The organism is Oryzomonas japonica (assembly GCF_008802365.1).
GTDB classification, from domain to species: Bacteria; Desulfobacterota; Desulfuromonadia; order Geobacterales; family Pseudopelobacteraceae; genus Oryzomonas; species Oryzomonas japonica.
Genome location: NZ_VZQZ01000002.1, coordinates 1 through 57,671 on the forward strand (window position 1 = coordinate 1; position 57,671 = coordinate 57,671).

Annotated in this window: 46 protein-coding genes and 3 riboswitches (1 of these 49 running past the window's edge); of the genes, 3 read left to right on the plus strand and 43 right to left on the minus strand. The window is 53.9% G+C overall.

Annotation, left to right across the window (positions count from 1 at the left end):
- Positions 1-215 precede the first annotated feature (215 nt).
- The 11 genes from F6V25_RS03260 to F6V25_RS03310 all read right to left on the minus strand — a co-directional run bounded on the left by F6V25_RS03260 (position 216) and on the right by F6V25_RS03310 (position 15,733).
- Complete coding sequence (locus F6V25_RS03260; RefSeq protein ID WP_151127221.1) at positions 216-1,511, minus strand: phenylacetate--CoA ligase; 1,296 nt, start codon at positions 1,509-1,511, stop codon at positions 216-218.
- Between the two features lie 42 nt (positions 1,512-1,553).
- A complete protein-coding gene (locus F6V25_RS03265) occupies positions 1,554-2,075 on the minus strand; it encodes an indolepyruvate oxidoreductase subunit beta (protein ID WP_151127222.1) in 522 nt (173 codons plus the stop codon).
- Positions 2,072-3,883, minus strand: coding sequence for a thiamine pyrophosphate-dependent enzyme (locus F6V25_RS03270; RefSeq protein ID WP_338045582.1), 1,812 nt, complete (start codon positions 3,881-3,883; stop codon positions 2,072-2,074). Before F6V25_RS03270 ends, F6V25_RS03265 begins: the two co-directional genes overlap by 4 nt.
- Positions 3,884-4,035: 152 nt before the next feature.
- Complete coding sequence (gene pyk / locus F6V25_RS03275) at positions 4,036-5,484, minus strand: pyruvate kinase (protein ID WP_151127223.1); 1,449 nt, start codon at positions 5,482-5,484, stop codon at positions 4,036-4,038.
- A gap of 49 nt (positions 5,485-5,533) precedes the next feature.
- Complete coding sequence (locus tag F6V25_RS03280) at positions 5,534-7,471, minus strand: aconitate hydratase (RefSeq protein ID WP_151127224.1); 1,938 nt, start codon at positions 7,469-7,471, stop codon at positions 5,534-5,536.
- Between the two features lie 206 nt (positions 7,472-7,677).
- Entirely contained in the window at positions 7,678-9,138 is a 1,461-nt protein-coding gene (lpdA, locus tag F6V25_RS03285; protein WP_151127225.1) for a dihydrolipoyl dehydrogenase, read from the minus strand.
- Between the two features lie 147 nt (positions 9,139-9,285).
- Positions 9,286-10,584, minus strand: coding sequence for a 2-oxoglutarate dehydrogenase complex dihydrolipoyllysine-residue succinyltransferase (odhB, locus tag F6V25_RS03290; RefSeq protein ID WP_151127226.1), 1,299 nt, complete (start codon positions 10,582-10,584; stop codon positions 9,286-9,288).
- A gap of 323 nt (positions 10,585-10,907) precedes the next feature.
- The gene (locus F6V25_RS03295) at positions 10,908-11,867 is read right to left on the minus strand and encodes a metal ABC transporter solute-binding protein, Zn/Mn family (protein WP_151127227.1); all 960 of its coding nucleotides are present in this window, start codon (positions 11,865-11,867) and stop codon (positions 10,908-10,910) included.
- A gap of 265 nt (positions 11,868-12,132) precedes the next feature.
- Positions 12,133-13,305 carry a cysteine desulfurase NifS gene (gene nifS, locus F6V25_RS03300; protein WP_151127228.1) on the minus strand — a complete coding sequence of 391 codons (1,173 nt, stop codon included), beginning with the start codon at positions 13,303-13,305 and terminating at the stop codon, positions 12,133-12,135.
- Positions 13,302-14,177: a Fe-S cluster assembly protein NifU gene (gene nifU, locus F6V25_RS03305; RefSeq protein WP_151127229.1), complete on the minus strand. Its 876-nt coding sequence runs from the start codon at positions 14,175-14,177 to the stop codon at positions 13,302-13,304. The genes nifS and nifU overlap by 4 nt, the downstream gene beginning before the upstream one ends.
- Before the next feature lie 137 nt (positions 14,178-14,314).
- Positions 14,315-15,733, minus strand: coding sequence for a phosphoglucomutase/phosphomannomutase family protein (locus tag F6V25_RS03310; protein ID WP_151127230.1), 1,419 nt, complete (start codon positions 15,731-15,733; stop codon positions 14,315-14,317).
- A gap of 167 nt (positions 15,734-15,900) precedes the next feature.
- On the opposite strand from F6V25_RS03310, the gene F6V25_RS03315 reads away from it, so the two are divergent.
- On the plus strand, positions 15,901-16,191 hold the full coding sequence (locus tag F6V25_RS03315) for a PxxKW family cysteine-rich protein (RefSeq protein WP_149308082.1): 291 nt from the start codon (positions 15,901-15,903) through the stop codon (positions 16,189-16,191).
- Positions 16,192-16,287: 96 nt separating this feature from the next.
- A complete protein-coding gene (locus F6V25_RS03320; RefSeq protein ID WP_151127231.1) occupies positions 16,288-16,737 on the plus strand; it encodes an NUDIX domain-containing protein in 450 nt (149 codons plus the stop codon).
- A gap of 46 nt (positions 16,738-16,783) precedes the next feature.
- Here F6V25_RS03320 and F6V25_RS03325 read toward each other — a convergent pair whose 3' ends face one another.
- The 15 genes from F6V25_RS03325 to F6V25_RS03395 all read right to left on the minus strand — a co-directional run bounded on the left by F6V25_RS03325 (position 16,784) and on the right by F6V25_RS03395 (position 32,429).
- Positions 16,784-17,605, minus strand: coding sequence for a menaquinone biosynthetic enzyme MqnA/MqnD family protein (locus F6V25_RS03325; RefSeq protein ID WP_151127232.1), 822 nt, complete (start codon positions 17,603-17,605; stop codon positions 16,784-16,786).
- A complete protein-coding gene (locus tag F6V25_RS03330) occupies positions 17,605-19,092 on the minus strand; it encodes a TolC family protein (RefSeq protein ID WP_246166942.1) in 1,488 nt (495 codons plus the stop codon). The genes F6V25_RS03325 and F6V25_RS03330 overlap by 1 nt, the downstream gene beginning before the upstream one ends.
- 77 nt (positions 19,093-19,169) lie before the next feature.
- Positions 19,170-19,556 carry a glycine cleavage system protein GcvH gene (gene gcvH, locus F6V25_RS03335; protein WP_149308076.1) on the minus strand — a complete coding sequence of 129 codons (387 nt, stop codon included), beginning with the start codon at positions 19,554-19,556 and terminating at the stop codon, positions 19,170-19,172.
- 4 nt (positions 19,557-19,560) lie between these two features.
- Positions 19,561-20,901 (minus strand): acetyl-CoA carboxylase biotin carboxylase subunit, encoded by a 1,341-nt coding sequence (gene accC / locus F6V25_RS03340; RefSeq protein ID WP_149308074.1) that lies wholly within the window; start codon positions 20,899-20,901, stop codon positions 19,561-19,563.
- 30 nt (positions 20,902-20,931) lie between these two features.
- Positions 20,932-21,402 (minus strand): acetyl-CoA carboxylase biotin carboxyl carrier protein, encoded by a 471-nt coding sequence (gene accB / locus F6V25_RS03345; RefSeq protein WP_149308072.1) that lies wholly within the window; start codon positions 21,400-21,402, stop codon positions 20,932-20,934.
- Between the two features lie 62 nt (positions 21,403-21,464).
- Complete coding sequence (locus F6V25_RS03350) at positions 21,465-22,532, minus strand: M24 family metallopeptidase (RefSeq protein ID WP_151127233.1); 1,068 nt, start codon at positions 22,530-22,532, stop codon at positions 21,465-21,467.
- Between the two features lie 83 nt (positions 22,533-22,615).
- Positions 22,616-23,053: a type II 3-dehydroquinate dehydratase gene (gene aroQ, locus F6V25_RS03355; RefSeq protein ID WP_149308068.1), complete on the minus strand. Its 438-nt coding sequence runs from the start codon at positions 23,051-23,053 to the stop codon at positions 22,616-22,618.
- A 2-nt stretch (positions 23,054-23,055) separates the two neighbouring features.
- Positions 23,056-23,418, minus strand: coding sequence for a roadblock/LC7 domain-containing protein (locus F6V25_RS03360; RefSeq protein WP_151127234.1), 363 nt, complete (start codon positions 23,416-23,418; stop codon positions 23,056-23,058).
- Entirely contained in the window at positions 23,409-24,386 is a 978-nt protein-coding gene (locus F6V25_RS03365; protein ID WP_151127235.1) for a tetratricopeptide repeat protein, read from the minus strand. Before F6V25_RS03365 ends, F6V25_RS03360 begins: the two co-directional genes overlap by 10 nt.
- A gap of 2 nt (positions 24,387-24,388) precedes the next feature.
- Positions 24,389-25,468, minus strand: a complete 1,080-nt coding sequence (aroB, locus tag F6V25_RS03370; RefSeq protein WP_151127236.1) for a 3-dehydroquinate synthase — start codon at positions 25,466-25,468, stop codon at positions 24,389-24,391.
- Positions 25,465-25,983, minus strand: a complete 519-nt coding sequence (locus F6V25_RS03375) for a shikimate kinase (RefSeq protein WP_246166943.1) — start codon at positions 25,981-25,983, stop codon at positions 25,465-25,467. Before F6V25_RS03375 ends, aroB begins: the two co-directional genes overlap by 4 nt.
- Positions 25,976-27,157, minus strand: coding sequence for a chorismate synthase (gene aroC, locus F6V25_RS03380; RefSeq protein WP_151127642.1), 1,182 nt, complete (start codon positions 27,155-27,157; stop codon positions 25,976-25,978). The genes F6V25_RS03375 and aroC overlap by 8 nt, the downstream gene beginning before the upstream one ends.
- Positions 27,158-27,562: 405 nt before the next feature.
- On the minus strand, positions 27,563-28,963 hold the full coding sequence (prsR, locus tag F6V25_RS03385; protein WP_151127238.1) for a PEP-CTERM-box response regulator transcription factor: 1,401 nt from the start codon (positions 28,961-28,963) through the stop codon (positions 27,563-27,565).
- Between the two features lie 13 nt (positions 28,964-28,976).
- On the minus strand, positions 28,977-31,058 hold the full coding sequence (gene prsK, locus F6V25_RS03390) for an XrtA/PEP-CTERM system histidine kinase PrsK (protein WP_191966055.1): 2,082 nt from the start codon (positions 31,056-31,058) through the stop codon (positions 28,977-28,979).
- Between the two features lie 84 nt (positions 31,059-31,142).
- The gene (locus tag F6V25_RS03395) at positions 31,143-32,429 is read right to left on the minus strand and encodes a nucleotide sugar dehydrogenase (protein ID WP_151127240.1); all 1,287 of its coding nucleotides are present in this window, start codon (positions 32,427-32,429) and stop codon (positions 31,143-31,145) included.
- A gap of 603 nt (positions 32,430-33,032) precedes the next feature.
- Between F6V25_RS03395 and F6V25_RS03400 the strand changes: the two genes are divergently transcribed.
- On the plus strand, positions 33,033-33,746 hold the full coding sequence (locus F6V25_RS03400) for a Crp/Fnr family transcriptional regulator (protein ID WP_151127241.1): 714 nt from the start codon (positions 33,033-33,035) through the stop codon (positions 33,744-33,746).
- A gap of 23 nt (positions 33,747-33,769) precedes the next feature.
- Here the strand turns inward: F6V25_RS03400 and F6V25_RS03405 are convergent, their stop codons facing one another.
- From F6V25_RS03405 to F6V25_RS03485, 17 genes are all read right to left on the minus strand, one after another.
- Complete coding sequence (locus F6V25_RS03405) at positions 33,770-34,537, minus strand: hypothetical protein (RefSeq protein WP_151127242.1); 768 nt, start codon at positions 34,535-34,537, stop codon at positions 33,770-33,772.
- 94 nt (positions 34,538-34,631) lie between these two features.
- Complete coding sequence (locus F6V25_RS03410) at positions 34,632-36,344, minus strand: Ig-like domain-containing protein (protein WP_246166944.1); 1,713 nt, start codon at positions 36,342-36,344, stop codon at positions 34,632-34,634.
- Between the two features lie 57 nt (positions 36,345-36,401).
- Positions 36,402-36,478: riboswitch (cyclic di-GMP riboswitch) on the minus strand.
- Positions 36,479-36,600: 122 nt separating this feature from the next.
- Complete coding sequence (locus F6V25_RS03415; protein WP_246166945.1) at positions 36,601-39,864, minus strand: Ig-like domain-containing protein; 3,264 nt, start codon at positions 39,862-39,864, stop codon at positions 36,601-36,603.
- Positions 39,865-39,921: 57 nt separating this feature from the next.
- Positions 39,922-39,998, minus strand: a riboswitch (cyclic di-GMP riboswitch).
- A gap of 710 nt (positions 39,999-40,708) precedes the next feature.
- The gene (locus F6V25_RS03420; protein ID WP_151127243.1) at positions 40,709-41,830 is read right to left on the minus strand and encodes a hypothetical protein; all 1,122 of its coding nucleotides are present in this window, start codon (positions 41,828-41,830) and stop codon (positions 40,709-40,711) included.
- Positions 41,831-42,031: 201 nt separating this feature from the next.
- Positions 42,032-42,108, minus strand: a riboswitch (cyclic di-GMP riboswitch).
- Between the two features lie 239 nt (positions 42,109-42,347).
- Complete coding sequence (locus F6V25_RS03425) at positions 42,348-43,337, minus strand: glycosyltransferase (RefSeq protein ID WP_191966056.1); 990 nt, start codon at positions 43,335-43,337, stop codon at positions 42,348-42,350.
- A 49-nt stretch (positions 43,338-43,386) separates the two neighbouring features.
- Positions 43,387-44,727, minus strand: coding sequence for an O-antigen ligase family protein (locus tag F6V25_RS03430; protein ID WP_151127245.1), 1,341 nt, complete (start codon positions 44,725-44,727; stop codon positions 43,387-43,389).
- 38 nt (positions 44,728-44,765) lie between these two features.
- Positions 44,766-46,124 carry a phenylacetate--CoA ligase family protein gene (locus tag F6V25_RS03435; RefSeq protein WP_151127246.1) on the minus strand — a complete coding sequence of 453 codons (1,359 nt, stop codon included), beginning with the start codon at positions 46,122-46,124 and terminating at the stop codon, positions 44,766-44,768.
- Positions 46,114-47,274 (minus strand): glycosyltransferase, encoded by a 1,161-nt coding sequence (locus F6V25_RS03440; RefSeq protein ID WP_151127247.1) that lies wholly within the window; start codon positions 47,272-47,274, stop codon positions 46,114-46,116. The genes F6V25_RS03435 and F6V25_RS03440 overlap by 11 nt, the downstream gene beginning before the upstream one ends.
- 20 nt (positions 47,275-47,294) lie before the next feature.
- A complete protein-coding gene (locus F6V25_RS03445) occupies positions 47,295-48,278 on the minus strand; it encodes a polysaccharide deacetylase family protein (RefSeq protein ID WP_151127248.1) in 984 nt (327 codons plus the stop codon).
- 2 nt (positions 48,279-48,280) lie between these two features.
- Positions 48,281-49,336 (minus strand): GNAT family N-acetyltransferase, encoded by a 1,056-nt coding sequence (locus F6V25_RS03450; RefSeq protein ID WP_191966057.1) that lies wholly within the window; start codon positions 49,334-49,336, stop codon positions 48,281-48,283.
- 39 nt (positions 49,337-49,375) lie between these two features.
- Complete coding sequence (locus tag F6V25_RS03455) at positions 49,376-50,293, minus strand: glycosyltransferase family 2 protein (protein WP_151127249.1); 918 nt, start codon at positions 50,291-50,293, stop codon at positions 49,376-49,378.
- Complete coding sequence (locus F6V25_RS03460; RefSeq protein ID WP_151127250.1) at positions 50,286-51,521, minus strand: prenyltransferase/squalene oxidase repeat-containing protein; 1,236 nt, start codon at positions 51,519-51,521, stop codon at positions 50,286-50,288. The genes F6V25_RS03455 and F6V25_RS03460 overlap by 8 nt, the downstream gene beginning before the upstream one ends.
- A complete protein-coding gene (locus F6V25_RS03465) occupies positions 51,518-52,504 on the minus strand; it encodes a glycosyltransferase family 2 protein (RefSeq protein ID WP_151127251.1) in 987 nt (328 codons plus the stop codon). The genes F6V25_RS03460 and F6V25_RS03465 overlap by 4 nt, the downstream gene beginning before the upstream one ends.
- Before the next feature lie 120 nt (positions 52,505-52,624).
- Positions 52,625-53,569 (minus strand): glycosyltransferase family 2 protein, encoded by a 945-nt coding sequence (locus F6V25_RS03470; protein ID WP_191966058.1) that lies wholly within the window; start codon positions 53,567-53,569, stop codon positions 52,625-52,627.
- A 104-nt stretch (positions 53,570-53,673) separates the two neighbouring features.
- Positions 53,674-54,783 carry a polysialyltransferase family glycosyltransferase gene (locus tag F6V25_RS03475; RefSeq protein ID WP_151127253.1) on the minus strand — a complete coding sequence of 370 codons (1,110 nt, stop codon included), beginning with the start codon at positions 54,781-54,783 and terminating at the stop codon, positions 53,674-53,676.
- A gap of 52 nt (positions 54,784-54,835) precedes the next feature.
- Positions 54,836-56,647, minus strand: a complete 1,812-nt coding sequence (locus F6V25_RS03480; RefSeq protein WP_151127254.1) for an ABC transporter ATP-binding protein — start codon at positions 56,645-56,647, stop codon at positions 54,836-54,838.
- Between the two features lie 163 nt (positions 56,648-56,810).
- Positions 56,811-57,671: the 3' portion of a DUF4910 domain-containing protein gene (locus tag F6V25_RS03485; RefSeq protein WP_246166972.1), read on the minus strand. It continues 417 nt past the right edge of the window; only the last 861 of its 1,278 coding nucleotides appear in the window; its start codon lies off the right edge, out of view; it ends in the stop codon at positions 56,811-56,813.

Sequence of the window (57,671 nt, forward strand, 5' to 3'; positions counted from 1 at the left end):
AATACTAAATCAAGCTGACATTGTCAAGAAGTTTTTTCCAGCCAAACTTCTTTTTTCCGCCCCCAGCGACTCGGAAAAACTCTCCGCGTCAAATGGGACGCTGGTTATAACAACTATCTCCACCACCGTCAATACCTTTTTTTGTTCTTTTCTCTGCTTTTTTCGATAATCCCAAAAAATACGTTGTTAATCCGACAGTTGAATCAACCATAAAATCACTCGTATGTACGGTTGTCGAATATGCGACGCGTCTTCCGCTCCGAGCGCGGCAATGTACCCGCCGCCAACACCTCAACAGTGCACGATACCAGCATGGTGTGCTTGATACCGGCCGCAACCGCCTTCACAACCCGCTCATCGGGCAGCGCGGCGCCGTTGTGTGCCCGCTCCACGCGCACCAGCATGCTGTCCCGGCCGTCGGGACCGCGGTCGAACAGCACCTGGTATTCGCTGCCGATCCCCGGGACACGGTTCAGGGCCTCATCGATCTGGCCGGGGTAGATATTGACCCCGCGGAAAATGGTGACGTCGTCGGAACGGCCGAGAATCCGGTCGTGGCGCGGCATGAAACACCCGCAAGGGCATTCCCCCGGCAAAAGTCGGGTCAGGTCGCGGGAACGGTAACGCATCAGCGGCGCTCCCTCTTTGCACAGGGTGGTAAAGACCATCTCCCCGATCTCGCCGGGGGCGGCAGGTTCCAGGGTCAACGGGTCGAGCACTTCGAGGATATAGTAGTCGGCCCAGTAATGGATGCCGCTGTTCTCCCGGCATGACAGGCCGGTGCCGGGGCCATAGACTTCTGTAAGCCCGGTGACGTCGTAGATATCTTCAACGCCGAGGCAGTCGCGCATGGTGTCGAGCATGGCGCTGCTGGAACGCTCGGCGCCCAGAATGATCTTCCTAAGGTTGAGCTTATCTTTCAACCCTTTTCGCTGAACTTCCTCCGCCAGCAGCAGCCCCATGGAGGCCGTGCAGCAAAACACCGTGGATTGCAGATCGATCAGAAAGGCGGTTTGCAGTTCAAGGTTGCCGGGGCCCACCGGCACCGCCAGGGCGCCGAAACGTTCGCAGGCCTGCTGAAAACCGATGCCGGCGGTCCAGAGACCGTATCCCACCGCGATCTGCACCCGGTCCTGGCGCGTCAGGCCGGCCAGTTCGTAGCAACGGGCGAACATGGTCTGCCAGTCTTCCACATCCTTGCGGGTATAGCAGAGGACCTTTCGCTTGCCGGTGGTGCCGGACGAGGCGTGGATGCGCACCAGGTCGGCGAAGTCGGCCGCGCGCAGGGCAAAGGGATAGCCCGCAGCCAAGTCGTCCGCCGTGGTAAAGGGGAGGCGACGCAGGTCGTCCAGGCTTGTGATGTCGTCCGGCCCGATCCCGGCGGCCGAGAGGCGCTCATGGTAGAAGGCAGAATGTTCGAAGGCATGCCGCACCGTCCACTGCAGGCCGCGTAGCTGGTGGGCAGGGAGTTCTTCGATGGTGGTGATCTTCGGGGGAAAATGATTCAACATAGCAGGTATCAGCTCCGTGAATAATCAGTGACACACATGGTATCAGGCTGCGCCGGCACCGGCGGCAAGGGCTGCCAGGGCCCCTTCCAGCACGGCGGGTTTGTCGTGCAATTTCCGCCGAAGGACATTAGCCAATTCATCCTTCGTACAAAAAAAACGGCCCATGGACAGGGCTCGACCGAGGACGATCAGGTTGACCGCCTGGGGGTTACCCAGTTGCAGGGCCAGCGTGTCGGCATCGATGGTAACAACCCCGGCCCGGGGGAATGGCTCCACGGCATTGGCCGTTATCCAGCCGTCCGGTTTCAGAAAGGAATTGTGAAGTTTCACATTCCCCGGTTTGAGGGCGATCAGGCCGTCGGCCTGGCCCGGACGCACCAAGGGGCTGGAGAATGCCCCGACCTTGAGGTGGGAGATGACGATGCCGCCCCGCTGGGCCATGCCGTGGGTCTCGGAGGTCAACACCGGTAACTCCTTGGCAATGGCGGTCTCCGCCAGGAGCCGGGTGATGAAGAGGATTCCCTGCCCCCCGACCCCGGAGATGATCAACTGTTGGGATATCATGGCTTCCCCCCTTCCTGACGGATCGCCTTCACCGGGCAGACATCGAGACAGACCCCGCAGCCGCTGCAGATCATGACATCCACCACCACCTTGCCGCTGGCCTCATCGTAGACCAGTGCCGGGCACTCGAACTGGCTGGTGCAGTACCGGCATCCGGTGCATGCGGCATCCACAACCGCCTGGGGACGCTTGGCGTGCCGGACGCTCTTGTCCACCAGACAGGGGCTTTTGGCAATCACGACCGCCACCCCCTGGTCACGGGAAAAGGCCAGCGCCTCCTTGATCTGGGCGGTGAAGGCCGGTAGATCCAGCGGGTCGGCGCTACGGCAGAATTTCACACCGCAACCGGCCACAATCGAGGCGATGTCCACCGCTTGACCTGCGGGGGTACCCTGGGAGGGGGTCGGCTGGTTGCCGGTCATGGCGGTGGTGCTGTTGTCCAGGATCACCAGGACAAAGCGGGCCCCCTGCACCACGGCGTCGATCAAGGGGGGGATACCGGCGTGAAAAAAGGTGGAGTCGCCGATGGTGGCCACAATGTCGCGTGGTTGGCCGGTCACCCGGTAGGCCTGGTAGAATCCGGCAGCCTGGCCGATGGCGGCCCCCATGCACAGGACCGTGTCCACGCCGCCCAGATTCACGCCCAGGGTATAACAGCCGATGTCGCTGGGGTAGATTCCCTTGGGCGCGGCCTTCTTGATGGCATAGAAGCTGGCCCGGTGCGGACAGCCGGGGCAGAGGGTCGGGCGCTTGCCCGCCTCCGGAGCCGCTTCGGGCAGTTCCGGCAGCGGCCGACCGGCGAACCGGGCCAGAAGCCGCTCAATCGTCTCGGGGAGCAGTTCTCCCGCCTCGGGAACAAAACCGGAAAGCTTGCCCTGCACCCGCCGGTAGTCGCGAAGTTGCATCTCGATCACCCCGGCGGTTTCCTCCAGCACCAGCACCTCGTCATAGGCGGTGCGGATCTCCTCCACAAAGGCGCTGTGCAGCGGATAGGGCTGAACGACCTGGTAAAACGCAAAGGAATCCCAGAGGCCGGAAGCGCTCGCCACCTCTTGCGCGTGGGCGGCCGACACGCCCGAGGCGACCACGGCACGGCGGGTCCCAGGGGCGTGATTCAGGCAGCGGGGCGCGGTCGGCCCATAGGCGGCGATCCGTGACAAGGTCTGGTTGAGTTTGACGTGTAATTCATAACGGAATTTTGGGGTGGCGGCCCAGCGTTTGGGGTCTTTGCGGAAATCGGCTGTGCGTTGCAGATCCTGGACGGGACGGAGAAGGATGTCCTGACAGGCGTGACAGACCCTGGTGGTGGGGCGCAGCATCACCGGCACCCCGAACTCCTCGGACAGTTGGAAGGCCAGGCCGGCCATCTCCCGCGCCTCGGCCGGGGAAGAGGGGTCAAGAACCGGAATCTTGGCCTGCATGGCCACCAGGCGGGAGTCCTGCTCGGTCTGGGAGGAATGGGGGCCGGGATCGTCGGCGCTGATCACCACGAAACCGCCCACCGTACCGAGATAGGCGGCGCTCATCAACGGGTCGGAGGCGACGTTCAAACCCACCTGCTTCATGGCGGTGGCGGCGCGCAGCCCGCTCTGGCTGGCGGCATAGGCGATCTCGAAGGCCACCTTCTCGTTGACCGCCCATTCCACGTGCATGTTCGCCCCCTCGGCCTTGCGCCAGGCGTCGATGGCGGAAAGGATCTCGGAGGCGGGCGTCCCCGGGTAGGAAGCGGCCACCACGCAGCCGTTCTCCACCAGACCGCGGGCCATGGCCTCGTTTCCCTGCATCAATATCGGTTGTTGTTCCGGCACATGCCTCTCCTCTATCCATAACGTGCAAAGCGCTTATTCTCGTAACGTGAGACGGCTTTGTCAATACAAAACCGGCGAGGGCAAAAGCAAACGGCGACCTTTGGGGGCCGCCGTTTCGATTTACACTCTGTATGCTTATGTACACGTTAATGTCAGTAAATCTCGAAGAATTCACCGGTTCCCAGCTTATGCACCTTCATCAGATTGGTGGAACCGCGCGCCTCCACCGGCAGCCCCATGATGATGACGATAATGTCCCCCTTGCGGTAACCGGCCGCCAGCATGTTGCGTTCAACCGCCATGATCTGCTGGTGCATGTCCGCCATACTGCCGATGCCGGTGGCGCTCACCCCCCAGTAGATGGAGAGCCGCCGTTGAATCTCCGGCGATGCGGTATAGGCGATGATCGGGATATGGGGGCGAAAATGGGAGATGAGCGCCGCCGTGCTGCCCGATTGGGTGAAGACGGCGATGGTCTTGGCCCCCAGGCTGGTGGCCGCCCGGCATGCCGATTCGGCGACCGCCTGGGCAATGCTGGGCGTTGACAGGCTTTTATCCACGGTACTCCAAAAATCGGCGTTCTCCACATCCTGAGCGATGCGGACCATGGTCTCCACCGCCTCGATTGGGTAATCGCCGGAGGCGGTTTCGGCGGAAAGCATGATCGCATCGGTGCCGTCCACAATGGCGTTCGCCACATCGGACGTTTCAGCCCTCGTCGGCCGCGGATTGCGGATCATGGAGTCCAGCATCTGGGTGGCGGTGATAACCGGTTTGCCTGCCTCATTGCAGGCCTGAATGATCTTTTTCTGGAAGACCGGCACCTTCTCGGCCTCGATCTCCACCCCCAGGTCGCCGCGGGCCACCATGACGGCATCCGTCGCCTGGAGGATCTTCTTGAAATTCTGCAGCGCCTCGGGCTTTTCGATCTTGGCCACGACCGGCGTGTTTTTCCCCTTCAGGTAGATGATCCGCTTGATCTGCTCCACATCCTCGGCGGTCCGCACGAACGAGAGCGCCACGAAATCCACCTCGGCATCCAGGGCAAAGTCCAGGTCGGCCAGGTCTTTCTCGGTCAGGGAGGGGGCCGATACATTCACGCCCGGCAGGTTGATCCCCTTGTTGTTCTTCAGCACGCCGCCGGTTACCACCGTACAGCGGACCCGCTCCCCGTCGATGGCAACGACCTTCAACTCCATCAGGCCATCGTCCAGAAGAATACGCGATCCCGGATGCACATCCGTGGGGAGGGAACGGTAGATCGTGGGAATAAGGCCGTCGCGGCCAAGGATGTCCTCGGTGGTGATGACCACCTCCTGCCCCTTGGTCAGGGTCATGGCATCGTTCGCCATCTTGCCGGTCCTGATCTTGGGCCCTTGCAGGTCGGCAAGGATGCCGATCTGGCGCCCCGCCTTTTCGGAGGCCTGCCTGATGGTATGGATCAGTTCCAGTTTCTGGGCGTTGTCGCCGTGGGAAAAATTGAGACGAAAAATATCCACTCCGGCCGATATGAGCCGGGCCACCATGTCGGGCGACGAACTGGCCGGGCCGAGGGTGGCTACGATCTTGGTTTTGTGTACTGCGACTGCGGTTCTTGGCATTCATGCTCCTTCTGTGGAACGCCCTGTTCCGGGCGCTGTAATATATCAGTTACTTATGGTTGCTCTGTCGCACGTAATTCAATGTCCCCCCGGCCAGCAACTCCCTGCGCTGGCGCTCGGAGATATTCAACTGCATCATGACCTGTTTGTCCCCCACTTGTACCGGCACCTCCTCGGCGCCGCTCTCCACCAGACGCCGCAGGTCCGAGAAGGAGACCCGGTCCCCCTGGTTGAACAGATCGTAATCGGCCGGGTTCTTGAAGGTCAGCGGCAGGATGCCGAAGTTGACCAGGTTGGCCTTGTGGATGCGGGCAAAGCTCTTGGCCAGCTTGGCGCGGATTCCCAGGTAACGGGGTGCAAGGGCCGCGTGCTCACGGGATGACCCCTGGCCGTAGTTCTCGCCCCCCACGACCACTCCGTTGCCGGCCGCCTTGGCCCGGGCCGGAAATTCCGGGTCAACCTGTTCGAAGACATGCTCGGCGATGGCCGGGATGTTGCTGCGCAGCGGCAACACCTTGTTGCCGGCCGGCATGATGTGGTCGGTACTGACATTATCCTCTAATTTAATGACCACCTCTGCCTGCAACGTATCCGGCAGCGCCTCGAATTCCGGGAACGGCACGATGTTGGGGCCGGTCTTGATCTCGACGGAGGCGGTATCCTCCAGGGGAAAGATAATGCCGGAATCGTCCAGCAGATATGTGGAGGGGTTCTGCACCGCCGGATAGGCCTTGATGGTCCCCAGCTGGCGCGGATCGGTGATCACGCCGTAAATGCCGGCGGCAGCGGCGGTCTCCGGGGAGCAGAGATAGACCTTGTCCCCTTTGGTGCCGCTCCTGCCCGGGAAGTTACGGGGGAAGGTGCGCAGTGAAACCTGGTCGGTGCCCGGCGCCTGCCCCATGCCGATGCAGCCCAGACAGCCGGACTGGTGAATGCTCGCCCCGGCCATCAACAACGTCACCACCCCGCCCTGGTCGGCCACGTTTTCCAAAACCTGGCGGCTGCCCGGGTTGATGTGGAACGACACCTGAGGCGCAATGCGCTGTCCTTCCAGGATGCGGCAGACGGTCATCAGGTCGCGGAACGAGGAGTTGACCGAACTCCCCACCAGCACTTGGTCGACCTTGACTCCTTCCACCTCCCGTACCGTCACGACGTTGTCCGGCGACGACGGGCAGGCGATGAGCGGTTCCAGTGTCGACAGGTCGATCTCGTCGTACTCGTCGTAGGTCGCTCCCTCGTCTGCGGCCAGGGGTTGCCAGCAATCGCCCCTTCCCTGGGAGACCAGAAACTCCCGGGTCCGCTCGTCCGAGGGGAAGATCGAGGAGGTGGCGCCCAATTCAGCCCCCATGTTGCCGATGGTGGCGCGATCGGTGGCCGAAAGCGTGGCCACGCCCGGACCGTAGTATTCGATGACCTTGCCCACCCCGCCCTTGACCGTGTGGCGGCGCAGCATCTCCAGGATGACATCCTTGCCCGAAACCCAGTCGGGCAGGCGCCCCACCAGCTTGACCCCCATCACTTTGGGACAGGGGAGGTAAAAGGGGTGGCCGGCCATGGCCAGGGCTACGTCCAGTCCGCCGGCCCCTATGGCCAGCACCGATATGCCGGCAGCCGTGGGGGAGTGGGAATCGGCCCCCAGGAGCGTGATGCCCGGCACACCGAAGCGCTCAAGATGCACCTGATGAGAAACACCGTTGCCCGGCTTGGACAGGTGCACGCCGTACTTCATGGCGGCGCTGGTCAGAAAGGCGTGGTCGTCGGCGTTTTTATAGTCGGTTTGCAGCAGGTTGTGATCGATATACTGGGCCGCCAGCCCGACTTTAACCCGAGGCAGCCCCATGGCGATGAACTCCAGCATGGCCATGGTGCCGGTGGCATCCTGCAACAGCGTGTGGTCGATACGGATGGCAATCTCCCGGCCGGGGACCAGTTCCCCCTCCACCAGATGATGTTCGAGTATTTTGGTTGCAAGGTTCTGTGCCATTGTCATCATCCCCTTCCTTGGTAATCCATACTGTAATTAGTATATCAAATAACTCCATATTCTTAGCGGGCTATTGAAAAAATCAGGTTGTTCAAAAATAGTCAGATCGTCGCACCCGCAGAATGCCCTGAGGAGGCGTAGCAGCGCTACGTCGCACGAAAGGGTGTTCGAGGACGACGGCGAGATGGCTGTTTTTCAACAACCTCTCAGGCGTGAATCGCCTCCTTGTGCACATCCAGGGCCGCCTCCCGCACCGCTTCGGGCAGGGTCGGGTGGGCATGGCAGATCAGGGCGATATCACGGGCCGTGCCGCCGAAACTCATGATGGCGACCGCCTCGGCAATCAGGTCCGAAGCCCGCGGTCCGACGATGTGCACCCCCAGAACCCGGTCCGTATCCTGATGGGCCAGGATCTTGACGAACCCCTCCGTTTCATCCATGCAGCGCGCCCGGCCTAGGGCCGCAAAATTGAAGCGGCCGGTCCGGTAAGGGGTGCCGGCTTCCTTGAGTTGCTCCTCGGTCTGCCCCACCGTAGCGCCTTCCGGCCAGGTATAGACCACGCCGGGGATATATTCGTACTCCACCACCGCAACCTTGCCCGCCATGCGTTCCACGCAGGCCACTCCCTCTTCCGAGGCCTTGTGGGCCAGCATCGGGCCGGGGACCAGGTCCCCTATGGCGTAGATGCCCGGCACGGAGGTCTGGTAATCCGCATCCACCGCCACCCTCCCCTTCTCGTCCAGCCGCACCCCCACCTCTTCCAGGTTGAGTCCGGCCGTCAGCGGGCGGCGCCCCACGGCCACCAGCAGGCGGTCGCAATCGATCTCCTCGCTGCCGGTACCGGCGTTGTACTGGACAATGGCCTTGCTGCCGATGCGGCGCACCCCGGTGATGCGCGTCCCCAACTTGAACTGGATGCCCTGTTTGCGCAGGGAGCGGAAGAGGGTGTCTCCCGCCTGGCGGTCCATGACCGGCACGATCTGGGGCATCATCTCTATCACTGTCACCTGGGCCCCCAGGCGGCGCCAGACCGACCCGAGCTCCAGGCCGATAAAGCTGCCCCCGGCAACCACCAGGTGTTGGGGAAGCTCGTCGAAGCAGAGCGCCTCGCGGGCGCTGACCACCACCTGCCCGTCAAAAGGGATGCCGGGGAGCGTGGCAGCCTCGCTGCCGGTCGCCAGCAGTACCCGCGGAGCCTGGAGCTTCATGCTCGTTGCGGCGTCCGGCAGCAGACTCTGCTGACCGGCGGGCGTCGTTGCCTCCGCGAGCGCCACTTCGACCTCGTGATGACCAAGGGCGTTGCGCCCCACAAGCCTTCCTGCGCCGCGAACCCACTCGATCTCGTTCTTCTTGAAGAGGTAGGCGATACCGTCGGTATTCTTTTTGACCACGTCGTCCTTACGGCGCATCATGGCTTCCAGGTTGAGTTGGGGCGGGGCGATGTCGATGCCGTGCACAGGAAAGCGATCCCGCGCCACGGCAAAAAATTCGCTGGAATCCAGCAGAGCCTTGCTGGGGATGCACCCCTCGTTCAGGCAGACGCCACCTAGGGCATCGCGTTTTTCAACAACGGCGACCTTCATCCCCAGTTGCGTGGCGCGGATGGCGGCCACATAACCGCCCGGTCCGGCGCCGATGACGATAAGATCGAATATGTGCTCGGACATGACTGAATCCTCCATATCTATAAATAGGTTGTTCAAAAATAGTCAGATCGTCGCACCCGCAGAATGCCCTGAGGAGGCGTAGCAGCGCTACGCCGCACGAAAGGGCGTTCGAGGATGGCGGCGAGATGGCTGTTTTTCAACAACCTGCTACCCTTCCAGCAACAACTCCTCCGGGTCCTCAATATACTCCTTGACGCTTTTCAGGAACCCGACCGCCTCGCGACCGTCGATGATACGATGATCGTAGGAGAGGGCAAGAAACATCATGGGGCGGATGACAATCTGGCCGTCCCGCACCACCGGGCGCTCCTGAATGGCGTGCATACCGAGAACGCCGCTCTGAGGCGGATTGAGTATGGGGGTGGAGAGCATGGAACCGTACACGCCCCCGTTGGAGATGGTAAAGGTGCCCCCCTCCAGGTCGGAGATAGCCAGGCGATTGGTCTTGATCTTCTCGCTGAAACCGCTGATGGCTTGCTCCACCTCATGGAAATGGAGACGCTCGGCGTTGCGCAGGATCGGAACCACCAACCCCTTCTCGCCGCCCACGGCAATGCCGATGTCGTAGTAATGGTGGTACACGATGTCGTCGCCGTCGATGCTGGCATTCACGGACGGGAATTCCCGTAGTGCCTCAACGCAGGCCTTGACGAAAAACGGCATGAAGCCGAGCTTGACGCCGTGGCGTTTTTGAAAATGGTCCCGGTATTTGTCACGCAACGCCATGATGTGGCTCAGGTCGGCCTCATTAAAGGTGGTGAGCATGGCGGTATCCCGCCGTACCGCCACGAGGCGTTCGGCGATACGCTTGCGGATGGGGGACATGGCCCGACGTTCTTCCCTCTCGGCCGCGTAAAGGGGGGCCTCCTCCGAGTGGACCGTGCCAATGCCCTCGGCCGGCGCAGGCGGGACAGAAGCGACAGCCATGCCTTGGGGGGGGGCAGGAACAGCGGGAACATCCGGGGAGGGAATTGGTACGGCCACGCCCTGTTGAGATTTTTCCGCGATGCCGCTGAACAGGTCGTCCAGGGTGATGCGTCCCCCCTTGCCGGTCCCCACGACCGAGGCGGGATCAATCCCCTGTTCGCGCATTTCCCGGCGGGCGGCCGGCGACGATGGCGCAACGGCGGGGTCAGCCGCCAGCGCCTGCACCGGAGCTGCCGGTGCTGGTGCCGCCACTGTCGCAGACGGCACAACGGCAACGGCGGCCACGGCCTGTTGCTCGTCGATGGAGCCTATGACCGTGCCGACCGGTATGGTTGCACCCTCGGCCACCGCGACGGAGAGCACACCGGCCGCGTCGGCGTTGATGTCCAGCGTGATCTTGTCGGTTTCTATCTCGCACAGCGCTTCGTCCTTTTTCACGCTCTCGCCATTCTTCTTGAACCACTTGGCCAGCAACGCTTCCCGGACCGATTCGCCTACCTCAGGCACCCGTATTTCCATGGGCAAAACTCCTTAGAAAAGGTTCCATCATCGTTTCATGAGAACGGACGGTGTTTTATTTTAGCGCATTTTCCCCGATACGCCAGCAAAAACAAAGGGCGGCCCTGCTGCGGTCGCCCCTCTGAAATCAGTTATCCCCAAAAAACATTTGCCACAGAGCACAATAGACACGGAGGTAACAAAATCTAAAAAGTGCATCATCGGGGAGCTACGCGATGATTCTGCGTCTCGGCGAAGGTCCCGGGTGAAAAACTCCGTGATTTTTTCTGTGGCTTCAGGGCTCTGTGGCCCAACTGCCGTTTTTCATGGTTGTGTGTTTGAGACTATTTGCATTCCAGACCGGTCTTGAGGCTTGCCAGGTTGCTCCTCATCAGCGCGAGAAAAGTCACGCCATGTTCGAAATCGCTTTTACTGATATTGTGGGCGCCGTGCAGCAGCAGGACCGAGGCGCCGCTTTCCTTGGCGATCATCTCGGACACGCGCGGCGAGAGCAATTCCTCGCTGAAGACGTACTTTAGCCCCTTGGCCCTGACCTGTCTGACCAGCGCCATCAGCTTGGCCGGGGTCGGCTCGGCATCGGCGTTGACGGCGGACGCGGATTCGTACTGGAGGCCGTAACGGTTGGCGAGATAGCCAAAGGCATAGTGGCCGCCATGGAGAAAGGACTTCTTACCACAGGAGGACAACCCGGCCTTGTATTCGCCATCGAGCTTTTTCAGTTCCCCCCGGTAGGCATCGGCATTGGCCCGGTAATACTCCCTGTTGGCCGGATCTTTTGCCTCCAGGCCGGCTGCGATGTTGGCCACCATGATCTGGGCGTTGCCGAAGTCGAGCCAGATATGGGGGTCCATGCCGCCACCATGATGGTGGTCCCCTTCGTGGCCGTGCTCCTCCTTCTCCTCCTCAACGCCGGCCTTCTGGAACGCGACCCCCGCACTGGAATCCACCAGGGTGATGGTGCCGGTATTGAGCCCCTTCACGAAGCTCACCGCCCACGGTTCCATGTACGAGTTGGTGAAGATGAACAGATCCGCCTTTGCCGTGCGCAACGCATCTTCGGGCTTCGGCTCGAAGCTGTGGGCTTCCACGCCGGGCGGCAGGAGCAGTCTGACGTCGACCTTGTCCCCCCCGATGGCCCGGACAAAATCGTAGAGGGGGAACAGGGTGGTCACAACCACGAGTTTTTTGGGGCCGGCAGCAGGCGGTGGAGTGGTTTGTTTCTGACAGGCACCGGTAAATAGCAGGCACGTCAGCAGTGAAGCTGCGATGAGTATGTGTTTCATGTTGATCTCCTCGGGACAAACCAGGTATGTACGTCGGTGGAGCAAGCCGAACAGGGAGATATAAATAGAAATTATTTTCACTTGCTTGTCAAGCAGAGTCTTGACCGTGGAAATAAGAGGAGCCGGTTGGGGGCTGCTAACGGGATGCTTGAGATAGAAAATCAAAACGGTTCGGGGCAAAAAAGTGCCGGCATTCAGTTGCGAATGGCCGGCACTCTCATCAGTGTACTCAATTGTCTTTAACAGGGAAAACCGATACCGGTCATCACTGTTTTTTGAGGAACTCCCTGCCAAAAGGCGACATCTGGCGCAGGTGGGCGATGATGGGCGGCAGTTCGCGGATGACCGTGTCGATCTCCCCGGCAGTGGTGTAGCGGGAAAGGGAGAAGCGGATCGAACCGTGGGCACAGGTAAAGGGTACGCCCATGGCCCGCAGCACATGGGACGGCTCCAGGGAGCCGGAGGTGCAGGCGCTGCCGGACGAGGCGCAGATGCCCAGTTCGTTGAGCAAGAGCAGGATTGCCTCACCCTCCACGAACTCGAAAGCGATGTTCACGGTATTGGGCAGGCGCTCGGCCGCCCCGCCGTTGATGCGGGCGTGGGGGATACGGGCCATCAACTCGGTTTGCAGACGGTCACGCAGGGCCTTGACCTGGCTGTTCTCTATTGCCATGTTCTGCCCGGCAAGTTCGCAGGCCTTGCCCAGGGCGATGATGGCGGCGGCGTTCTCCGTGCCGGCGCGGCGGCTTTTTTCCTGGTGCCCCCCCACCATGAAAGGACGGAACGGGGTGCCGCGGCGCAGGTAGAGCACGCCGATCCCCTTGGGCGCATGCAGTTTGTGGCCGGAAAGGGACAGCAGGTCGATCTTTGAAGCCGCCAGGTTGATCGGGACCTTGCCCACGGCCTGGACGGCGTCCGTGTGGAACAATGCCCCCTTGGCCTTGACGATGGCGGCAGCCTCCTCGATGGGGAAGATCACGCCGGTCTCGTTGTTGGCATACATCAGCGACACGATGGCGGTATCGGCGTCCACTGCAGCCTTCAACTCCGCCATGTCCAACCGCCCCTCGCTGTCCACGCCGATCTCGGTCACCCGATACCCCTTCTGGGTCAGGTTGCGGCACTGGGTCAGCACGGCCGGATGCTCCACGCGGGAGGTGATGACGTGGCGTTTTTCCGGGAAAACCTCCAGAGCCGAACGGATGGCGGCGTTATCGCTCTCGGTACCGCAGGCCGTGAAGATGATCTCGTCCGGTGAGGCCCCCAGGAGGGCTGCCACACGCTTGCGGGCCTCGTCCACCTTCTGCTGCACCTGGCCGCCGAAGAAATGCATGGAACTGGGGTTGCCGTACAGTTCGCAAAAATAGGGGCGCATCTCCTCAAAGACCGCTTCGTCCACCTTGGTGGTGGCATTGTTGTCCAGGTAGATCTCCTTCATGCCGCGACCTCCTCAACAACGATATCCTCCGCCACCAGGTCGCGCAGCTTCTGCTCGACCACGCGGGAGGTGAAACCGGAAGAAGAGCAGCCTGCGCACGCCTTACGGAAGGCCACCTGCACTTTGGGGCCGTCGATGTCGATCAGTTCCAGGTCGCCGCCGTCGGCCCACAACAGCGGCCGGATATCCCGTTCCAACACTTCCTGAATCATCTGCATCTTTTTCATGTTGGAGAGCTTCTCCGGGCGTTTGCGCGGTTCTTCGGACTCCTGCTTGCCCATCACCTCGGCGATCAGCTCCTTGATCCTGGGAATGCAGCCGCCGCAGCCGCCGCCGGCCTTGGTAAAGTGGGTCACCTGTTCGGCCGTGGTGAGCTTGTTGGTCTCGATCACCTTTTTCAGGAATACGTCGGTGATGCCGAAACATTTGCAGACAATGGTCCCCTCCTGGTCCGGATAGGCTGGGCCGTGATCGTGATCGTGGTCGTGGGGTTTGACTTCATGGCCGCGATATTTGGCAATGGCTACCTCCAGCGCTTCCTGCCCCATCACCGAGCAGTGCATCTTCTCCTCCGGCAGTCCGCCCAGAAATTCGGCGATGTCCTGGTTGCTGATGGCCAGGGCCTCGTCCAGGGTCTTGCCCTTGACCATCTCGGTCAGGGCCGATGATGAGGCGATAGCGCTGGCGCAGCCAAAGGTCTGGAACTTGGCGTCAACGATCTTATCCTTGTCGTCGTCCAGCTTGAGATACAGTTTCAGGGCGTCGCCGCAGGCCAGGCTGCCCACTTCGCCGACAGCGTCCGCATCGGGTATATCCCCCACGTTACGGGGATTCAGAAAATGTTCTTTCACGGTTGGTGTATAGTCCCACATGGTGATGATCTCCTCGCCTTTTTGGGTAAATTTGCTTTACAACCTTTCAAACATACAAACAGGGGTGGGCAGAATGACACGGCATCTTCTCATCAAGGCCGATCCCGTTACCCCCTGCCAGTTTTCGTCCTGACTGTTTAGCCCATAATAAATTTCCGTCCTGCGGCCATGACTTCAGCCAACCTTGCCTCAGTAGCCGCCTCGCCGTAGAGGCGCACCACCGGCTCGGTGCCCGACTTGCGGAACAGCACCCAGCTGCCATCCTCCAGCAACAGCTTGGTCCCGTCGATCCTGATCACCTCCTTGACCTTAACCCCGGCGACTTCGGCGGGAAGATTCGTTATCTTGTGTGCATACTCCGTTTCAAGTTGCGGCGAAAGCTTCAGGTTGTCACGGCGGGTGATGAAACGCCCCACCTCTGCATACAGCCGTTCCAACAGTTCCCGGATGCTCTTTCCCTCACGGGCGACCATCTCGGCCACCAGGAAGCACGCCAGGATACCGTCTTTTTCGGGCACATGCCCCTTGATGGTGAGCCCAGCGCTTTCTTCGCCGCCGATAATGATCTTGTCCTGGCTGATCAGTTCGCCGATATACTTGAAGCCGACCGGCGTTTCAAAGACCGGGATACCGTGTTTCCGGGCAACGGCATCGACCAGATGGGAGGTGGCGACACTGCGGGCCACTCCTCCTTCCAGTTTGCGCACTCGGATCAGATAATTCAAGAGCAGGGCAATAATATAATTGGGCTCGATAAAAGAACCATCGCTATCAAGAATACCGAAACGGTCGGCGTCGCCATCGGTCGCCAACCCCAGGCGAATAGCCGGATCGTTTTTGACCAGGGCGATAAAATCGGGGATATGGCTTTCGGACGGTTCGGGCGGCTGACCGCCGAAGTAGGGATCGAGACGGTCGTTAATCATGACATAGGGAATGCCGCGCTGTTTCAGCGGTTCGTCCAGATATCCCCGGCCGGTGCCGTACAGAGGATTGAGCGCCACCTTCCCGAGGTGGGCAATGGCGTCGAAATCCACCTTTTCTTCCAGGGCCTTCAGGTACGCCTGCCGCGGGTCGATGCGCTCCAGGAGCCCCCGGCTTGAGGCTTCCTCCAGGGAGAACGTCGCACAATTGGGCGCGCCCAGCATCCGGTTTGCCCGCTGCTCGATATCTTTTGTGGTTTCGGGGAGGGCCGGCCCGCCCCATGACGGCGAAAACTTGACGCCGTTATATTCAGGGGGGTTGTGACTGGCCGTGAAGTTGACGGCGCCGGCGGCATGGCGTCGCAGTATCTCGAACGATATGACCGGCGTGGGGGTGTCCCGTTCGCACAGGTAGACTTTGACGCCCGCTCCCGCCAGGACACGTGCGGCCTCACAGGCGAAGCGCTGCCCCATGAAGCGGGTATCGCAGCCGACGATCACGCCCTTGTGCTGTTCCCCGGAAGCGATCAGATGGTCGGCAATGGCCCGGATAACCACCCTGACATTGTCCATAATGAAGTCTTCACAGAGGATGCCGCGCCACCCGGACGTTCCGAAAACGATTCCCATGATGTGATTCCCTCCAATAACAAGACATCTTTTGTCGTTTTAAAGGTAATACACCGGAGCCCGTCCGTCAAGTCAAAGAGGGCATAATTTCAAGGATTTTTCCTGTTGACTTTTTTCAGCCATACTTGCTACAGTTGTATTTCAATTTAGAACATTTAGGAGGAAGAAGCATGCAGTGTCAGACTGTACTTCCCGGTACCGAGTGTACCTTTTGGGGCAAACAGGGTTGCATTTTCCCGGATGGCTCCTGCCAGGTTATCGTTGAAAATTGCGAAGGATGCGAGCGCATCGTGACCGGCTCCATCGGTCAGGTTTGCAGCGCCTATCCGGCTCCGGCCAAAAAATGGGCCAATGGCCTCTGCAACTTTGCCAGCCACGTCAAGGTGGACATCAAGGTTGAAGAGACCAGGGTCAACCCGCTCAAGGCTTCCAAAAAGGCAGCCGGCAGCAAGAAAAAATAAGCGCCGTATCTTTTCGCACCAGTATGGTAAGGGGGGAACCAAGTTCCCCCTTTTTTTGTGTGCCGAGGTGCATCCTCGGCTCTTGGGAGGTTTACCATGCCCTTCGATACCCTTACCTGCCCGTCATGCGGTTCCCCGGTCAAGCAGTACCGCAACCCCTTCCCCACAGTGGATATCATCATTGAGATCAATGACCGCATCGTACTGATCGAACGCAAAAACCCGCCCCATGGCTGGGCGTTGCCGGGGGGATTCGTGGATTACGGGGAATCGCTCGAAGATGCGGCCCGAAGAGAGGCGCGGGAGGAAACGACCGTGGAGATCGGAAACCTGCGGTTACTGGGATGCTATTCTGACCCGGCGCGGGATACCCGCATGCACACCATTTCAACGGTTTTCATGGCACAGGGGAGCGGGATTCCCCACGCTGCCGACGATGCGGCCAACCTGGCGCTGTTCGCCCTTGAAGAGTTGCCGGCCCGGCTCTGTTTCGACCATGCCAAAATTCTGGCCGACTATGCCGCCGCCGTTCGCGCCGGGCGTTGAGCGGCAACCGGACGTATTCCGTAACCCGCCGCAACGAGAGGGTTTGTTAGTGAAAAAAGTGCAGTTCGGGAGCCGCAGGGATCAAGCCCAGCTCCGCTGCATACCGATAGAACAGCCGTAACCCCTTCTTTTGGGCCTCCCCCATCTCATAGGAAATATTCTCCCTCCAGTAGGTTATGAGCCCTTCACGCCCCATCCAGGCGGCTTCAGGCGATACATCGGCGATATGCTCCCGTTCCCGGTCGGCATAGGCCTTGGCCTGAACGAGCCGTTCAGCCAGCAGGCGCACCTCTTGATAGTGCGTCTTTGCCGCGGAGCGGGTGCAGAACCACAGGGCGAAGACGAACGGCAGCCCGGTCCATTCATACCAGAGCAACCCCAAGTCATAGATACGCAGCCCGGTCCCGGCCATGGACGAACGCAAGGCGGCATCCCCGATCAGCAGCATGGCGGGCGCCGTGCGAAGCGCTTCGTCCAGCGGGCTGGAGGATACGGTGTACCGGCAGGAGTGGCCCAAACGTTTGCCCATGAGAATCCTGAGCAGGTTGACCGATGTGGCCGACTCCGCACTCAGCAGGATATCCTGCCCGTCCAGCTCTTCGATGGGAACGCGGGAGAAGAGCAGTACGCTGGCAACCGGGCCGGCACTGCTGATGGAGAGGTCGGGGAGAATGAGGTAGCGCTCGGGATGAACAGCATACGCTATGGAGGACGACGGGCAGACGTCGATTTCTTCCGCGGCAAGCTGGGCATTCAGATTGGCCGGGACGCCGCCGATGAACCGGTAGCCATCGCACGGGAAATGCTCTTGCAGGGAATGGAACAGGGGGGTGACGTTTGCGTAGTCGATACGGCCGATAGTAAGCATTAGCGAGTACCTCTGTAGAGTTTGTCCGCGTCGTCCTCCACAACGCGGATGCCTTGCCGCTCAAGCAGTTCCCCGGTCACCTGCCACAGATGGGTAATGGCGTTGTCGTAGGTCACCACCGCCGTGATCTGGTTGTTCTTCGCCGCCACGAGGTCGTTTTCCACATCCAGCACGTCCTTGTTGGTGGCCAGGCCGACCTCTTTCTTGCGCAGGTAGGCCCGCAGACGCTCTTCGGCGTAAGCCCTGCCCCGCTCGGCCACGGCGATCTGCTTGTAGCTGCTGCTGATGCCGCGGATGGCGCTCTTGACATCGTTGGCGGCGTTTTCCTCAAGGCTGCGGATCTGCACCGCGGTCTGTTCGGTCTTGAGGCGGCTCTTGCGGTAATCGTTTTCGGCGGCGTTGTTGCCCAAGGGATAGGTAAAGATCAGGCCGAGGCTCCAGGCCGGGTTGTCGGCGGCGGTGAGCGTTTCCAGATTGCGGGGATAGGTGTGGTTGAGGCCGACCAGGGAACCGGAGGCGGAAAGGGAGAGATCGGGCTTAACCTTGTTGTTGTAGACGCGGGTCTGGAGTTCGGCGATCTCCAGGTTGCGCCGCTGTTCCTTGATGTCGGGACGGCTCAGGGCCAGCTTGAGCGCCGCATCTTCGTTCACCTCATAGAGGTCATGCCGGGGGAGGTCCACCGTGAGAATATCGCGGGCATCCTTTATCTGCAGCAGTAGCCTCAGGACGTCTACCTCATCGCTGACCGATTTTTCAACATCGATCAACTCCTTTTCCCGCGAGTAGACGCCGAATTCGGCGTTGGTGATCTCCATGGCAGGGAGGACGCCGGCCGCGACCTGGGCCTTGGTGTCGCTCAGGATCTTGCGTGCCAGTTCGAGCGAGGTCTTGGCGACCTGCAACTGCTCCCGCAGGCTGTAGAGCTTGAAATACTCGTTCCGGACCTGGGTGACGGTGGCCAACAGGCGCGTGTTGAAGTGTTCGATAGAGGCGAACTTGGAAAGCCGCGAGACATTGATGGCCACATCCGTAGTCTCCCGCCCGAAATTTTTCAACAGCGGCTGGGTGATGGTAACCCCTAGGGTCGATTCCCAATAGTTGCTCAGTGAACGGCTGGCGTTGGTACTGTTGAAGGCGTTATTGAAGCCGGCCGTAGCGGTCGCGCCGGTCCAGAAGAGCTGGCTCAGGGAGGCGTCGGCCTGGAACGTGCGGCCATAACTGGACCCGGAGCCGTCGACCGTGGTCGAGGGCACGGTCGAATCGCTGTAGTTCGTCTGAAGGGTCAAAAGCGGGTCATAGATCGCCCGGTTACGGTTGATATCCGCCTCGTACTGGGCGGGATTGTACAGTTCGGCCCGCACATCCAGGTTTTTCTCCACCGCCATACGGATCGCCTCGCTGAGAGTAAGCGAGACCGTGGTGTCGGCGGCCACGGCAAGAGACGGCAGACAGATCAGCGCACATGCCAGCAAATAGGATAAACGCACAGTCCGGTTCCTTTCAAAAAACAAGAGGGCGAGATAGCCATCTATCCCGCCCTTTGTAGCACATATTCGCCGAAAAATTAATCCTTGTTTTCCGCGTAATCGGCGTAATCGTCGGCTGACATGAACCCCTTCAACTCGTCGTGGTCGTTGATCGTGACCTCCAACAACCAGCCGCCGTCATAGGGGTCGTCGTTCAACAGGGCCGGGTTATCGATGACCTCGTGATTGACGTTGCGCACCGTTCCGCTGAAGGGGGCATAGATATCGGCAACGGTCTTGCGCGCCTCGACGGACCCGATGGAGTCGTCCTGTTCCAGTTCATCGCCCTCTTCCGGCAACTCGACGCCCGAGATCGGCCCCAACTCTTCCTGGGCGAAATCGGTTATGCCGATTACGGCCGAATTGCCCTCGACCCTGACCCAGATATGTTCCTTTGAATATTTCAGCTCCTCAGGGCAGTCCATAGCGTCACTCCAAGACAATCCTTTCAAGGAAGGAGGTATCGATGTCTCCCTCGATGAAATCCTTGTTCGCCATAATCCGTTTGTGGAAGGATACGGTGGTCTTGATCCCTTCGATGATGTACTCGTCGAGAGCCCTCGACATGCGCCGGATGGCGTCTTCGCGCGTTTCGGCGTGGACGATCAGTTTGGCGATCATGGAGTCGTAGTAGGGTACGACGGTGTATTGGTCATAGACGAAGGAATCCACCCGCACCCCCAAACCTCCCGGCGGATGGTAGGCGGTGATCTTTCCGGGACAGGGGGTGAATTTGATCGGGTCTTCGGCGTTGATGCGACACTCGATGGCGTGGCCGTTGATCTTGATATCCTCCTGCTTATACCGGAGGGGCACGCCTGCGGCGGAGAGGATCTGCTCCCGGACGATATCGACGCCGGTCACCATCTCGGTCACCGGATGCTCGACCTGCACACGGGTGTTCATCTCCATGAAATAGAAATTGTTTTGCTTATCGACCAGGAACTCCACCGTCCCGACGCTGTTATACCCGACGGCAGCGGCGGCCTTGACCGCGGCGTTCCCCATGATCTCGCGCAGTTCGGGGGTAATTACCGTTGAAGGCGCTTCCTCGATCAGTTTTTGATGACGACGCTGAATGGAGCAATCACGTTCTCCCAAGTGAATGACGTGGCCGTGCTTGTCGGCCAGTATCTGAATCTCCACGTGGCGGGGCCGCTCACAGTACTTCTCGATGTACACCTCGGGGTTGCCGAAACCGGCCTGGGCCTCGGCGCGCGCCGTGGCAAAGGCATTGGGCAGGGCTGCCTGGGAATGGACGATCTTCATCCCCCTTCCCCCGCCGCCGGCAGTTGCCTTGATGATCACCGGAAAACCGATCTTTTTGGCGGTCTTGATTGCGTCATCGACCGTTTTAACCCCTTCCTTGGTACCGGGCAGGATCGGCACGCCATGCTTGATAACCGCCTGGCGGGCACTGATCTTATCACCCATGATACGCATGCTTTCGGGGCTGGGGCCGATGAACGTGATACCGCACTTTTCGCATACCTCGGCAAAATTGGCGTTCTCGGAGAGAAATCCGTAACCGGGATGGATCGCTTCGGCATCGGTCAGCTCTGCGGCGCTGATGATGGCGTTGATATTGAGGTAACTCTGCGCGCTGGACGCCGGGCCGATACAGACGCTTTCGTCGGCCAGCTTCACGTGGAGCGAGTTGCTGTCGGCCTGGGAATAGACCGCAACGGTCTTGATACCCAACTCTTTGCAGGCCCGAATCACGCGGATGGCGATCTCGCCACGATTGGCGATGAGAACTTTATGGAACATGGAGGTTAACCCCTTGGACTGAAGTAAGATTTAGAGCTTTTCAACAATAAACAGCGCATCGCCGAACTCTACCGGCTGGGCGTTTTCTTTACAGATCTTGACGATCTTGCAGCGATATTCGGCCTCAATCTCATTCATCAGCTTCATGGCTTCGACGATGCACAAGACCTGCCCCTTTTCAACGACCTGCCCGACCTCTGCGTAGGGAGCGGCATCCGGTGCAGGCGCCCGGTAGAAGGTCCCCACGATGGGTGAGTTGACGGTTTCGCCGGTTTCAGCGGGCGCCTCGGCGGCAGGGGCAGCGGCAGGAGCGGCAACGGCGGAGGGAGCTTGCTGCTGTGGGGCTGCATACGCCTGGGGAGCGGGAGCCGCGACGGCGACATATTCAGTTTTGGGACCGCGACGGATGACGACCTTTTCATCGGAGTTGTCCATTTCAAACTCGGTAATATCCGTCTCGGTAACCATCTTTATCAGTACTTTCAAGTCTTTAATGTCCATCACGTTTCTCCTTTAAATACAGTTTCATGGTGGCGGGAACGTTACGTCCCCGGTAAATAGTACTACAAAATGAACAGATCCTTGGGCACCCCGGTCAGCACCCGGCAACCGTCGGCGGTGACCGCAACCGTGTCCTCGATCCTGACGCCCCCGAAACCGGGGATATAGATGCCGGGTTCAATAGTGAAGACCATCCCCTCGGCTGCAACTGCGTCGCCGCGGGGGGAGAGCACCGGTTTTTCGTGAATTTCCAGGCCGACGCCATGCCCCAACCCATGCCCGAAGTAGTCGCCGTAGCCGCATTCCCGTATGTACTCCCGGGCCACGGCATCCAATTCCTTGCAGGAGATTCCGGGTTTGACCGCGGCGATGGCCATGTCGTGGGCGGTTCTGACGATTTCGTGGATAGTCCGTTGTCGCTCGCCCGGGTCGCCTATCGCCACGGTGACCGTCTCGTCGGAGTAGTAGCCGTCCTTGACGGCGCCAAAGTCGATCGTGACCAGTTCACCGGCCTGAAGCGCCTTCTCGGAGGCGACACCATGGGGCATGGAGCCGCGCACGCCCGAGGCAACGATAAAATCGAACGCCCTGCCGTCCGCTCCGCGCCGGCGCATCTCCATTTCCAATTCCAGGGCAATCTCCACCTCTTTGACACCCGGCTTCAGGAGCGGCCTGATCGCCAAAAGGGCGGCAGATGAGAGGGCAGCCACATCGGAAAGCCGTTGCAGTTCATCGGCATCCTTGCAGAAACGAATATCATCAAGGTCAGCTCCGAGAGCCACCAGTTCGTGGCCGTCCAGAGCGGCGGAAAGCGTTTTGAAGAACGCTACGCTGGTGTAGGACGCCTCGAAGCCTATTCGAGAAAGACCTTGGTCCTTCACCAGGGTGGCGAGAGTTCCCAGCCTGGAGGCAACTTCCAGGACCTCCGCACCCCCGACCTCACCGGATGCCTGGGTGGTGTACCGCGAATCGCAGAGAAACCAGCCCGCATCCCGTGTCAGCAGCAAAGCGCCTTCCGTCCCTGTGAAACCGCACAGATAGCGGATGTTGTGCAGATTTGTGAACAGAATGCAGTCCAGCGAATAATCTTCGAAGAACCGGGCCAGATGCGAGCGCCTGTTTTTTAGCATAAATGAAACCACCATCACAAACAGTTTTTGAATATCCGGCAACAGTTTTGTCGACAGGGGAACGATGCGAAGAGCCAAGCGGACTAGGATTTTTTACCATAACTAAACAGAGCGCGCAAGCCAAGCAGATAACTGTCGCGGCCAAAGCCGCAAATCTGGCCCACCGCCAGCGCGGCGGTCAGACTCCGCTGGCGGAACTCTTCACGGCGGTGGATGTTGGAAAGATGGACTTCGACAAAAGGAATTCCTACCGCCGCCAGCGCGTCGCGGATGGCAACGCTGGTGTGGGTATAGGCCGCCGGGTTGATGACAATACCGTCATACCGTCCCGCGCAATCCTGAATGGCGTCGATCAGGGCTCCCTCCGAGTTTGACTGCATAAAGGCCACGGAGCACCCCAGTTCGGCGGCCAGTTGTTCAAGGGAGGTGTTTATCTCGTCCAGGGTCACTGAACCATAGACCTCCGGTTCTCGACGGCCGAGCAGATTGAGGTTGGGACCATGCAGGACAAGGAATTTCATGACTAAGCCAGTTCCCGTGCCAGGTCGTAGCCTTTGAGACGCAGCAGGTAGCGTCCCTTGCCAAAATTGCCGTCCCTGGTCATGATCAGGACCGTAAAGAGGTCCTCGTTCAGGACACGAAGTGCCACCCGTGTCTGGTTGGTGGTTATGGAAACCTCTTCCATGGCGCCGGCCTTGACGAGTTCGGCGGCACGTTTTATTTCCTTGAGAACCGTCGCATACTCCACCGACAGGGATTGAAGATCGAAGCCGGACTGGGGAACCGTAATCTCGTCAACGGGGATACCGTCGTAGGCCATGATCATCGCAGCCAAAGCGCCTTCGACATTATCAACGATATCTTTCAGGGTGTCCCTTATCGACATGCTTTGATCCTCCTGATATTTTCCAGCCACCCCTCAAGAGTTTCAAGGGCATTGTCAGCCTCTCCCCGTGGCTGAAGGCCCGTATCGGCAACCGCTGACGCCGCGGGAGGCGGTTCGAACCGCACCTCGTCGGAATCGCCGTATTCTGCCTGATCGCCATCGTCAGGGGGTGCCGGGGCGGTATCGTCCCATGGCTCGGCCTGACTCGCCCCGGCGGCCGAAAGTTCGGCAACGCGGGCCAGTGCGACACGATTCGCAGGGTCGTCGGCAAGGATAGTCTGATAGATGGCGAGCGCCTTGGATACAAATCCCTGCTGCACGTAAAGCTCGGCAAGGGTTGTCGTGGAAAGGGGATCGTGGTGGGCGGCAGCCGCCTGTTCCGACTCCTCTGCGTCGTCTGCGGGCATCTCTTCAACCAGGTCGCTTTCGTCCAACTCCAGGACTTCCAGATCCTCGATGATTTCCTCTTCATCGTCAAAGGAGGTGAATTCAGCATCCTGATGCTCCGGTTGGGCAACCGGCGTCACAACGGCAGGCGAAAATCCGCGGGCAGCGTGGCCGATGGCCTCCAACTCGATACGGCATTCCTCATCATCAGGATTCAGGTCCAGTACGGTATTCAGCACCCTGATGGCGGCCTGTTCGTTTCCCGATCCGGCGTAGAGCCGGCCCAACAGTTTCAAGGAATCCCTGTCTTCGGGCATCGCGGCAACAACCTGTTCCAACGCCGACCGGCACTCGTCCGTCAACCCCTTGGCATGGCAGGCCAAGGCCAGAGCCCGCTGGCCGGCTACATGGCCCGGATGTTGTGCCACGCCTTTTCGGGCGACATGGAGCGCATCGTCCGTCAAGCCGACCTTGAGATAGATCTCTGCCAGTCGGGCGAAGCAGAAAGAATCCGGGTTTGCCGCAAGACGTTCCTCGTATGCCTTGATCTCCGTCCAGAATGACCCGCTGCCCTGCTGCATGATCACACCCCCAGCCCGCTTAACGCAAGTAATTCTTCCGGTGAAAGTTGGGCAACAGTATAGTTGCCGATCCCCTGATTGCAGATAAAATTGATGGTTCCCGCCCGGCTTTTCTTATCCTTGAGCAGGGCATCCAGCAGCCGCGTACGCTCGACCGCCGGCGGCGCAACGGATAGCCCGAGGCTGCCGAGCAGCGCCGTTATCCTGGCCACGTCATCATCCCCGCATTCCCCCCGCCGGACGCATATACGCGCCGCCAGCACCATACCAATCGCCACCGCTTCGCCATGTACCAGGCTACGGTAACCGGCCAGGGTCTCCAGGGCGTGCCCCAGCGTATGACCATAATTGAGCGCTTCGCGCGGGCCGGCCTCTTTTTCATCCAGCTCAACCACCCGGGCCTTCAATTCGCAGCAGCGCCGGATAATCATCATCAGACACTCGCGCTCCATTGCCTGCAGCGCATCCACGTTCTGCTCCAAATACTCGAAAAAGGGCCCGTCAATGGCGACACCATACTTGACAACCTCGGCAAGGCCGGCGCGATATTCCCGCTGCGGCAGCGTTGCCAGGGTGTCCACGTCGATCAGCACCAGTCGCGGCTGGTAAAAGGCGCCGATCAGGTTCTTTCCCTGGGGGTGGTCGATGGCCGTTTTGCCACCGACACTGCTGTCCACCTGGGCCAAGAGCGTTGTCGGCACCTGGACGAATGGTATGCCGCGCATGAACGTCGCCGCGGCGAAACCGGCCAGATCGCCCACCACGCCGCCGCCAAGGGCGACGATGAACGATCTCCGGTCCATTCCGGCCGCTATCAGGGCATCATAGACACTGCCCAGCGTAGCCGCATTCTTGAACTCCTCGCCATCGGGCATTTCAATCAGCGTGACCGGATAGCCGGCATCGGCCAATGAACGGCGGACCGTATCGCCATACAGGGCATTCACCGTCGGGTTGGTGACAACCGCCGCCCGGCCGGTCAGCCCCAGAGAGGCGCAACTCCGTCCGAGCTCCGGCAATGAGCCGCTTCCGATCTGGATGTCGTAACTGCTTTCTCCCAGGTTGACGGTCACTACGCTCACGCTGCCAAGCCCCTTAAATACCCCAGAATCACTGCCGCCACATCTTCCACGGATTTCCCATCCGTGTCAATTCTAATATCGGCGTCGCTATAAAATTGTTCCCGCTGTTCCATGAGCAGCTTCGCACGCTTTGCGGGGTCGTCGCCGGCATACAGAGGCCGGTCCTGGGCGCCGGAAAGGCGCTCCATGATCCGCTCGAACGGAGCGGTCAGGTTGACCACCACCCCGGATGCCCGCATCAGGGTACGGTTTGCCTCGGCAATGACCGCGCCGCCGCCGGTTGCGATAACCGCCCCGCCCCGGCGCAGGGCATGTTCAAGGCACGTGCTCTCCAGGGCGCGGAAAGCCGCCTCCCCGTCTTTGGCAAAGATTTCGTTGATGGAGCGGCCCGCCATGGCAACGACCTCCGCATCCAGATCAATGAAGGGGCACGCAAGCCTGGCGGCCAGCAGGCGCCCGACACAGCTTTTGCCGGCCCCCATAAAGCCGGTGAGGATCAGCGGCCGGTCAAGCATTGCGTACCTGAGTCCGGTACCCCTCATAGTTGCGCCGAATCTCTGCGACCGAATCGCCGCCGAATTTTTCCAGGAAGGCATTGGCGATCTCTATGGCCACGACCGCCTCGGCCACTACCAGGGCCGCCGGCACCGCGCAGGTGTCGGAGCGTTCCACTGCCGCCTCATACGGTTCATGGGTCTGCATGTCAACGGAGCGGAGCGGTTTATAGAGGGTGGGAATCGGCTTCATGGCCGCCCTGAGCACAATGACCTCGCCGTTGGACATCCCCCCCTCGATGCCGCCGGCGCGGTTGGTCTGGCGATAATAGGCGGTTGCCGCCCCCAGCCCGAGTCGCCCTTCATCCCGGAACAGTTCGTCATGCACGCGGGAGCCCGGCCGGCGGGCGGCATCGAAGCCGATGCCCACCTCCACCCCCTTGATTGCCTGGACGCTCATCAAAGCCATCGCCAGGCGGGCATCCAGCTTGCGATCCCACTGGACATGGCTGCCGAGTCCGGGGGGGACGCCAATGACCTGCACCTCCACAACCCCTCCCAGGGTATCGCCGTCGGCCTGGCTGAAATCGATCAGGCGCTTCATCTCCAATTCCGCCTCGCGGTCGCAACAGAAGAGCTCCGACTGTGCGGCGATGCCCCATAATTCCTCAAACGGCCGTTCGGGCTGTTGTGCCGCGATCCCCCCGACCTCGGCCACGAATCCGCCTACCGTAACGCCGAACTCGCGCAGCAGCGCTTTCGCCACGGCGCCCACGGCGACGCGCACGGCCGTTTCACGGGCGCTGGAACGTTCCAGAATGTTGCGCACATCATCGTGCCCATACTTCAGCGCCCCGGTCAGGTCGGCATGTCCGGGCCGGGGGCGGGTCACCGCGCCATCTTCTTGACGATGTGCCGCCAGCGGCGACATCTTCTCCTGCCAGTTTTCCCAGTCGCGGTTGCGTACCACCAGTGTCACCGGGGAGCCCAGGGTTTCGCCCCAGCGCACACCCGACAGAATAGCAACCGTATCCGTCTCGATCTTCATCCGGTCACCGCGGCCGTAGCCTTGCTGGCGCCGTGCCAAGTCCCGGTCGATACCTTCGGCGGCAAGCCGGGTGCCGGCCGGAAGGCCTTCGATAATCGCCGTCAATTGCGGCCCATGGGATTCCCCCGCAGTCAGGTAGCGGAACACACTCACAAAAAGCCTCCCGTGAATCTCTCGAAATTGTTCCTAAATTAGCATTTAACCCCGACAGACGGCAAGGCAAAACAGTTATCCTCCCAGGTGTATCCCTCTGGAGGCTGAAAGAGAGCTTCCACAAAGATCCCGATTATTTTGAGGGATACCCGTAAATGTCAATTCCGCGATGCGGGGCGTCTGGGGCACAAACAGAAAGTGTCGTGGGTGAGGATGATTTCAAAAACGTGGCGCGATTAAAGCAATGTAAAACGGTATATGACAGATATGGCAAGATGGGACATTTTAAAAATGCGTGCCGATAATGTGGCGGATGAGAAATGAGCGCCAGAAAAGCTCCTCAATGATTCGAATGGTCAGAACGGCGCCAGTCCCCCACGGCATCGCACGCAGCAGTCACTATTCGCTTAACCCCACGTCTCCTTTTCGACTTCCATCAAAGAAATTATGTTTTTTCAACAAATCATACAGCGTCGGCCGGCTGATCTCCAATTCCTCGGCCGCTTTCAGGATGTTCCCCTGTTGACGTTCAATCGCCGCCGAGATAACCTCCCGCTCGGCCTTGTCCCGGGCATCCCGAAGAGACATGACATCCCGTGGTTCTTCGGGCTGGACCGGCAGATTGCTGCTGCAACCGAGATCAGACGGCTCGATGGATGAAAAATCGCTCATGATGACGGCCCTTTGGACACGGTTTCTCAGTTCACGCACATTTCCGGGCCATTCATGGCTCTTGAGAAAGTTTATGGCGGCCGCGCCAAAACGGCGAACCCTCTTTTTGTGTTCGTCATTGAACAGTCTCAGATAATAATTGGCAAGCAGGAGGATGTCGTCACCCCGTTCCCGAAGCGGTGGCAAGGCAATCGTGATGACCCCTATCCGGTAGTACAGGTCTTCCCTGAACTTGCCTTCATTGATGGCTTTGGCGATATCCACATTGGTGGCACAAATCGTTCGAGTATCCACCTGGATATCCTCTCTGCCGCCAACCCGCTGAATGGTCCCTTCTTGAAGAAAGCGAAGCAGCTTAACCTGGAGGTTGACCGGAAGTTCACCAATTTCATCCAGAAATAGCGTTCCTTTATGGGCATATTGGAGCTTCCCCTGGACCGTGGCATGGGCACCGGTGAACGCTCCTTTCTCATGCCCGAAGAGCTCTGACTCCAGAAGGTTTTCCGGAATCGCCCCACAGTTGATTGGGATGAACGGGCCATTCTTGCGGAGGCTCGCTTCCTGAATTGCGCGCGCAACCAACTCCTTGCCCGTACCGCTTCCCCCGGTTATCAAAACAGGCACATCGGACGACGCAACCTTTCTAATCGTGGCGTACACCATTTGCATCTCAGCGCATTGGCCGATTATTCCGCCGGCAACCGTTGTTTTTTGCTCAAGAGAACGCTGCAAGGCGCGATTCTGTTCTTCAATGTTGGACAGGTGAATGGCGCGCCCGATAATTACTTTGAGTTCACTGAGGACCGGAGGTTTGGGGTAAAAATCATAGGCCCCCATCTGGATGGCCTGCAAAGCGTTTTCCCGTTCGCTATTGCCGGTAAGCATGATTATTTTGGCGTTCGGATTATGGTCGAGCATCTCGGCCAAACAGCGAAAACCCTCTACAGAGGAATCCTCGTGCGGGGGAAGTCCCAGGTCGAGGATGACGACACTCGGCTGGTATTTTTTGAAGGCGGCAAGGCCTTGAGAAGCGTCACCGGCCAACAGTATTTCGTACTCCTCACCTAATCCCCACTTAAGTTGCTGGCGGATATCCGGATTATCATCGACGATCAGGATGTTTTCCATACGTTATTCCTCTTTACACGGAATCAACAAAAGTCCCCGGTCTCATTTCAGTACCCGCAGGAAACCACACCGTAAAAACCGAGCCGCTGCCTTCCAGGCTGCTGACCTCGATCCTTCCACCATGGTTCTCAACTATTTTGCGACATTGATACAGGCCAATGCCAAGCCCCTGTTTCTTGGTTGTCGTAAAAGGCTTGAACAATTTTGTGCGCATATAATGATCCGACATCCCGCACCCCTGATCGGCAATCCGAATAAAGGCCGCTCCCCCATTATTGCCTATCTCAGCCTGTATCGGCTGTTCCGGATCTGACGCTTCCACAGCATTAATAAGCAGATTCATGACGACTTTCTGAACTTCTTCGCCATCCGCGGTAACCATTTCGGTGGTTCCCGACACCGTGATTTTTTCGCCCGCCACCATGTGAGCGGTCCTGTCAACCAACTCCATAAGATCGACAGTCTGCAGGTTCAACAGGCTCTTGTCCCCCAGATTCTTCAACCTGCCGATCAAAATCCGCATTTTTTCTGCCGTATTGTTCAATGATGCCAGCATATCCTTCTGAAAATCGGGGTTTTGCATGTACTTGGTCGCATTGTCGACGATAAGCGAAAGGGTCGCCACAAGGTTTTTCAAATCATGCACAACGAATGTGGCAACATTGCCGATAGCCTCCATCTCGCGCGCTTGCGCGATCTCGTCAGAAAGCCGCTGATGCAGTATGGCTTGGGAAGCCTGGCGGGCAATGGTTTTCATCAAATCATAGTCTTCGTAAATATATTCTTCATTGTCTTTGATTACCCGCCCCAAGGTGATGAACCCGATGAGTCGCTCAACGTCGAAGAGCGGTATGATAAAGGAAATGCAATTCCTCTCTAAAAAGGGATATTCTCCACCGGCACCGTCCAGATTGCCATCCTTCACATTGACAACCCAGCCAGAATTTTTCATGAATCCAACAAGTGAATTATCCGGGCTGATAACTCCGGGGATCGGATCCATTTCATAATATGCCATTGCGCAGTATCCAGCCTGCTCTTCTTCGTAAAGAAACAGAGCGCCCCCCCCGATCCCGAATATGTCGCAGTAGGCTGCAAGTATCCGCTGCAGGAGCTCTTCGCCCGACCTGGAGGTAGAAAGCTGTTCGGTAAAGCGGAGCCACTGGGTCCTGTAGTCATACTTGTTCTGGTAAAAATTTTTGTGCAGTACGACTTTGACCTCCCGCTTGACCCTCTCGGAGAGAAGCAGGATCAGGAGGGCTATCCCGGCCAGAAATGCGAGGGTGATGGACATCGTGCGAGGGAAAGCGCCCCCCAAATATTTCATCCCTTCACCCAAGATGCCGAGCGCGACCAGATAGACACCCACGGCACACAGGACAACGGATTTGAAAGCGACCTGCCGGGAAATCTGGATGCGGACATTACCACGACGGCACACGAGCGAATAGGCCATCAGCGCCGCAGCAGCCAAATATATGAGGGAGCGTAGCGGCAGGTAATTCATATTCAGTGATCGGTAGAGCAAAGCCTGACTGAAATAGAATATCTGCACAGCCAGTATGGTGCCAAGCCCGATGAGTTCAAACTTGACCCTCCAGAGGGCATTGGGAGGGGCATTGGTGAGTGTGGTTTCAAAATTGACAAGGGCAACCACCAAGCAGATCATCACCCCGATATAAAAGAAAAAACCGGCATTGCCAAGAAAGAGAAGTCGTTCGCCCGGGAAATCCGGGGCATAAAAAAAAGCATTCAGGGGGTACATTTGGAATAGTGCCGAGAGCAGGAATACAGCAGCGATGGCCACCTTGGCCATGAGGCCGGTCTTCCGGGGATCAGGCTGACGGGCAAACGTGAGACTGCAGAGGATCCAGAATAGGGGCAGGAGGGATTCAGCCATCAATGCACACTTTTTCCAGAAAAAGGCATTTGCCGGTACGGCAAGTGACAGCATGTCGAACAGTTCCAGCAGGGCGGTGGCGGTCAGAGCGGCAAAGACAAACAGGCCGGCGCGGGAGCGGTCACTATATAGAGCATACCCTCCGCCGGCCAGCAATGTAATGATTGCTGCTATGGAAATGACTACATCACTCATATGAACCATGTCTGTCCCATATCCAAGTTGCCGGGATCACAGGGAGCGGGCAGCAGCCGTGCCGCCCTCCCCTCAACAATCATTCTACAGTCTCCAGACTCGAATTCCTGCTGCGGTCATTGTCCGGTGATCATACATCCCCTTTACATCAATGAGCACCGGATTCTCGTCCATGAGCCGGCACAAATCGCCTGCCGACCATTGCCGGTACTGTTTGTGGGCCACTGCTGCCACAACTGCGACGGCCGGCTTGATATCTTCCGGGGCTGTCAACTGGAGACCGTACTCATGGGCCGCTTCAGCGGCATCGGCAAGAGGATCGCAGACCTGGATGCAGATCCCGTAATCCTGTAGTTCTCTGATGATGTCAATCACCTTGGAGTTGCGCAGGTCAGGGCAGTCCTCTTTGAATGTGAGCCCTAAAACTGTTACCACGCTCCCCAAAACACTGTGGCCGGCGTGGATAATCTCTTTCACCGCCCGTTGGGCGATGAATTTCCCCATGCCATCGTTGATCCTGCGTCCAGACAGGATTACCTGGGGAATATAACCGATCTTTTCCGCCATGTGGGTCAGGTAGTATGGATCGACGCCGATGCAGTGCCCGCCAACCAGTCCCGGCCTGAACTTCAAAAAGTTCCACTTGGTTCCGGCCGCCTCCAGAACATCGTTGGTGTCTATCCCCATGCGGTCGAAGATGAGCGCCAGTTCGTTCATCAGAGCGATATTAAGATCGCGCTGGGTATTTTCGATGACTTTGGCCGCTTCCGCAACCTTGATGGAAGTGGCCCGGTGGACCCCTGCCGTCACAACCGATCCGTACACATTTGCGACAGTCTCAAGCGTATCGGCATCCTGCCCAGAGACGATCTTCTTTATCTTCGTGAACGTGTGTTCCTTGTCTCCCGGATTGATGCGCTCGGGGCTGTAGCCCACAGTGAAATCAACCCCGCAGCGGAGTCCGGAAGCCAGTTCCAGAACCGGCACACACTCATCCTCGGTCACGCCGGGATACACCGTCGATTCATAAACAACGATATCGCCGCGCTTCAGCGCCTTTCCAACCGTTTCCGAAGCCTTGTAAAGCAGCGTGATATCCGGCTGGTTGGCGTCATCCACCGGCGTTGGCACGGCAACAATATGAAAATCTGCCGTGGCGAGGTCCCCAATGGCATCGGTAAAGAGAATATCTGCCGTCAACAGATCGTCGCGCAGCACTTCGCCAGTCCGGTCATGCCCCTGCCGGAGTTCCTGAATGCGGACCGGATTAATGTCGAAACCAACAGTCTTCCGGACCTTGCCGAAGGCCACCGCCACCGGCAGTCCAACGTAACCCAGGCCCACAACGGAAATGATGCGATCACGTGTCATTTTTTTCAACATCCTTTTCTGAAAAGTAGAATAGCTCTTCGGGGCAAACCATAACCAAAGCCTGCCACCGAAAAGACATCGGCATATTTTCCCCAAACGTCACGAAAGATTGCGCTGTCTGTCGGCATATTGAAATCCCCTGAAATAATAACAGGATAAGATATCAAGTCAACAGCCCGCTGCCCCTTTACACGCGTGTAGGCTTTCCCCGGACCGAGGCGGACGCCCATGAATGGACAAAATACAATGTAGGCTCCCATGAAAAGCGGAATCAGGGAACGACCGTAGCTATACGTAGCGAGCGGCAGTAGTACTACGAGAGTAATGACAGCAAGCCAGCGTGGACGGTATAATACAGAACTCTTCGTTAATTTCAACAGATAGGATTCACAGAACAGTTGCCAAACGATGGAAAAATGATACTATTGAAATATATTATCTTTAAATTCACTTAATTAAGCGCTTAATCAATCAGCTCTTTCCCTTTTAAGTTATGAAAGAAGGGGTGGCAACATAAAAATGTTCCAACACGAACGGCAAAAACCTATAGCCCCCGACATATGATTACATACTGATCTCCGAGACCATAAGCGAGGTCCCTCAATGATCTGGAAAGCAAATCGACGGCAGAAACCGGACAACAACATAATCAAGAATATTCCTTTCTTCTCAGGGCTTTCCACAGCAGATATCAGCCTGATTGAAAGCCTTATTGTCAAGAAGCACTATGCGAAAAACCAGATAGTGCTTCTTGAAGAAGACACAGCAAATTATATGTATTTTGTTTATTCCGGCAAGGTGCGGGTCGTCAAAATCAATGAAGAGGGCAAAGAGCAGATCATCAGCATCCACAAGAAGAACGACTTTTTCGGCGAAATGGCCCTACTCGACGGCAAGACATCTCCAGCCACCGTTATTGCCTACGAAGATGCGGACATCGGGCTTCTTTCCAAATCAGACTTTGAGCGTTTCGTTCTCAATAACGATGCAACCCGCCACAGGATAATAGGTCTGCTGTGCGACCGGCTCCGCGATTCCTGGGCGATGATCAAGATATTGAGTTTCGACAACGCCGAACACCGGGTGCTGGCCGTGCTTGAAAGATTGCAGGATTTGTACGGGGTTATGGACGACAGGGGGACCATCATCAATGCAAAACTGACGCACCAGCAGATTGCCAGTTATGCGTCAGTCGCACGGGAGACGGTAACGAGGATTTTGAATAAGCTGGAAAAAGATTCGATCATTCAAACTTTAGAGAACAAATCGATATTATTGACAAAAACCTTCCGCATTAAGACAATGGCAGCAAATTAATAAATGGCAGATCAAACATCCTCTTACTGAACACTTTCTGAAACGGTTGTTGCCCCAGTAATGGACAATGAGACGCCCGATCCGTTTTTAATCTCTGTAACAGTTGGAGTGATTTGGGTAGCGTCAAATCCTGGAACAGCTTGGAACTGCACACTCATAATATTGCCATCACTTATAGCATTGGAACTGACAACACCTAATGTCAATTTTTTATTTGCGCTGTCATAATGTGCGTCAGCTATACCCGAGGAAGTTAACGCAGTAACATAAGACGAATTTACAGGACCACTCGAATCAATATATCCTGTAAAATCGTAACCTGATGCTTTAGTAAAATCCAGTACTACTTTAATAGAATAGGCATTTGCTGGAATCCCGCTGATACTTGTTGTTAAAGTTGACTGTTGAGTAATCGTGACTGAAGCAATCAGACTGTTTGATATATTACCGGAGGCATCCTTTGCCCAAGCGTAGGCGGTCTTGCTGCCGGCCGTCGAGAAGGTGAACGAGGGCGGGGCGGTGCTGTTCCACCCGGAAGCGCTGGCAGCTGGTGGAGTTGCACTCTCGGTGATTATGTACCCGGCTATTCCGACATTGTCGGTTGCCGTAAAACTTGAAACCGGTACCGTCAGAGAGGTCGCTGAAGAAGGCATCGAAAAAGCGGTAACCGTGGGAGCTGTCGTATCGCTTGCCCCTCCTCCACTTGCCCCTCCTCCACTCCCCCCCCCACATCCTGAAATAATCATAATCTGAAGAGTCATCAAAATAGATATTATTTTAAATACCCGCATAACTAATCTCCCTGATTTCCATATAATTGAAGGTGACTCAATTCAAAGTCACCTTCAAAAAGCTATTATGAAATTTCACAAGAAACTTCAATTTTTATAAGACGGTTTTTCCAACAATCTTTGACATGATGACGACGACGTCACCGGTGTCAATCTTGCCATCAGGAGTTGACTGACCGTTGATCACGGGAGCAACGTCCAGGCTCGATATTTGGGTAGAAGTCGGTGTGACATTTCCCACGGCTATTTTAAGTGCCAATAAAGCGTCACTGACGGTAAAAGTCGTTGCCGTGGCTGGCAGGGTGATGGTCACGCTGGCGCTCTTGGCTGCCGAGACGTTACCCGCCGCGTCCTTGGCCCAGGCGTAGGCGGTTTTGCCGCCGGCGGCCGAGAAGGTGAACGAGGTCGGGACGGTGCCGCTCCATCCGGTTGCGCTGGCCGACGGCGCGGTCGAGCTTTCCGTTACCAGATAGCCGGTCACCGCCACGTTGTCGCTGGCCATAAAGGAGGAGATCGCTACCGTCAATGAGGTGGTTGCCGTGGGGATACTGAAGGCTGAAACCGTCGGGGCGGTCGTATCCGACAGGGTAATGGTTACGCTGCCGCTCTTGGCGGCCGAGACGTTGCCCGCCGCGTCCTTGGCCCAGGCATAGGCGGTTTTGCTGCCGGCAGCCGAGAAGGTGAACGAGGTCGGAGCCGTGCTGCTCCATCCGCTGGCGCTGGCCGACGGGGCCGTCGAGCTTGCGGTTACCTGGTAGCCGGTCACGCCAACGTTGTCGCTGGCCGTAAAGGAGGAGATCGCTACCGTCAACGAGGTGGCCGTCGCAGGGAGACTGAAGGATGAAACCGTCGGGGCGGTCGTATCGGCAACGACGTTATTGACCGTTACGGAAACGTTCGATGATTGCCCGATGTTGCCGCTGGCATCATAAGCCTTGGCGGAAAGGGTATAGCTGCCGTTGGCAATGGAGGTGGTATTCCAACTGTAGCTGTACGGGGCGGTATTGGCGGCATACAGCAGGGCGCCATTCTCATAAAATTCAACCCTGCTCACTCCCACATTATCACTGGCAGTGGCAGCGATGGTTACTGTTCCGCTCACCACGGAACCAGTGGCCGGTGACGTCACCGATACCGTCGGGGCCGTCGTGTCGCTGCCCGCAACCGTTACCGAGACAACACCGGATTGCCCCACGTTGCCGGCGGCATCATAGGCCTTGGCCTGCAGCGTGTAGCTGCCGGAGGCAAGTCCGGCGGTATTCCAGGAATACACATAGGGGGTCGCGGTGTCCGTGGCTTTAAGAACACCGTTCACGTAGAACTCCACCTTCGTTACCCCCACGTTATCGCTGGCGCTGGCATTGACCGAAACCGTGCCGCTTACCGTCGTACTTGCGGTCGGAGAGCTGAGGGACACGGTCGGGGGGGTCAATTCCGGGACAGTGGCGACATTCGAGTAGGAGCTTTCGACACCGGAGGCGTTATAGGCGGCAACGGCAAAGTAGTAGGCATGGGCCGGGTCCAGTCCCGTGATGGTGGCGGTGGTCAGGCTTTGGACATCGAGAGGGGCCGCGCCCTGGGTGGCACCGGTCCCCTGAAAGGGTTGGGTGGCGGAATCAGCCTGATAATAGACCTTGTAGCCGGTCACGCTCGGATCCGTATCGGCATCCCACTGGAGAACTATACTGGAGGCAAAACAGGTAGCATGGGCCGCGACAAGGAACACCATCGTGAGCAGATTGACCCAAAACAATCGGGACTCACCAATCCAGCCATTTCCTGTGTTCTTCCGTGTAGCAATTCTCATTTTACGCTCTCCAGTTTTTGCCAATAAAAAAGCCGGGGCCAATATACCTTTTGGTATTTCGGCGACCCGGCTGTCTCAATGAGACCCTGTAGGCTTTCCGTCCCATCCTCGCGGATGGTTTAGTATTATCGTGTACCCTTCTTTATGTAGATCCTTTATCGCAGAACGTCCCCAATAAGTATGTGACTTGGGTCACAAAAACAAGGCGTTTACTCCGTGGGCACAGAACATTTCCCGTGCCCACATATCACCATTTCTATTTCGTCACGGTTATAGACAGTGAGCCTGAATTATTGGCTGCGTCATAAGCCTTGACCAGAATCACATGGGTTCCTTTGGAGAATGAATTGGTATTCCAGGTCCAATTTATGGTGCTGCTGCTCGATGTCGCTTTCAGCACGTTGTCTATGTAAAGCTGCATCTTGGTAACCGCTACGTTATCTGAAGCAGAAGCCTTTATTGTTACCCTTGATCCTACCTTTGACCCGCTGACGGGTGAGCTGATGGTTACCGTCGGCGGCGTGGTATCGGGCAGGGTGATGGCGACGCTGCTACTCTTGGCGGCCGAGATGTTGCCCGCGGCATCCTTGGCCCAAGCATAGGCGGTCTTGCTGCCAGCGGCCGAGAAGGTGAACGAGGCCGGTGCGATTGAGCTCCAACCGGTGGCCGAGGCCGAAGGTGCAGTTGCGCTTTCGGTCACCAGGTACCCGGTCACGCCCACGTTGTCGCTGGCCGTGAAGGAGGAGATCGCTACCGCCTGGGAGGTGGCCGTCGCCGGCATCGTGAAGGTGCCGACCGTCGGCGCCGTGGTATCGGGCAGGGTGATAACGACGCTGCTGCTCTTGGCGGCCGAGACGTTGCCCGCGGCATCCATGGCCCAAGCGTAAGCGGTCTTGCTGCCAGCGGCCGAGAAGGTGAACGAGCTCGGCGCACTGGCACTCCAGCCGGTGGCTGAGGCCGCAGGTGCAGTGGCGCTTTCGGTTACCAGGTAGCCGGTCACGCCCACGTTGTCGCTGGCCGTGAAGGAGGAGATCGCTACCGTCAACGAGGTGGCCGTCGCCGGCATCGTGAAGGTGCCGACCGTCGGCGCCGTGGTATCGGGCAGGGTGATGACGACGCTGCTGTTCTTGGCGGCCGAGACGTTGCCCGCCGCGTCCTTGGCCCAAGCGTAGGCGGTCTTGCTGCCAGCGGCCGAGAAGGTGAACGAGCTCGGAGCACTGGCACTCCAGCCGGTGGCTGAGGCCGAAGGTGCAGTGGCGCTTTCGGTTACCAGGTAGCCGGTCACGCCCACGTTGTCGCTGGCCGTGAAGGAGGAGATCGCTACCGTCTGGGAGGTGGCCGTCGCCGGCATCGTGAAGGTGCCGACCGTCGGCGCCGTGGTATCGGACGCCAGAGTATAGGTTACGACAAGCTGCGGCCTTTGGGTTGCGTCAACCGCTTCGCTGGAAGCAAATGTTCGGCTACTGTCCGAGGTGGCCAGGTTTGATGAATTCAGCAGCAGCCCCATATTGTTGCCCGGATTGGCAACCCAGTCTTTGACAATGCTTGTCACATTCCAGCTCTTGTAACCATTCGTTTGATCGATAAGAGGTGCATCAGCAGCAGGGGCGATATCGGACTGCGCCAAGGGGACGCCGCCGTAAGGCACACTGCTGGCTGTCCAGGGGTTCGTACCGTCATAGGTGTATCCGGTGCTTTTGGCGATGACCGGTTGTTTATTGATTATCTCTGATACCGGTATTTGATACGACGTATCTCCGCTGCTGCTAATCAAATTAAGATTGAGCGTGGCGCTCTGGATCTGGGCATTGGCCGGCAAGGCGGAGACATCCCACTTCATCAGGATCGCATTGGCTGGGGTATTTGCCGGCCATGTATAGGTATTCAGCGCCACGTTTGAGCCGTTGACATCGGTGTTGATATTGAGAAACGTGTCCTCGACCGTATTGGGATAATTGGAACCGTTTGCATTACCGAAAACAGCGGTAAGGGTGCCGGCAGACGACGTAGCCGTATTGTTCACCGTAACAAGTATGTTGGCGGACTGGCCGACGTTACCGGCGGCGTCGTAGGCCTTGGCAGAGAGAGAGTAGGAGCCGTTGGCGACGGAGGCGGTGTTCCAGCTGAAACTGTAAGGTGCCGCACTGCTGCTGGATTGCAGTATATTGTTGGCGTAGAACTCCACCTTGCTTACGCCTACGTTGTCAGAGGCGCTGGCGGTGACTGATACCGTACCGCCAACGGTAACCCCGGCGGCAGGCGCTGTTATTGAAACGGTCGGGGCGGTCGTATCCGGCAGGGTGATGGTCACGCTGCCGCTCTTGGCTGCCGAGACGTTGCCCGCCGCGTCCTTGGCCCAGGCATAGGCGGTTTTGCTGCCGGCAGCCGAGAAGGTGAACGAGGTCGGAGCCGTGCTGCTCCACCCGCTGGCGCTGGCCGACGGGGCCGTCGAACTTGCGGTTACCAGGTAGCCGGTCACGCCAACGTTGTCGCTGGCCGTAAAGGAGGAAATCGCTACCGTCAACGAGGTGGCCGTCGCAGGGATACTGAAGGATGAAACCGTCGGGGCGGTCGTATCGGCAACGACGTTATTGACCGTTACGGAAACGTTCGATGATTGCCCGATGTTGCCGCTGGCATCATAAGCTTTGGCGGAAAGGGTATAGCTGCCGTTGGCAATGGAGGTGGTATTCCAACTGTAGTTGTACGGCGCTGTATTGGCGGCATACAGCAGGGCGCCATTCTCATAAAATTCAACACTGCTTACTCCCACGTTATCACTGGCAGTGGCAGCTATGGTTACTGTCCCGCTCACCACGGAACCCGTGGCCGGTGACGTCACCGATACCGTCGGAGCCGTCGTGTCGCTGCCCGCAACCGTTACCGAGACAACACCGGATTGCCCCACGTTGCCGGCGGCATCATAGGCCTTGGCCTGCAGCGTGTAGCTGCCGGAGGCAAGCCCGGCGGTATTCCAGGAATACACATAGGGGGTCGCGGTGTCCGTGGCCTTAAGAACGCCGTTCACGTAGAACTCCACCTTCGTTACCCCCACGTTGTCGCTGGCGCTGGCATTGACCGAAACCGTGCCGCTTACCGTCGTACTTGCGGTCGGAGAGCTGAGGGACACGGTCGGCGGGGTCAATTCGGGGATACTGGCGACATTCGAGTAGGAGCTTTCGACACCGGAGGCGTTATAGGCGGCAACGGCAAAGTAGTAGGCATGGGCTGGATCCAGTCCTGTGATGGTGGCGCTGGTCAGGCTCTGGACATCGAGAGGGGCCGCGCCCTGGGTGGCACCGGTCCCCTGAAAGGGCTGGGTGGCGGAATCTGCCTGGTAATAGACCTTGTAGCCGGTCACGCTCGGATCCGTATCGGCATCCCACTGGAGAACTATACTGGAGGCAAAACAGGTAGCTTGGGCAGCTACGAGTAAAACCATCGTGAGCAGATTGACCAAAAACAATCGGGACTCACCAATCCAGCCATTTCCTGTGTTCTTCCGTGTAGCAGTTCTCATTTTACGTTCTCCTGTTTTTGCCAATAAAAAAGCCGGGGCCAATATACCTTTTGGTATTTCGGCGACCCGGCTGTCTCAATGAGACCCTGTAGGCTTTCCGTCCCATCCTCGCGGATGGTTTAGTATTATCGTGTACCCTTCTTTTATGTAGTTCCTTTATCGCAGAAAGCCCCAAATAAAGGTGTGACCGGTCTCACAAAATCAAGGAAGTCTTCGACGGATGTGTGACCGGGCTCACAAAAGAGATGAATAACATGTGGATAGGGAGAACAAGATTTGTTGCAAGGAGGGATTTTACGGCTCCCGGAGGAGCAGTCACTCGGTTATCTGGCCACGACTGGGGTCTACTTCAAAGGAGTGTTTGAACAAACCAGAGCAAAGAAGAGATGCGGGACAAAAACGATCCATTTCCCTATTTTCATTTCCTGCATCATGAACTTTCCCCTCGTGTCATAGCACCAGCTATTTAACAGACAGGGGAAACCAAAACCAGAAAAAACCGCGCTGTGATTTTCCACAACCCGGCTGACGTTACCTTCCCCCCAAAAGAAAAAGCCGAGCCCCGTATACCTGATGGTATTTCGGCGACCCGGCTGTCTCAGAGAGCCCATCTAGGCTTTCCGCCCCATTCTCACGAATGGTTGAGTATTATCGTGTACCGTTTTTTGAACTTCTGCTGGCGTATATTCTGAGCAGCAATGTTTGTCAACTAAATCCAACACTATGCGACACGGAACAAACGAGCTCTCAACCATCTAAAGTCATCTGTTTTATACAGAAGACGATTTATTTTAACATGGTGGTACGTTTTCTATATAACGATTGCTAATCAACCGGCAGTTGGTCATTGAACCGTGACTTTAAGATTCTTCGGCGCAGTCGGACCAGATGCGACGCTTCCACCAAGAGTAACGGGGTAACCGGACGCATTTGCGGTCCCCGTTGAATCCACGACATACAGATATGCTGCTCCAGTTAGACTGCCTGCGTTAAGTTGAATGCTTGCTGCTGTGTCATTCCATGATGTAGGATACTGAATTTGGCATTGTGTACGCTTTGACCACGCGGAACTGTCACAGAGTTCAATGCGGGCTGGCGTACCATGCGAGATATAAATATCTTTAAACCCGACAGCCCCTTGAGTCATATTTCCTAAACCATCTGTGCCAAAATAGTTTTGCCATACAACATAGTTCCAGTTCAAGCCGCTGTAGTGTGTTTGCCAATTTGAATTACTACTCATACTAACAGCAGAGCCAGGAACGTAATTACTAAAATTAACTGATCCACTTGAAGATCCAGAAGTAGTTATATCCAAATCCACACGTTGCCAAGTACCTTGAGGTGCTGCAGGACTAAAACCAGGCCAAAGAGAACTCGAGTACAGAGGTCGTGTAAACTGATTACCACCAGCGTTATTGTGAAAAAACCAACAGTCTTGACCATCTCCATCTATGATGGTTTGAGTAGGAGTGAAGCGGATAATCTTGTATTGCCCGTTTCCTGTAAAAGTTGTTCGCTGCCACCAAGACACAAAAATATGGTCAGACGATGTGACTGCCGTAGGAAATTTGTAATATAGAGGTGCCTCAGGATTGCCACTGCCTGAACTCGTATAGTTACCAGTCATTTGGAGGACTTTAGTCCCCCATGGCACATTGCTCGAGGAATACTGGATATCATTTCCCCACTCTGTATCAACGGACCAATTTGTGCGACTAAATGAGTTACCAGAAGTCCCCGATTCAATGGGCCCTTTTGCTCCACCAAGAAATTCCAAACTAGATGTACCAACGGCAGGATTTGCACTAAAGCCTGAGCCGGAAATGGTCACCGCTTGGCCATCAACAAATGAGCCACTCACACTTATAATTGACGGTGCGGCAATGGCTACAGATGCAGAAAATAGGCATATAGCCACGGCTGGTACAATCTTTACTTTAATCAATTGTGCGTTTAGTATCATGTTCTTTCTCCCAGTTTACTTACTGATTGATAGTTAATAATGAAAGCCATGTGATGCAAATAACTTTTTAAACCGTACACTTACATTCTATCACAATCTTAATTACGCAGACAACTATGCAAAAGAATATCGCGTCGTAGAACTCATGAATCCCGCCCATCAGCACGTAAAAAAGCCGGGGCCATTATACCAATTTGGCATTTCGGCGACCCGGCTGTCTCAGTGAGACCCTGTAGGCTTTCCGCCCCATTCTCGCGAATGGTTTAGTATTATCGTTTACCGCAGTATATTTGTAATTTTGACTATACTTACCATAATACTAAACGAAAGGTCTGTGATGTGAATCACAAAAGCATAATTTACAATAATGCTTGATTGTAATATTTCGCAAACCGGGCGTTAAGCACCCAAAATTACAAACGAACAATTAAGACTGAAATTTTTCACTATATACAAAAACTTAAAATGTCAGACAGATTTTGTCAACTGATATTTGACTAAATTTTCTATGACAATCCTAATCTCGAATACCTTTAATTTTATCAATCTCGTCAATTAATTCAGACGATAAGACATTCCAATTGTTGTTCATTAACTGCTTTTGCAAAATAATCTCATTTTTAAGATGCCGTAAATTATTTATAGCGCTAATGATGCTTTCCGATATTTTATCGGCGCTATTTTGAGTAAATACCGCGCCACTTACAAATAGCTCCCTCAGAGCTTTCGTATCACTTAATATGAGAGGCACTTCTGACGCAACGGCTTCATATGCCCCACAAACAAGACATGCTTCCCTGTTGGTTAAATCAATTATTAAATCAGAAGATTTTAGTAATGACCAGTAATCCTGGTCAGGCAAAAAACCGGTTAAAATAATATTATTAGACGTAGTTGTATAATCATTTATAACTTTTTTACTGGATAATTTCTTAACGCTACCTGTGAAATAAAAAAATACATCAGCTCCAAAGGTATTTGCAGCTTCAAACATCTCCGAATAGGGCTCATCATCTCCGTAAGTGCATACACAAACAACATTTATAGCCCCTTTAAGAGCAATTTTGCGATTATTTAAATCGACATCTGGAACTTTATCCGGCAACACGAAATATTGAGAGTTGTTGTAAATAAATTTTGCAAGTGAATTATTGGTTATTATTGTTAAATCAGATCTCGAATGTAAAAAAAAATTAATTTTTCTTATTAATTTTAAAAGACGATTTTCTGGATCAAGTGCCGCATTATGTGTATCAACAATTAGTGTATATTTTAGCATACTTTTCAAAACACATGCTATAAAGGTCAATAAAATAGATGGATTTTGTACGAATAATACTTTTGGTTTGTATTTTATCAACCTTATTATTGTCAGAATAGTGAAGTATGGGTGTTTAAATATTCGACATAACTTTGAATCTAATATTATCAATTCAATATTTAATGTTTTACATATCTCAATAGTTCTTCTATGTCTTTCCCAAGCGATCCAAATAGTATCTTTCATAATAAGAAGCACCATTATCTAATAATAGATATTCACATCTAAAGTCATATCAAGTTATATTAAGGCCACTAACAGAACAAAGCTCATTCGTCTTTTCGGTTGCTATATTATTCATATTATAAAGCGCAATTGCGACACCCAGCCCAAACCACCAATATATTTCATATAAATCCATTCCAAAAAGACCAAGCACCAACCTGATTACAATATAGAAAAATAACGCCATTGTAATTGATATGATAAATTTTATATCTTTTATATTTTCTTCACTTTTGTACTTTACCAAATCATCTATGCCATCAACACTAAGTAGCTTGATGTTATACAGCAATAAGCGTTGTAAATTATTTTTTATCATATAAAGCATTGTCAGTAATTTGTATATTAACATTAAAAATATTATAAGCCCTTGTATTCCTAAATTTGTTGCAACTTCTAAATATAGATTATGTGTATCTTGCGACCTGTTAAAATATTGTGATCTGACTTTAGGAAAAGCTTGTATTCCGACGCCAAGAGGATGCTTGTAAAAGATATCTATGGCATCTTTCAAGATCTCTATTCGTTTTTCAGAAGATTGACCTTCCTTTTCATGTAAGGTGAATATGGAGTCAAACCTCTCGGCATATTGCCCTGGTATAAATGAGTAAGACAAAATTATAATAGGGATCAAGATTAAAATGTACTTTACGCGCTTCAAGCTCAATAGTATAAAAGCTACGAAAAAAATAAAACCGACATAACCTGTTCTTGATCCCGTATATAAAATTATGTTCAAAGCAAACACAGCTAACACGAAAAGGCCCATTTTTATATACTTATTAACAAGTGGCCAAAGCGTATATATAAACGGCAGTGTGCCAAGGGCCATCCCTGAAAAAGAATTAGGGTGCTCATAGATCGGGGTGGGGCCATGAAGCCTCATAACTCCCTGATTTTCCCACATCATGCTTCCCGTTATTTTACCCAAAAAGCCTTCTTCACCCATCTTAAAGCAGGCCAACAAAAAGGCAGCCAAGAAAAATTTCAAGTGCCGTGGGCTTCTTACAAAACAGGTGATAAACCACGCCATGCACGCAAACTTTATGATTCTATCCAAAAAGACATCAATGGATCTGTCAAAATCATAAGAAAACGGCAAAGAAATCACTAAAACAAAAAAATACAATCCAATATAGGGGAAGAGAGGGCAATTCCAATTTAACTTAGGGGTAAATAAAATAGACGATATAATAAGAATGGATGCATAAATAAACTCAAATCGTATACTGCCAAGCATTGGTACTCTGATGCCTATTTCTAAAAACCATATAACAACATACCCACATAGCAGTAGGATATTTAATAGAGATATATTTGGATATTCTGTTATTTCTATTTTGTTTTTCATAAATTCCGCATATATTATACCATGTATATTAAAATAAGTTATTGTATCCGGCAAATGGAAAATCTGTACTTCCCAGATTTTTCAGGTTTGATGCAATCTACAAGCTTAATTGTTACGTTAACACTATTTCCGAACAAATTTATAAAATATTCAGATAATTCATATTGTGTACCTCCACTATAATCTAAAGCAGGAACTACCAATAAAACAATCTGATCCATAGTTTCTTGCACAATCTGCAATTGTGCTATGCCGGAAAATTTAGTCAACGTATTTTCAATCAATGACACGCCAGCGACCCTGGAACCATCCCTTCGGATCAAGTAATCCGCGACTCTGCCGGTAACTTGTTCCATTAAAGGCAGCCCCCTTCCGCAGGAGCACTTTCGTTCGCTTGGAATCCCCATATCCTCAACCTGGTATCGGATAAAAGGCATTGCATAATTCATTAAATCAGTGATTACAATCTTACCTTGTTCTCCTGGCTTTGCAGGAGTATTGTCTTCCTTCAGGAACTCAATGTAGAGATGTTCAATATTCAAATGCAAACCTTCGTGTTTCTCGCATTCAGATGCGATCAGGCTTAATTCCTCACAACCATAACGGTCGGTAACTTTAACCCCAAAAACCGACTCAATAAACTTACGTTCATTTGGCAAAAGCATCATTGAGGTTGATAAGATGCCTCTAGGCTTTATCTCCTTGATTCCAAGCTTATTGACGTATTCCGCCAATATATAAAGAGAATGGGCATGACCATACAAAAGAGATGGTTTGGCGCGCTCCCATTCCGCCGCAAAAGTCTTCACGGCATGTTCCGTGACGTTCATGGTATCTAGATATATCAATGGGTTCAGCAGCCAGTTCTTTAATTTTCCTTTTATATCTTTAGGCAGCTCAGGATTTCCCCATACGGCACCAACGGGTTCCCCAACCTCCCACCCAGTCCATCTGTCATGCCGACGAGCACAGGCGTTGCGCAATTCGCTGCACTTTTCGGTGAGATAAACGTCAAGTGGCTTTCCCGTCGAGCCCCCGGTTTTATAGTGTTGTAGCTCTGCCGTATCAAAATCGCGACTGATCATGCGCAGCGTATTTTTACGAATGTCTTCTTTGGTTAGAAGCGGAATAACCTGCAAATCCTCAGGAGAACGCACTGATTCGGGAGTAATCCCGGCTTTTTCGAACCTTTCGCGGTAAAATGAGTTATTTTCCCATACATGGCAAAGCATGCGCTCAAGCCGTTGCCATTGCCTGTTTTTCAACTCCTCTTCCGGTAAAAATTGTGTTTGCTCCAACTCGCGCCAGTATCGGAGGAGGGGACTGCCGTTAAGCCGGAAAATGAGCGGCTCGAACAGCTTGCGGCGTAGCAGCGACGATGTAATGCTACCCGGCATGGTTCCTCCTTATTGCGTCCCATCTGTCGCAAAAGGAACGATAATAACCTTCCCATTGCGGCATGATGGTTCCCCAGGTGAATTTTTCGATTATTTTTCTTTTGGAATTGCCACCTAGCTTTTTCCTCAATTCCTGGGAATCGGCAAGGCTGAGGATGGCATTTGCCAATGCCACAGCATTGCCTGGTGGAATACAGGCGCCATTCGTATCGTCAACCAGTTCGCTGTTGCCACCGACCGCAGTGGCCACCACGGGGAGGCCGCAGGCCATGTATTCCAATATGGCATTCGACAGGCCCTCCTTGTCGGAACACAAAACGCCGACATCAATATGGTGCAGATAATCGCTCACATTGGCGACAGCGCCCATGAAATGCACTCTGTCGCCGACATCCAGAGTATCGGCAAGGCGCTGTAGTTCCACTCTCAGCCTGTCGTCGCCCAAAATGACTAGTCGAATGATCTTCCTGGGGGCACTAGTCTTCAATTCCGCTAAAGCGTGAAGCAGAATATCTATTCTTTTCACTGGCTTCAGGTTGGCTACGATCCCTATCCACAAATCGGCACGATACTCTTCGAAAAGAACGGGGCAATCCGGTGGCAGCATTGGGAAGTCAAGACCATTGCCAATTACTGTGATATTTTCAAGAGGTATGTTTTCATATCGAACTATATGTTCCTTTATGGCAAAGGCGTTAGCTGCTATGCCATCCGCTGATCGCAAAACAAACGGTTTGATTTTTTTATACAGCCAATGATAGGAAGGTTCATCGCTCCCCAAGCCCAAATCTCTGCGGCTGACAATCAAAGAATGCTGTTGTTTGCTCAGTAATTTCCCCAACCATCCAACAAAGATCGAATCTTCAAAAAAGGTCTGAACGATATCGATATCCATTTCGCGAAGAAGGCGCTGATAATCTAAAAGGACCAGAGGAAAGCCGGGCTTCAGGAATCCTCTATACCCCAGTGTGACAACCTTGCATGGTAATGAATTTCGTATCATCCATGGAGATTCATACAAACATACCAGCGTGACTTCAAACATATTCCGGTCCAAACGTTCGATGATGCTCAGGAGTTGCTTCTCAGTTCCCCCTTTATCGGAATCGATAGTGTCGATGAGATATGCGATGTGAATTTTTTTTGTCATGAAATGCCTTCACCCATCACTTACAGATAACCAGATACGCGCGACCTGAAGCTCCCCCTGGTTTCAAACCTGCCAACACTGATCCTGGGAATTTCCAGCAGACAATTCTGCGCAGACCATATCCCAGGCGTAGTAGTTACAGCAGTTTCATATCCCGCCAGGTGTACCTGCTCTTTCACGCAACTGTTTAAATTCCCATTAGGATACGCAAAATGCCTGGGCGGTAAGCCGGTCATTCTGGTAATCTCCAGATGAGCCGTTCGAAGTGATCCCTGAACCTCTTGGGGGGTAAGTTGGTCCAATAATTCATGCCCATGGGTGTGTGAGCCGACAGTAACACAAGCCGAAGCCGCAAGGCGTCGCGACTCCTCCGGGGTCAGCATTTGCAGGGAAGCCCCGACATCAGCGTATGGCTCCAAAATGCTCTCAACGTTTTTATCACGATCCGGCGGCGCCATGAGCTTCAACCTGCTCAGAATTCCCTGGACTTGCTGCCATCGACATTGTTCACTGGCCAGATGAGAAATCTTGTAACGCTCATTCTGACCATTCAATGTCAGGCAAACGTGTATGTCACGGGGCACATCAAGCAAGTTAATGATCCGGTCGTACCAATACTGTTTTTGGTCCACGACCGCCTGAGTAGCTATAAACACGGTGAATGGAAGCCCCATCGATTCCATTAACGGCAATACGACATCAATATTCCCCTTGTATCCATCGTCAAACGTCACAACCGCGAATGGCCTATGGGAATCCGTTTTCCCCGTGATCCTATCGAGTGCATGATCCATTGATACAACATCAAAATGGGTCTTCAGAAAGATCATCTGCCACCGGAAATCCGATTCCCGGACGACCGTCCAGGCAGGCAACTTAAAATCGTCCGGGAGTACCTCGTGGTACATCAGCACGACACCTGAAGACGGAGACATTCGGCTGATGGCGCATTTGGCAACGATCTCCGGGAAAAAATATCTAAACAAACGATTCTTGAGCCCCACGCCTATCTACCCCGCACCCTTTTGCATAGTTCTTTGGACTGGTCCAGAACACTGAACAAATGGGAACGCCACGTGCCTCGTTTCATGTCGCATCGATAGAGTACCCGCGACTCATTTGTCCAAATGCCTTTGTAACTCTCATCGCCCTGGAGAAAATTGAACTCAGTCACACCTTTCGAACAACAGTTTTCAAGCGCCAGAAAGAGCAGAACCGAACCAGGGCTCAAATCCCCATAAGCCGGATCATGGGCGACCTGATAGTAAAAAAAACGGTTGCAAAACTCGAAGCCGTAGATGACTGCAATCAACTTGTCGTGCAGGCGAAGCCCATAGAAACGAACCATACTCGATTCCTGGGCGAGGAGTCGATGTAACGACTCCACGCGACCACCTTCAAAAGTGCTCTCAAGGGCTCTCTCCAACGCCCTTTTCTGATGAAGGGCAAATAAAGCATCTAAGAAAAAAGTGTGGGTGCCGTTATCCACCGAGGAGACCAACTCCCCTCCGGACTCCAGAAACTTACGTACCATGGAACGCAAATTATAACGTTTTTTTTGCTTGAATTCCCCTAGTAAATCATCAAAATTCCGAGGCAAAATCTTGAATGGTTCTACGGAAACACTCTTTGCCGGCAGGTTCCAGTCAGCCAGTTCATCCTCTAAAACCCAGTCCAGTATAAATCGATCCCAGTCGGGGACTTTCAGCAGGTACTCATGTAGTGCTTTGGCACATCTTGCCCTGTCACATGGCCTGCTTATCAACCCAACGGGGTCAGGATAGAAATCCGTACCCAGAAAACGTAGGTCTCTCCCACCCAACGCATTAGGTTTGCTGACCAAGGGGAGCACTGCCTTTATCCTGCCATCAAGCTTTACCACCAGAACGAGCAGACTGTCCTCACGACAAAGATGCTCCGCAGATGCTTTTAACCAGTCGCCGCTGCAAAAAAAACTGGGGTATGACATGTTCTGAGCTATTTCGGTACAAACATCCCAGACTGGGCACAAATCTGCTTTGACGACAGGTTCGACGGTGAAATCTGGGTTCATCTCACTCATAACAATAAGTCATATTCTGCAACATGAAGTCGGCATACATCACTGAATATTCTTCCCTGCTCGCGCAAGCCTGTCGCAGTAATAAAGGATATTTTTCACGAGTCCTTTGTATGCCCGGATTTCAACAGGGTTTTGCTTGACGGCATCCCAAAAGTACAAAGTTGATTTTCTCCGGTCCGTAGGCCGGTAATACTCCCCGCGGTTGCAGAAAGTAATTGAATAGGCTTCTCGAATGGTCCAAGGCGAAAGGAGTCCGGGATACGTTTCCAAAAAATTCTGCATAATCCGATCAGAACATCGCTGCCTTTCCTCCTGATTTTTCGACATCTGACCGGAGTGCCCTATTCTGTACGCCAACAAAGGTTCAGCGATAAAGTCGAATTCATACTCTGTAGAAATACGGAGCCACAAATCCCAATCAATTCCCATTTTCAATGATTCGTCAAACAGTCCCAAATTTTCCAGACATCGCTTGCGAACAATTGAAGAAGAAAAAGGAACAAAATTGTCCAGGAAAAGATAATTTGAAACCTTTCCCGAACGTGGCGTCAGATATTTGCTTTCAAGCCTGTAGTCGAGCTTTCGCCCCTGTTCATCAATATATCTTGCGCAAGAATAAACAACGCCTATTTGTTTTCGAGAAAACAGCGCCATTTGCATCTCTAATTTATTGTTATCCCAAAGATCATCGGCATCAAGAAAAGCGACAAAGTCTCCCTGTGCCTGACGCACCCCAACATTTTTCGCAGCAGCCTGCCCTTTGTTCTCCTGCTTAATGTAACTAACCAGAGGATTTTTTACGTATGTACTCATGACTTCTTCGGTGTTGTCACTGGAACCGTCATCGATGACAATTATTTCGATGTCTTTAAAGGTCTGACCAAGCACCGATCCCAAACAATAGTCAAGATATTTACCATAGTTGTAGCATGTTATGACAACGCTGACTTTAGGCATGTCGCCCTCTTATGAGGTTATAAATCCTGTTGATTGATCTGCAGTTGTCCTTTATATCAACAGCCCAGAAATACAATTTATAGAGAATGGCGCTTGCGATAACTCTGGGAAGATCATTCCAATAGAAGCGCGCTTTATTGGAACCTGATTTTATATGCCACCCCATGGAACAGGCCTGATTAAAATTATAGTCAATACTTCTTGTACATGGCAGATCTATAACTTCGCTAATTAGAAAAAGAGTATGCACAGTAAACCACGTTGAGAACATGTTTGCCCTTTGCGGTGGAGCATAAGTATATTCCATACCCATATGATAAAATTCTGTGTTTCTTTTATAGTAGAAACCACCCTCAGAAGTAAGCTTCCTGATCAAGTTGCAGGCAGACTTTCTTAATGCCGTTTCTATTTTATTGTGTTTGTATTTTGTAATTTTATACATATTGACAAGAATATCAACACAATCGACATCCTCACAGCTCCCACCTCCAAAATAATCAGAGAAGCCTCCGTCAATGTGTTGTATTGATAATACGGAATCAATAAGCTTTTCTCTATATTTTATATTGTGATTCAAATAATAATATAATATTAATTGATGATAGGCACCATAAATAGCCGGAGCTATATCAGCACATCCTTCTGTACCCCATAAACCTGTAGTGCTGTCTATTTTTGTATCAAGCCAATTCAACAAATAATCAACTGCTGGTTTGGCTTCAGCAATATTATACTCTTCAAATAAATAAATTAAAAACTGCCCTACAAATAACAGATTGTTTCCTTCGAGCCAGGGACTCGTCCAATCAATCCCACACAACCACCCATCTAAATACTCAATATCTAGATATTTTTCAGCAAATTTCAGCGAATATTCAGGTTTTATTCCGAGTATTTTGAGTGCCGGCAAAACATGTGCCGTGAGGTGCATTGAGAGATGGCCTCTGGAGTGGGCCTCACTGAGTAGTTTCCCCAGCGAAATTTCAGGACCAACAAAATATCCTGTATCAGGATCCTGATGGGACAAGATATATTCAGCCCACTCCGCTTTCTCTTTTTCAGGAACTTCGCTTAATTTGCCGATAAAATGCATGATCATCAATGCAAAGCATGATGCGTAAAGCGTCTCTTTTCCGTCAATGCTACTTTTATACCTTCCAGCGCCCTCGATATGTGTGCATTGCAAATATTTATTAATTGATTTAAGTAAAAATTCTGATGTAATCATTTTGCTCTGACCATGTTTTTAATTATAGCCACAACTTTACGAGGTAACAGCGATAATATGACCTTTTCGATTATTTTCCGTGTTATTATACCTCTCCAAATACCTTCCACAACAAATCTTCTCATTTCTAAATAGTTATTATCATAATATGTAGTGAGTACTGCATGTTCATACAACTCAACGATTCGTTTGCGAATATCAACATCCTGTAAATCATTTTCCTTTGCAACCTTACCGTTAATCACGAGGTTAGCCGCGTTATCTACAGCAGTGATGAGTCCTCTTGCCCTTTTACTATTATCTAATGTTGTATTTGTATTATGTCTTCGGTAGTAATATTTTAGCTCGGGCAAAGAAGCGACTTTAGATGTGGCTGATATTTTCAGGCATAGATCATAATCCTCTGCTACCTTTAAAGACTTAGATTCATTAAACAAATCGACATCAAATAGTTTACTTCTCTTCACAAGCAACGATGAAGTACACATCAGGTTATTCTTGAACATCTCTGCAAATATCCATCCTTCCGGCATTTCATACCTGGGTTGATATTCTGGAGGATATTCGTTACCGTTTTGATCCACCCAAATCTTTGATCCATATACCAGAGCAACTTCTTTATCTATTTTTGCCTTCTCAATTAATTGTTGGAGATGACCATTAATCCAATAGTCATCACTGTCAAGAAAAGCAATCCATTCGCCACGCGCCAATATAATTCCCTTATTCCTGGCACATGCAGGCCGTCCACTGTTATCCTGGTATTGATACCTGATAGTAGGCTTATATTTTTCGACAAACTCACTTACAATTTCGCCGGTATTATCAACAGAACCATCATCAATAACTATCAATTCGAGATGTTGATAGGTCTGTGACAAAACGCTCTTAATCGCTTCAGCAATAAATTCTGATGCGTTATATGCCGGCATGACAACTGACACCAATGGTTGATATGACATGGGGAGGTTTTCGTCTACCATTTAACCAGCCTTCCCTTAAAGAATAACCAGCACTATTAGATATTCAATTCCGTCAAAGGATATGGCAGCCCATTGTAAACCAATGCCACTAAAAAAAACTCGAACGAGCCCTCATAATCTTTAAGAGCTCCATTTAGTCAAAAGACGCTTGACCTTTATCACCGGTTCAAAAACCGGTTGCGGCAGGCTGCACAGCAGATAATATACTATGCTCTGCGCATCAAACGGACATATCTTCAGCGCCTTGGACAAACAAGACTTAGCCTTTTTTCTATCTTTCACGTCATAATAATAAATAGATGCATATTTTCTATAAATGTCGTTCAGGTTGAGTTTAGCCGCATTACGCACGCTATTCTTATCGAGTCCAATCAAATCGTCGCTACGGGCAATTTCGGAATTAATAATCGTGACATGCCCATCCAGCATGCTGTCATATCTTTTGGAAACGCTACCAGCTCTTAAGCGGTAGCAAACGAGCTCCTCCCCGCAGAATATAATTTTGAACTTCCGTGTGACTCTAAGCCACAGTTCATAGTCCTCACAAAAGATATTCGGATTGAAAAAGCCGACCTCGTCCAAGCAGGATTTACGAAGCAAGGCCACAGATGGAGTGTTGATACGATTCCTCCTCAGAAATTCAAGGTATACATCTCCGCTGGGCATGCTGGTGGGGCGTTCGTTGGCAATACCCTTGCCGTTTTCATCAATAAGAGATGGATATGAATAGACCAGGGCGCAATTGGGCTCCTTTTCGATTATACGGACAAGGCTCTCTAGGTTTCCGGGCAGCCACAGATCATCGTCATCGAGAAAAACCACATATAAGCCCTTTGCCGCGCCCAGGCCAAGGTTCCTGGCAGCGCCAACCCCAGCGTTGTCTTGTCTTAAATAGATAACCCTATCAGAGACCGGGGCGAGTACGGAACGGATGTCCTGGCTGGACCCGTCATCCACGACAATAACTTCGAAGTTTGGATATGTTTGATTAAGAACCGACTGAACAGATTCCAGCAGATACCGCATACCGTTGTAAGTTGGAATGATGACGCTTACCAGTTCCATATCCTGTCTCCACGGCATAAAATTAGCCTACCGGCACACGCTTTCTACGTGTTGTCTGACAATCTCGGTTAGATTGGAAGCTCGTTGAGGGCTCGGTTCACACATTATAACTTAATGACCTCGAAATTTTCATCAGCAATATCTTCATACTGTTCATAGATCTTCCGAGCTAAATCGGGTGCACGCATCAAGTGTTCAGGAGCTATGTAAAATGCCTTGATTCTCACCTTCTGGCCCAGAATCATCTGGCAGTTCTTCAGCGCCGAAGAGAAAAAGGAGGCCAGTACTTTTGGCATATTTTCCCTTATGCTGATTTCGTATTCAATTGGTACATCAAATCTCCGAATGTTAAACCCCAGAGACTCTTTTATTTTGTTGATCATTGTAACCGATTCCCGTGGATGGGGAATATAAAACAATCTCTCATTGGCAAAATAATCTTTCACTTTCGTCAAATAGTCTAAATACAAATCCTCTTTCATATATCCGTCTTCAACCAGCCACTGTCCCAGGAAAAACACCTCGTCTGAAGGCTCCGTGTGTGTTGCGATCTCCCTTAAATACGTATACTCGTTCCTGATTAACCTATCACCGTTTCCCACTTCGATGTCATACGCTGAAAAGAACGTAACCATATCGGCATCTTTATCATTCCAATCAATGAAGGTCTTACGCAACGTCGCCTTCAGTCGGAGAAACCATGAGCCTAACTTTTCCGGGGATTCTTTTTCTGAACAGATGTTCTTCCGTTCATCGCTGATCAGTAGTGTATCCGTACCATCATCAAGGATATAAAGGTTCTCATACGCAAGCGTATTGGCAAAATGATACATATACTTCATATCATACAGGCTTTTCATGTAGTTACCTAAATAGGCATTCTTTACTTTACCCAAGGAAAGCGCGATGTCATCCAATTTTTTTCTATTCAAATACTGCTGATAATCATAACAAAATCCGCGTATTTTATCAGAAACCCGCTGCCCGAGAAGTTTGGACGCCAATGTAATGGTTTTATTGTGGAAGGTGATGTACTGAACGCAATCCCATTCGCGTTCATCAATGAGCCGCTTGAATATTTCCCGATAACAATTGGTATCCAGGCGCACAATAAGGCAATTATTCAAGAGTCCAAAGCAGTTCTTGGCTTCAATGGCATTGAGCAGTTGGAGTGGCGTCTCTATCAGAAAGACATTTGTAGGAGGATTCCTCATGCTCATCCTTCTCCCATTTCAATTTTATAGAACCAGACTTTCGCCAAGACTTTCAAGTCCCCGTTCGCGCCGCGGCCTGAAACCACGCTGATGACCCCAGCAGTTCATCGTAAGAACCCTGGTTGACAATATGACCATGCTCCATGTGATAGATGATATCACAATCTTTTACCGTGGTCAGACGGTGGGCGATCATGATGATGGTTTTTTCTCCCGAAAGGGTACGAAGGGCATCCATCACCGCCTCCTCGGTAATACCGTCCAGGGCGCTGGTGGCCTCGTCCATGATCAACACGACAGGGTCGCGATACAGGGCGCGGGCAATGCCGATACGCTGACGCTGGCCGCCGCTCAGGCGTACTCCCCGCTCCCCGATGACCGTCTCGAAGCCGTTGGGCAGCTCTTGCTCGATAAAGTCATTCAGGTTGGCAATGCGGGCGGCACGAATCACGGCCTCCATGTCGATGTCCTCCTCCGGGACGCCAAAGGCGATATTGCGGGTGATGGTGTCGTCGCAAAGGTAGATGTGCTGGGGCACGTAGCCCAGGTTGCGTTGCCAGTTGGCGACAGTGTCGCCGCTGACCTCGCTACCGTCCACCAGTAATTGACCATGGGTCGGGCTCAGCAGACCGAGGATGATATCCACGGTGGTTGTCTTGCCGGAGCCCGTGGCGCCGACCAGGCCGATAGAAGTGTTGGGGGAGATCGTCAGGCTGATCCCTTTGACGGCAGGTTCTTGAGCTCCGGCATAACGAAAGGATATACCCTTGAGTACGAGTTTTTGTGTGAACGGCAAGGGCTTCAGGCTCTGAGCATCGACAACGGCAACATCAGGATCGGCTGACAGCGGACTTTCGCACATATCCTGATGCAAGATTTCCAGGGTGGGCAGGCTTACGCGAACTGCCGAAATGCTGGCAAAGATCTGCTGCAGGGCCGGCATCAGCCGGTATCCGGCAAAAGCATAGATGGACAGGAGCGGGACTATCTTGCCCACATCTTTCTCGGATTCCAGGGAATAGATGACGATCAGCAGAATGCCGCCGAAAGCGATGGTTTCCAGAGCATACCGCGGAAGCTGGGAGATAACGCCAACCGTGGCATTCTGCCGCGCATGACGCAGAGCATGGACCGCGAACCTGTCCAGAAATACCCGTTCCCTTCCCAGTATCTTCAGGTCCTTGATGCCGCTCAAAGCCTCGCTGGCCGCCTTGAACTTCATGGTGTTGGCTTCAACCTGTTCCCGGCCGATGCGGACCAGGCGGCGGCGTACCACAAGGTAGATCGCGCCATAGGACCCGCCGAGGACGACGATAATGGCAACGGCAACGAAGGGATCGACGACCATCAGAAAAGCCATAATAAAGATGCAGAGCAAGGAGCTTGACAGGAGCTGCATGCCGGGGCTGAGAATCCCGGCGATAACGGTTCGTGCCTCGGAGAGCACATTCTTGCCCATTTCAGCGGTGTTTCTGTTGAGGAAAAACTCATAGGGCCGTGACAGGTACGCCGCGAGAAGCCGGCGCGCCAGGTTGTAATTGAGCCTGTTGTCGTACCGGAGCGTCAGCCAGGTGGTCAGGGCCTTGAACAGGTTGCTGAAGACCATGAGGCCAAGCACCACTACCCCCAGAAAGAACAGAAAACTCTGCAGGCTGCTGAATTGGAAGAAATCATAGGCATGTTTCAGCCACCGGTTGGTCCGGATCACACCCGGATTTGCAACCACCGCCATGAAGGGAAGGATCGAGGCGATGCCGGCCATCTCGACGAAGGCCATACTGACCAGGGCAACGAACTGAACATAGAGTTGGATCTTTTCTCTTCTGGAAAGCAGATCAAACATTTTTCTGATGGTTAAGAGCATGAAATAAGGTCTCCGGGACATAATCGTTGAAAATTCGGCATTTTTTTATCACATGCCTCGGCTGGCAACGGGAAAATCACCTCAAAGGTCTGTTGGAAGTCGGCCTCACGCAAAGGGCTCGAGTTCTATCACGATGCCCGTTCATAGAGCTGCCCATGGAAAATCACCTGATTTCCAAGAGCCCTTTTGCGGCCCAGCGGGACAGATAGTCCGAGACACAGGCTTCCTCCAGGCCGACCCTATCGGCCAAACTCTTTGTCGTAACCGGCCGCTGCAACGTTGGTATCAGGTCCATGAGCAGCCTCATCTTCCTTCTCTCGTCGCTTAGAGCATCACCAAACGCCACTTGACCGAGATCAATGTAGAGATCGTAGCGAGGGTTGGAAAGACAGATATTCCCCTCAAACTTCTTATAAACAAGTGACGATGCATCCAAGAGTTCCACCGTTTTTTCCAGCACGCCGACCGCCTCCTCAAGACATGCCTCGCTCATGAGGGAACAGTTGTCCCGTGAAGAATGGTACTCGGGGTACGGCATGCGCGACAGGGAGCAGGACGGGATGCCGTAGGCCTCCCAGATATACTCGTCATTGATGATAATACTCTCAAAAGCCCCACGGCGGTACGGTATCCCCAGCCCGCCCATAACCGCGGCCATCGCCTGTTCGAGGTTCGAGTCGGCGCCCCGCGATTCCTGGAGGGCAAGCCCCGTTTGCGAACCGAGCATCCACAGACAGGCACATTCCAGAATCCTCTCGCGCTCGTTCTTATCCAGCTTGCCGAGATAATATTCCGTACCCATGATCCCCTGGGCGAGAACCAGTTTATAGGTAAACTTGGTGCTCTTTCCGACAAGGCGCCGGAAAAGCTCTATCCCGACAACAACGCCGGCCAAGCCGTCATTGGCGACCCCGGGGTGGTCAAGGTTTGCGCAGAATGTAAAGGTCTCGCTGAGTTCCCCCTTCTGGGTGAATTCCAACATCTTCAAAGATCCTTGCGATTCCTCCGTTTCAATAACAACCTC

Excerpts from the sequence above, each read along its gene's own strand:
- F6V25_RS03260 (WP_151127221.1), bottom strand. The coding sequence starts at position 1,511 with ATGTTGAATCATTTTCCCCCGAAGATCACCACCATCGAAGAACTCCCT.
- F6V25_RS03265 (WP_151127222.1), bottom strand. The coding sequence starts at position 2,075 with ATGATATCCCAACAGTTGATCATCTCCGGGGTCGGGGGGCAGGGAATC.
- pyk (WP_151127223.1), bottom strand. The coding sequence starts at position 5,484 with ATGCCAAGAACCGCAGTCGCAGTACACAAAACCAAGATCGTAGCCACC.
- F6V25_RS03280 (WP_151127224.1), bottom strand. The coding sequence starts at position 7,471 with ATGGCACAGAACCTTGCAACCAAAATACTCGAACATCATCTGGTGGAG.
- lpdA (WP_151127225.1), bottom strand. The coding sequence starts at position 9,138 with ATGTCCGAGCACATATTCGATCTTATCGTCATCGGCGCCGGACCGGGC.
- odhB (WP_151127226.1), bottom strand. The coding sequence starts at position 10,584 with ATGGAAATACGGGTGCCTGAGGTAGGCGAATCGGTCCGGGAAGCGTTG.
- F6V25_RS03295 (WP_151127227.1), bottom strand. The coding sequence starts at position 11,867 with ATGAAACACATACTCATCGCAGCTTCACTGCTGACGTGCCTGCTATTT.
- nifS (WP_151127228.1), bottom strand. The coding sequence starts at position 13,305 with ATGAAGGAGATCTACCTGGACAACAATGCCACCACCAAGGTGGACGAA.
- nifU (WP_151127229.1), bottom strand. The coding sequence starts at position 14,177 with ATGTGGGACTATACACCAACCGTGAAAGAACATTTTCTGAATCCCCGT.
- F6V25_RS03315 (WP_149308082.1), top strand. The coding sequence starts at position 15,901 with ATGCAGTGTCAGACTGTACTTCCCGGTACCGAGTGTACCTTTTGGGGC.
- F6V25_RS03320 (WP_151127231.1), top strand. The coding sequence starts at position 16,288 with ATGCCCTTCGATACCCTTACCTGCCCGTCATGCGGTTCCCCGGTCAAG.
- F6V25_RS03325 (WP_151127232.1), bottom strand. The coding sequence starts at position 17,605 with ATGCTTACTATCGGCCGTATCGACTACGCAAACGTCACCCCCCTGTTC.
- gcvH (WP_149308076.1), bottom strand. The coding sequence starts at position 19,556 with ATGGACTGCCCTGAGGAGCTGAAATATTCAAAGGAACATATCTGGGTC.
- accC (WP_149308074.1), bottom strand. The coding sequence starts at position 20,901 with ATGTTCCATAAAGTTCTCATCGCCAATCGTGGCGAGATCGCCATCCGC.
- accB (WP_149308072.1), bottom strand. The coding sequence starts at position 21,402 with ATGGACATTAAAGACTTGAAAGTACTGATAAAGATGGTTACCGAGACG.
- F6V25_RS03350 (WP_151127233.1), bottom strand. The coding sequence starts at position 22,532 with ATGCTAAAAAACAGGCGCTCGCATCTGGCCCGGTTCTTCGAAGATTAT.
- aroQ (WP_149308068.1), bottom strand. The coding sequence starts at position 23,053 with ATGAAATTCCTTGTCCTGCATGGTCCCAACCTCAATCTGCTCGGCCGT.
- F6V25_RS03360 (WP_151127234.1), bottom strand. The coding sequence starts at position 23,418 with ATGTCGATAAGGGACACCCTGAAAGATATCGTTGATAATGTCGAAGGC.
- F6V25_RS03365 (WP_151127235.1), bottom strand. The coding sequence starts at position 24,386 with ATGCAGCAGGGCAGCGGGTCATTCTGGACGGAGATCAAGGCATACGAG.
- F6V25_RS03375 (WP_246166943.1), bottom strand. The coding sequence starts at position 25,983 with ATGCTTGACCGGCCGCTGATCCTCACCGGCTTTATGGGGGCCGGCAAA.
- prsR (WP_151127238.1), bottom strand. The coding sequence starts at position 28,963 with ATGGAAAACATCCTGATCGTCGATGATAATCCGGATATCCGCCAGCAA.
- prsK (WP_191966055.1), bottom strand. The coding sequence starts at position 31,058 with ATGAGTGATGTAGTCATTTCCATAGCAGCAATCATTACATTGCTGGCC.
- F6V25_RS03395 (WP_151127240.1), bottom strand. The coding sequence starts at position 32,429 with ATGACACGTGATCGCATCATTTCCGTTGTGGGCCTGGGTTACGTTGGA.
- F6V25_RS03400 (WP_151127241.1), top strand. The coding sequence starts at position 33,033 with ATGATCTGGAAAGCAAATCGACGGCAGAAACCGGACAACAACATAATC.
- F6V25_RS03405 (WP_151127242.1), bottom strand. The coding sequence starts at position 34,537 with ATGCGGGTATTTAAAATAATATCTATTTTGATGACTCTTCAGATTATG.
- F6V25_RS03410 (WP_246166944.1), bottom strand. The coding sequence starts at position 36,344 with ATGAGAATTGCTACACGGAAGAACACAGGAAATGGCTGGATTGGTGAG.
- F6V25_RS03415 (WP_246166945.1), bottom strand. The coding sequence starts at position 39,864 with ATGAGAACTGCTACACGGAAGAACACAGGAAATGGCTGGATTGGTGAG.
- F6V25_RS03420 (WP_151127243.1), bottom strand. The coding sequence starts at position 41,830 with ATGATACTAAACGCACAATTGATTAAAGTAAAGATTGTACCAGCCGTG.
- F6V25_RS03425 (WP_191966056.1), bottom strand. The coding sequence starts at position 43,337 with ATGAAAGATACTATTTGGATCGCTTGGGAAAGACATAGAAGAACTATT.
- F6V25_RS03430 (WP_151127245.1), bottom strand. The coding sequence starts at position 44,727 with ATGAAAAACAAAATAGAAATAACAGAATATCCAAATATATCTCTATTA.
- F6V25_RS03435 (WP_151127246.1), bottom strand. The coding sequence starts at position 46,124 with ATGCCGGGTAGCATTACATCGTCGCTGCTACGCCGCAAGCTGTTCGAG.
- F6V25_RS03440 (WP_151127247.1), bottom strand. The coding sequence starts at position 47,274 with ATGACAAAAAAAATTCACATCGCATATCTCATCGACACTATCGATTCC.
- F6V25_RS03450 (WP_191966057.1), bottom strand. The coding sequence starts at position 49,336 with ATGAGTGAGATGAACCCAGATTTCACCGTCGAACCTGTCGTCAAAGCA.
- F6V25_RS03455 (WP_151127249.1), bottom strand. The coding sequence starts at position 50,293 with ATGCCTAAAGTCAGCGTTGTCATAACATGCTACAACTATGGTAAATAT.
- F6V25_RS03460 (WP_151127250.1), bottom strand. The coding sequence starts at position 51,521 with ATGATTACATCAGAATTTTTACTTAAATCAATTAATAAATATTTGCAA.
- F6V25_RS03465 (WP_151127251.1), bottom strand. The coding sequence starts at position 52,504 with ATGGTAGACGAAAACCTCCCCATGTCATATCAACCATTGGTGTCAGTT.
- F6V25_RS03470 (WP_191966058.1), bottom strand. The coding sequence starts at position 53,569 with ATGGAACTGGTAAGCGTCATCATTCCAACTTACAACGGTATGCGGTAT.
- F6V25_RS03475 (WP_151127253.1), bottom strand. The coding sequence starts at position 54,783 with ATGAGGAATCCTCCTACAAATGTCTTTCTGATAGAGACGCCACTCCAA.
- F6V25_RS03480 (WP_151127254.1), bottom strand. The coding sequence starts at position 56,647 with ATGCTCTTAACCATCAGAAAAATGTTTGATCTGCTTTCCAGAAGAGAA.